Origin of the sequence: Lachnoanaerobaculum sp. MSX33, from assembly GCF_000512995.1 — a bacterium.
Taxonomy (GTDB): Bacteria; Bacillota; Clostridia; order Lachnospirales; family Lachnospiraceae; genus Lachnoanaerobaculum.
In genome coordinates this window covers 57,672-105,553 of sequence record NZ_AZXX01000089.1, presented here as the reverse complement: position 1 = coordinate 105,553, position 47,882 = coordinate 57,672, and the positions used below count along the sequence as shown (strand labels likewise).

Here is a 47,882-nt window from a genome sequence, read left to right as displayed (position 1 = left end):
AGGGCTTAAGACAATGAGGACACTGTAAAAGGTGTCCTTTTTTGTATGGCTTTAATTGGATTGAGACTATGTAAGATAAAGAGGGTAATAAAGTTGTTAGCTATTAAGGTTTAAAGGAAACACAGAAGACTATTTTTCGATAAATAAAAAATAAACCTGAATTATTCACGGTACAATATTTTAGTTAATTATTTTAATCCATATCTTCATTTAAAATAATATCAAGCATTTGCCTTGGAGTTACAATAAATGTCTCATTTGGAAAATGTTTTATATTTCCTGTTACCAGCCAAGATTGAGTTGATTCTCTCTGTTCCATAACAACTTCGTAGAAAAGTACATCTTTAGGATCCGGTAAATCTATATCAATATGATTTTCATTAATATACAGCCCCTTTTGTTTAAATTCATTTATAATATCATCCACGATATCGGTCGTTAAATGAAATTTTGGACACAATAAAACATTTCTATATTCTGATTCGATTTCTTTATTTAAAACAGGTATAATTTTACCATTGAAGGCAAATTCCATAATAGTTCCCGGAATAGAATTATATTTTAATACTGCAGAGACAAGAACATTAGTATCAATAACAACGAAATACTTCATAATTCTTTTCTTGCCTCTGCTATTTCTGCATTTATCTCATCAGGTGACATATCGGAAATATTATATTCCTCTGCAATCTTGCTTGCTTTTTTTATAGCACTGATTCCGGGAGTATCAGTGGCATCAAGCTTCATACTAAATGGAATACCCTGTTCCTGATTGAGTCTTGATATACACATTTTAAGATATGCCGGAAGTGTGAGACCAAGTTTATCAAGAATTTGTATAGATTTAATTTTTTCAGTGTCTTCTGTTCTAAATTGGATAAGTGTGCTTGCCATATTTAATACCTCCGAATATAAATATTCTTACATTTTTAGTATAACACTGCTGTAATCAAATGTAAATATATGATTACAAAAAGTCGAGTAGTACTCTTATTAAGTTGCTCGACTATTTTTTGTTCAAAAAATTTTATGCACAAAACCTTGATTTTATGCACAAAAAGTGTATAATTATGAAACTATAAAAGTAATTATAACAAAGTGGGAAAGGAAGAGAGGTGTTTTTATGATAAAGGTAGGTATTGTCGGAGCTACAGGATATGCAGGAGCCGAGCTTATTAGACTGTTGTTACAAAGAGATGATGTGAAAATAGTCGGATTCGGTTCAAAGAGCTTTGCAGGCGAGAGTTACTCGAAGGTATTTAGAAGTATGTATAAATATGCAGATGAAATCTGCGAAAACGACAATGTCTTTGAACTGTCAAAGAAAGCGGACATTATATTTACGGCTACACCTCAAGGCTTTCTGGCTGAGAATATAAATGATGAGGTACTTTCAAATGCCAAGATAATAGATCTTTCGGCGGACTTCAGAATAAAAGATGTGGATGTATATGAAAAGTGGTATAAGCTTGAGCACAAGTCAAAAAATCTTATAAAAGAGGCTGTATACGGCCTGCCTGAGCTTTACCGTGAAGATATAAAGAAAGCAAGGCTGATTGCAAATCCCGGTTGTTATCCGACCTGTTCGATACTTTCGTTGCAGCCGCTGTTAAAGCATAAGCTGATAGATAAAAACAGCATTATAATAGATGCAAAGTCGGGAACTTCGGGAGCCGGAAGAAGTGCGAAGGTTGACAACCTTTTTTGTGAAGTAAATGAAAATATGAAGGCCTACGGAATCGGAAGCCACAGACATACGCCTGAAATAGAAGCTCAACTTTCAAAGGCGGCAGGAGAAGATATTGTGATTAGTTTTACACCTCATCTGGTTCCTATGATGAGAGGAATTCTGGTGACTGCATATGCCGCATTGAAGTCGGGAGTAAGTGAAGAAGATATAAAAAATGCCTATGAGAGCGAGTATGCAAATGAGAAGTTTATAAGGCTTCTTAGGAAAAATGAGAATGCAGAAACAAGATTTGTTAAGGGAAGCAATTTTGTGGATATAGGCTATGTAACAGATAAGAGGACAAACAGGATAGTGGTGACCGGTGCCATTGACAACCTTATAAAGGGGGCTGCAGGTCAGGCCATCCAGAATATGAATTTAATGTTTGGGATAGATGAAGAATGTGGATTAAAAAGTTTACCGATGTCAATATGATGAAAAAAGATATAGAAATAAGGACAATGAAAATAGATGACTACACTGAGGTGATGGCTCTTTGGAAAAGTATAAAAGGATTCAGAATCAGGGCGGTTGATGATGATTTTGAACATATAAAAAGATTTCTTGACAGAAATATAGGGCTTAGTGTTGTGGCCGTAAAGAATAATCAAATAGTCGGAACCATACTTTCAGGTCATGACGGCAGACAGGCGACATTTTACCATGTATGTGTGGATTCAAAGTGCAGAGGAGAAAATATAGCCGGTAAGATGGTAAAGGAGGCCATAGAGAGGGTAAATGCCGAAGGGATAAGTAAGATAACTCTTATAGCATTCAAGCAAAATCTTGCAGGAAATATTTTTTGGAAGAGTCAAAACTGGAAACAAAATAAGGATATAAACAGCTATGAACTTGTACTGAATGAGGAAAATATATCAAGTATTGTAGCATAACCGGCTATACAAGGCTTAAAGCTTGGCATAAAGAGTATATTTAATCTTAACAATATATAAGGAGAATTTATGAAGATAATAAATGGCGGAATATGTGCACCGAATGGTTTTTTGGCAAGTGCAACAGAGGCGAATATAAAATATAAAAACAGAACAGATATGGCTATGATTTTTTCCAAAGTTCCTGCAATATCTGCAGGAGTCTACACCACAAATCTTGTAAAGGCGGTACCTGTACTTTGGGACAGAAAAATAACGGACAGTGAGACTTATGTAAATGCAATAGTTATAAATTCAGGTATTGCCAATGCCTGCACCAAGGATGAGGGGATGGAGTATTGTAAGCAGAGCGCAAAGAAAGTGGCATCCGAACTGGGAGTAGAAGAGAATTCAATACTTTTGGCATCCACAGGTGTTATAGGTATGCAGCTTCCTATAGACAAGATTTGCGCCGGAATAGAATCTCTTTCAAATTCTTTGGAGCAGAGTGAAAAGGCTGCCAATGAGGCGGCCAAGGCCATAATGACTACGGATACAGTTTCAAAGGAAATCGCGATAGAGTTTGAAATATCCGGAAAGACTGTAAAGATGGGAGCTATGTGCAAAGGTTCGGGGATGATACATCCGAATATGTGCACGATGCTCGGATTTATCACAACAGATGTGAACATCTCAAAGGAGCTTTTATTAAAGGCGCTCATAGATGATGTGGTGGATACCTTCAATATGGTAAGCGTGGACGGAGATACATCCACAAATGATTCTCTTATAATACTTGCAAACGGACTTGCGGATAATGAAAAGATAGTCTGTGAAAGCAGTGAGGAATATAAGGTATTTAAAAGCAATCTGAATTTCGTTACAACCTCTCTTTCAAAGATGATTGCAGGAGACGGTGAGGGAGCAACAGCGCTTTTTGAAGTGGTGGTAGAGGGAGCAAAGACTAAGGAGACCGCAAGAACTTTGGCAAAATCTGTAGTTACCTCATCACTTACAAAGGCGGCAATATTCGGACATGATGCCAACTGGGGAAGAATTCTTTGTGCGCTTGGCTACAGCGGCGAAAAGTTTGATCCCGACAATATGGAGCTTTACTTTGAGAGTGAAAACGGAAAGATTTTGATATATAAGGACGGTGTATCTGTAGGCTTTGATGAAGAAAAAGCAACCAAGATATTATCTGCAAAGGAAGTCAGAGCTTTGATAAAGTTAAACATGGGAGATTTTGGTGCAACGGCGTGGGGATGTGATTTGACATTTGACTATGTAAAAATAAATGCGGACTACAGAAGCTAAAGAGGTGTTTTATGGATAAATTACTTGAAAAGGCGGGGACTCTTATTGAGGCACTGCCGTATATACAGGCGTTTAATAAAAAGATAGTGGTTGTAAAGTATGGCGGTTCCGCAATGCTTGATGAGAACTTAAAGAAAAAGGTAATACAGGATATAGTGCTTTTAAAGCTTGTAGGTATGCAGCCTGTTATAGTCCACGGTGGAGGCAAGGAGATTTCCAAATGGCTTGAAAAAGTAAATATTGAACCTCATTTTGTAAACGGGTTAAGATTTACAGATGATGCAACCATGGAAGTTGTGGAAATGGTACTTAATAAAGTGAATAAAGAGCTGGTACAGATGATAGAAGAGCTTGGAATGAAGGCTGTAGGTATCAGCGGAAAGGACGGCTCACTCTTGCATTGCCATAAAAAGGAAGTGGACGGAGAGGATATAGGTCTGGTCGGAGAAGTGAGTGAGGTAAACCCCGATATTATCTTTGACCTTTTGGAAAAAGATTTTTTACCTGTTATATGCCCTGTAGGTTTTGATAAGGAGTATACAAGCTACAATGTAAATGCTGACGATGCGGCATGTGCTGTTGCAAAGGCTTTGAAGGCCGAGAAACTGGCATTTCTTACAGATGTTGAAGGTGTATACAAGGACTTTAATGACAAGAGTAGCTTGATAGAAAAGATAAGTATAAGCGAGATTGAAAAGCTTATAGAAAACGGACAGATGGGCGGAGGTATGCTGCCGAAGCTTGCAAACTGTGTGGATGCTGTAAAAAACGGAGTAAACAGGGTGACGATTGCAGACGGCAGGGTTGCACATTGCCTTTTGCTTGAGATGTTTACAAACAAGGGTATAGGTACCATGATAGTAGGAGATCAGTTATGAAGATGAAAGATTCAATAGATTGTGCCGAACAATTATTATTAAAGATATATAACAGGTATCAGGTGGTATTTGACCACGGTGACGGAATAAAGCTTTTTGATACCGACGGAAATGAATATCTGGATTTCTTTGCAGGCATTGCGGTGCAGGGACTGGGATATAATTATAAGGGAGTTAATGAAGCCCTGAAGGCTCAGGCTGATAAGCTTTGGCATATATCAAACTATTTTTATAATGAGCCTGTTATAGAGGCCGGAGAAAAGCTTATTGAAATCAGTAGGATGGAAAAGGTGTTTTTTACAAACTCAGGTACCGAGGCTATAGAGGGTGCAATAAAGATTGCAAAAAAATACGGTACAATAACCGGCGGCAGATTTGAAATAATCGCTATGGAAGGAAGCTTTCACGGCAGAAGCCTAGGTGCGCTTTCGGTAACGGGAAATGAGCATTACAGAGAGGACTTTTATCCGCTGATTCCCGGAGTAAAATTTGCAAAATATAATGATATAGAGTCTGTAAAAAAACTTGTTAGTGACAAAACCTGTGCTATAATACTTGAGACGGTACAGGGTGAGGGTGGAATTCATCCTGCAACGAAAGAGTTCCTTGAGGGTATCAAAAAGCTTACAGATGAACATGATTTGATACTGATTTTTGATGAGATTCAATGTGGAATGGGAAGAACAGGACAGTATTTTGCCTGGCAGGAATACGGCATCAAGCCTGATGTTATGACGGCGGCAAAGGCACTTGGTAACGGTGTGCCTATAGGTGCCTTTTTGACATCGGGTAAGGCAAGCGATGTATTAAAGCCGGGAGATCACGGTTCCACATATGGAGGAAATCCTTTGGTATGTGCGGTGGTATCCAAGGTGCTGGATATCTTTAAGGAAGATTACATAACAGGAAATGTAAAAGCAGTGGGAGATTATCTCAAAGAAAAACTTGAGGGTATGGTAGAGGAATATCCTTTTATAAAGGAAGTCAGAGGAAAGGGATTGCTTCTCGGTATGGAGTTTGACAGATCTGTGGCCGATATTATAAAGCATGCGCTTCTTGATGAGAAGATGGTACTTATCAATGCCGGAAGCAATGTTTTGAGATTTATCCCGCCGCTTATTATTTCAAAAGAAGATGTTGATGATGCACTCGAAAGGTTAAAAAGGGTGCTTAATAAGTTTTAAAGAAAAGGTGAGCAATGACGAAGGAAGAGATTTTTGCCATAGTTGAAGAGGAAGATGTAGAATTTATCAGATTGCAGTTTACCGATATTTTCGGAACTTTGAAAAATATCGCAATAACTGCAAGCCAGCTTGAGGATGCCATGGAAAACAGGATCCTTTTTGACGGTTCAAGTGTGAAGGGATTTGCACCTATAGAAGATTCGGATTTGTATTTGCATCCGGATCTTTCTACCTTTTGTATATTTCCATGGAGGCCGCAGCAGGGAAAGGTTGCAAGATTTATCTGCAATATTCACAGAACGGACGGAAGCATTTTTGAAGCTGACCCGAGGGCAGTATTACTTGATGCATATGATAAAGCAAGGCAGTCGGGACTTAATATATTTATTGAAGCCGAGTGCGAATTCTTTTTGCTTAACACTGATGATAAAGGTGAAGTGAGTTTGAATGTAAAGGAAAAGGCCAGCTATTTTGATATCGGACCTCTTGATATGTCTGAAAATATCAGAAGAGATATTGTGCTGACTTTGGAAGAGATGGGTATAAAGATAAAGTCTTCACATCATGAGATAGCAAAGGCTCAGCATGAGATAGATTTTACGGATCAGGATGCGCTAAAATGTGCCGATGCCATTCAGACATTCAGAATGGCGGTAAAAACTTTGGCAAAAAGACATGGTCTCAGTGCTTCCTTTATGCCGAAACTTTTTGAGAATGAAAACGGAAGCGGAATGCATTTTAAAATTTCCGTCTTTGACGATAACGGAAAAAATATATTTGAAGATAATGCAATGCTAAGTTCAAAGGCAAAATCAACAATTGCGGGAATTCTTCATCATGCAAGGGAATTATCACTTATAAATAATCCTTTGGTAAATTCTTATAAGAGATTGAAGCCGAATTTTGATGCACCGGTATATGTGTCGTGGAGCTCAAATTCAAACAGAAGTGCTCTTCTTAGAATACCGACAGAAAGAAACAATCAGATAAAACTTGAACTTAGAAGCCCGGATTCCGCTACAAATCCGTATCTTTGTATTGCAATGCTGATATATTCAATAATTGACGGGATTGAAAATAATATGGAGCTTGAAGATGCCATTAATGAAAATATGTACTCGGGAAAAAATTATACTATTAAAAAGCTTCCGGATACATTAAGTGAGGCAATAGATGAATTTGAAAATTCAAATTTTGTGAAGGAAAAACTTGGAGCTCAAATATTTGATGAGTACATAGAGGCAAAGAAAATCGAGTGGAACGAATTTAACAATGCTATAACAGACTGGGAGATTAAGAAATATCTGGAAAGATTCTAGTAAAGAACTTTTTTAGTTTTTAATCAAGGAGAAAGGACAGTGATGTCAGATATAATCATTGCATTTCCAAATCCTAGTGACAGCAAGGTTTTGAGGTCGATTTTGATAAAAAACGGATATTCTATTGTCGGAGTGGTGGCATCAGGTGCTCAGGCAATAAATCTGTCTGACGATATTGATTATGGCATTGTGGTCTGTGCTTATCAGCTTAATGATATGCAATATATGGAGATTAAGGAGAATATGAATGAAACCTGCGAGCTTTTGCTGGTATGTTCACCCGGTAAGCTTGATGAAAACCCGGATGAAGATATAAACTTTTTACCGATGCCTTTTAAAGTAATAGAATTGGTAAAAAAGGTGAGTGAAATATCGGATAAACTTTATTATGAGAGAAAAAGAAAGAAAAAGCAGGAAGAGCGTGGCAGCAAGAATTTTATGGCTATACAAAAAGCCAAGGAACTTTTGATAAAGTATAAGAATATGACAGAGCCTGAGGCGCATAAATATTTGCAGATCAGCAGTATGAAAAACGGAGAAACCATTATCAATACGGCAAAAAAGATTTGTTTGTTATATGGTGGTAAGGAATAAATATAGATGGAGAATTTTATGAAGTTTGTAAAAATGCAGGGAGCGGGAAACGACTATGTATATGTGGACTGCTTCAAGGAAAAGGTGGAAAATCCAAGTGAGGTTGCTATAAAGGTAAGTGACAGACATTTCGGTATCGGCAGTGACGGTCTGATACTTATATGCCCTTCGGATATAGCGGATGTAAAGATGGATATGTACAATGCCGACGGAAGTAGGGGGCTTATGTGTGGAAACGGCTCAAGATGTGTGGCAAAATATGTATACGACCATGGCTATGTGAAGTCTGAAAAGTTTACCATGGAAACAGGCGCAGGCATTAAGTACATTGAAGTGGAACCAAAAGACGGTGTTGCCGAATATATTAATGTAAATATGGGCAAGGCAAAAATTACATCGGATTTTCCTGAGAAGATATTGATAAACGGTGAAGAGAAAGAGTTTATAGGAGTGGATATAGGAAATCCGCACGCCGTATATTATGTAGATTCTTTGAAAGAACTTAAAGAGATGAATCTTGAAAATGTCGGCGAGTACTATGAGAAACATGAGAGATTTCCGCAAAAGGTAAATTCCGAATTTATCTATATAGAAGACAGAAAGAATATTCATATGAGAGTATGGGAGAGAGGATCCGGAGAAACTCTTGCCTGCGGCACGGGAGCATGTGCAAGTGCGTTTGCCACAATGAAAAGAGGATTATGTGAAACTACCGTAAGAGTTCACCTGCTTGGAGGAAATCTTGACATCAGTCTTGTCGGTGATGAGATATATATGAGAGGTAAGGCCGAGTATGTATTTACCGGTGAAATAAACTTTTAAAGTTTTTATATAATATCTACAATAAGTGAAAACGGCACATGACGTTCTTTATAGATATGGTAAATTTTTAATAGAACACTCGTATACCCTATTATGTATGGGCAAAATTACATAAACAAATTAAAAAAATCGTATTTCCTATTGATTTACTTGTGATAATGCATTATTATTTATGTGAAACTTGTTAATATCTGCTATCAGGTATTTAGAGCAGATCGGATTCGAAAATTAATTGTTGTCAAATATGACGGCTGATTAATGACTGTCTCATTCTGATTTTTGTATGAGATGGTAGAGAAAAGTAATAGAGTAAAGGAGATAATTATATGATCTCAAACCAGATTCTTCAAAATACCATAGATGGTTTAAAGAGTATTACGAGAACAGAACTTTGTGTTTGTGACATTGAGGGTAAGGTTTTAGCAACAACTTTTGCCGAGGCCGATACTTACGGATTACAGGTAAGTACATTTGCGAGTTCTCTCGCAGACTCTCAGGCAATAGGAGGATTCCAGTTTTTTAAGATTTTTGATGAGCATCAGCTTGAGTATGTTCTTATGGTTGAGGGAACAACCGATGACACCTATATGGTGGGAAGAATGGCATCATTCCAGGTAGAGAACCTTCTTATAGCGTATAAGGAGAGATTTGATAAAGACAACTTTATAAAGAATCTCTTGCTTGACAATTTGCTGCTTGTAGATATCTACAACAGAGCAAAGAAATTACATATCGAGACTACTGTAAGAAGAGTGGTATATATCATTGAAACAAAGAATGAGAGAGATGTATCAAGCCTTGAAGCTGTAAAAGCTCTTTTTGCATCAAGAAATAAGGACTTTGTTACGGCTGTTGATGAGAGAGATATCATTCTTGTAAAAGAGATGAAGGAAGGATCTGCATACGAGGATTTGGACAGGGTGGCAAGATCTGTTATAGATGAGCTTAATTCTATCGGAATCTTGAACGTTACAGTTGCTTACGGAACTATAGTAAATGAGATCAAAGAGGTGTCAAAGTCTTATAAAGAAGCTAAGATGGCACTTGATGTAGGTAAGATATTCTATGCTGCAGAGAACATTGTTGCATATTCAAGACTTGGAATAGGAAGACTTATTTATCAGTTACCTATACCTCTTTGCAAGATGTTTATCAAGGAGATATTTGACGGAAAGAATCCTGAGGATCTTGATGAAGAGACACTTACTACAATCAACAAATTCTTTGAAAACAGTCTGAATGTATCCGAAACATCAAGACAGCTCTTTATCCATAGAAATACTTTGGTATATCGTTTGGATAAGCTTCAAAAGAGTACAGGACTTGACCTTAGAATGTTTGAGGATGCAATCACCTTTAAGATCGCATTGATGGTTGTAAAGTATATGTCATACATGGATAAACTCGGCTACTAAGTTTGAAAATAAAATTTAATAAATTAGTATATGGGGAGATTTATATCTCCCCTTTATTTTTAATGTGTGATATAGTAGGGGATAGAGAAAATGGAGGTGTTATATGTTTGAGCATCGTGAAATAGATGACTATGAGAAATATATCAATGAAAGACAACAAGGAAGAGCCGGTGCAAACGGTTCCGGCCTAAGAGATGATAGGAATCGGGAAAGAAATCAAAAAAGAAAAGGGAGAATGAACGGGGTTATAGGATTTATTCTGGGAATCATGACATCGTTTGTTTTGGTATATGTAGGATTTGCTTTTGCATTCAATAACGGAAATGTACTTTCGCTGTTTTTAAAGAGAAACAGTAAGCTGGACTATAAAAAAATAGAAGAAAAGACATCGGTTTTACAAAATATCATAGACAGGTATTTTCTGTTTGATGAAGATATGACAAAGTTGGAAGACGGTATTTACGCCGGAATGATGAACGGACTTGGAGATCCTTATACGGTATATTATACAAAGGAGGAATACAAGGCGCTCAATGAAGATACCGAGGGTAAGTACTCAGGTATTGGTGCCGTGGTTTCACAAAATCCGAATACCAAGATTATCACCATTGTAAAGATATTTGATAACAGTCCGGCAAATGATGCGGGGCTTCAGGTCGGAGATATTATCTATAAAATAGACGGTGAAGAAGTTGCCGGAACGGATATGGATATACTTGTAAAGACCAAAATCAGAGGTGAAGAGGGCACAAGTTTTAAAATGACAGTCCTCAGAGGTGATGAAAGAAAAGAAGTTGAACTTGACCTTACAAGAAGATCTATAGAGGTGGAGACCGTAGCAGGTAAAATGCTTGATAACAATATCGGCTATATAGCTGTAAGTCAGTTTGATGCGGTTACCTCGGAGCAGTTTAAATCAAATATAGAGTCGTTGCAGTCACAGGGAATGACAAAGCTGATAGTGGACCTTCGTGGAAACCCGGGAGGATTGCTTGATCAGGTGGTGGATATGCTTGATTATATACTGCCTGACGGATTGGTTTTATATACGGAAGACAAGTACGGAAAAAGAGAGGAGTATTATTCTGACGGAAGTCATGAGTTAAAGATTCCTATGGTTGTACTTGTAAATGAGAACTCGGCATCCGCATCGGAAGTTTTTACAGCCACATTCAGAGACTTTGAGTGGGGTACAGTGGTAGGAAAAACCACATTCGGTAAGGGTATAGTACAAAATGTACTTCCACTTGGAGACGGTACGGCAGTTAAAATTACTACACAGCATTACTATCCTCCGTCAGGTTATGACTTACATAAGGTAGGAATAAAGCCTGATTTAGAGGTGGATTTAAATGAAGGTGCAAAGATAGGAACTGATTCCGACAATCAGCTTAGTGCTGCTATTGATATATTAAAGAATGAGGAATAAAAATGGATTTTCGTTTTCTTGACGGCGTGAAAACAGCCGCTGATTTAAAAAAAGAAAAAGAAGATATGGAAAATATAAAGGCGGATATGATATCCGCTTCGGATACGGAAGAGAAAAAGGCTATTTATAAATACTTCGACGGAGAGGCTATTATAGATAGCCTTTCTATGTCTGCCGATACTGCAAAGAAGGCTAAAGAGCTGATAAAAAACAATCAGGTACGTTTGACTGAAGTAAGCGACGGTATAATATCATATGGAAATGCATACGGATATTATACTCAGGATCCTAACGTTTGCGGAATAGCGGTTGCAAAGGTTGAATCATCTGAAAATTGCAAAGTGGATATAGAGTTTGGCAAAGACAGATTAAAAAGAGCATATTGTAGTTGTTCGAAATGTTCTGATAAAAACAGAATCAGAGGGTACCTTAATGATACAAGGAACTGCGAACATGTGGTTGCAACGGTGTTTCTTTTAAATGCATATTTAGACAGCCATGAGCTGGGGGATGAAACAAATTACTTCGGGGAAGCTTTTCTTTCGCATTTTGATGAAGAAACCGACATTAATGAAGAACCTGTACATATAGTACCTAAGCTTATAATGTCGTATAAGAGCGAGTATGATACAAGCTTATATATACAGTTTAAAATCGGCAGAAAAAAGCTTGTGCAGATAAAAAGTTACAGGAATTTTGTTGATGCACTAAGAGATAATGAAATTTATCCTCTTGGTAAAAACGACAGTGTTAAGCTTGGATATGGGGCATTTGACGATAAGAGTATAAAGTATGTAAAGTTTATTGAAGGACTTGTGGATACAGAGGCCTCTATAAGCTATAAACTGCTTGATTATGTAAAGACAGGCCTAAATGTATCGAAAATACCGGTAGACGGAGCAAATATAGATGATATTTACAACTTACTTGTCGGAGAAAAAGTAGAGCTGACAACAGAGTACTTCTCAAAGAAAACCGTTACAGATATTGAACTTAGAGATTTCAATGAAAAGATTACTATCGGGATAAATTCTATTTATGACAGAGATCTGTTTGCAGGTATAAACCTGGAAGTGGATTTTCCTCTGTCGTTTATATCAAACAATTATGTATACTGCATTAAAGATAATTATCTTAACAGATGTGATGAAAATCTTTTGAAGATATTTAAAGCAATGAATGAGTCAGGGTACGGATATCGGGAGATAAAGATAGGAAGAAAAAATATAGGCAGGTTTTATTCCAATGTATTGCCAAGTATAAAAGATTATGCGAATATAGTAGATAATGCTCCCGAGGCAATAAGTTTTGTGCCTGAAAAGCCGGAGATTACATATTATCTTGATATGGAAGATAACATTGTAACGGGAAGAGCGGAAGCAACTTATACCGGCGGCAGAGTGGATATTTTATCGGGGAAAATATTTGAAAGAAATGATAATGAGCTTTTAAGAAATCAAAAACGGGAAGAAAAGGCTATAGAGGCTTTAAAAATATATCTTCCCAATGAGGATAAGCAAAATTTCCTTAGTGCAGAGACAGAAGAGGAACTTTATGAGCTGAAGGTTTCGGGTATTGATAAATTAAATAAATATGGGAAGGTACTTGGAAGCGAAGCTTTCAATAATATCAGAGTATACAAAAAGCCTGCTGCCGGAGTGGGAGTATCTGTAAATTCAAATCTTTTGCAACTGGAATTCTTATCAGATGATATGAGTGTAGAGGAACTTGCAAATATTGTTACAAGTTACAGAAAAAAGAAAAAATATTATCGTTTAAAGAGCGGAGCTTTTATAAATATGGATTCCGAGTACATGAAGAATTTCAATGAGATGCTGAATGTACTGGAAATTTCTCCGAAAGATTTGAGAACCGGTGCACTTACAGTTCCTTTGTATCGTTCACTCTATATTGATGAAATGATGGAAGCGCATAATGAACTGGTAGAAAGAAGAGATGAGAGTTTTGTAAAACTGATTGAGAAATTTGACAATATAAAATCCATAGACTTTGTTCCGCCGGATGAAGTGTCAAATGTTTTAAGGAAATATCAAAAAGAAGGCTTTAAATGGTTGCGTTCCGTGGAAGAGCTGGGATTTGGCGGGATTTTGGCAGATGATATGGGACTTGGAAAGACTCTGCAGATTATATCTCTTTTGATAGATGCAAAAAAGAACGGAAGACTTAAAAAAGCTCTTATAGTATGTCCGGCATCTTTAGTATATAATTGGAGTGAGGAAATATCAAAATTTGATACAAAGGGTGAACTTAGAGTATGTGTACTTGCAGCCGCCAAAGAAGAAAGGCAAAAAAGTATTGAAGAGCATGAAGATTTTGATATCTATATAAGTTCTTATGATACCTTAAGAAGAGATATTTCACTGTATCATGATATGAGATTTTCTCATCAGATAATTGATGAGGCCCAGTTTATAAAAAATCAAAATACCGGAGTTGCAAAAGCGGTAAAAACTGTGAAAGCTGATGTAAAGTATGCTTTGACCGGAACACCGATAGAGAACAGATTAAGTGAGCTTTGGAGTATTTTTGATTATATAATGCCGGGATTTTTGTACAGTTATAATTCATTCAAATCAAAGTATGAAAATACTATAGTAAAAGACGGTAATGATGAAAGCGCAAAGCTTCTTTCAAAGATGATCAGTCCTTTTGTACTTAGAAGGCTTAAGTCCGAGGTGGCAACGGATTTGCCGGATAAGATAGAAGAAGTCAGAGTATCAAGATTTGATAAAAAGCAGCAGTTGGCATATGATACCGAACTTACCAAACTGAAAAATGTATTAAACGGCAATGAAGAATATAACAGTTCAAAGATGATAATATTGTCGGAGATTACAAAGTTAAGACAAATCTGCTGCGATCCGGGGCTTATTTTTGAAGATTATACCGGAGATTCAGCAAAACTTGAAACCTGCATCGATCTTGTAAAAAGCGGTATAGAAGCAGGACATAAAATTCTTTTATTTTCACAATTTACTTCAATGCTTGATATAATAAAGAAGAGATTTGAAGAAGAAAATATAAGCAGCTATGTTATTACAGGTTCTACAAGTAAAGAAAAAAGAATCAAGCTTGTAAATGATTTTAATAATGACGATACAAATGTATTCCTTATTTCATTGAAAGCGGGAGGTACCGGTCTTAATCTTGTAGGTGCCGACATAGTTATTCACTATGATCCGTGGTGGAATTTTGCGGCACAAAATCAGGCCACAGACAGAGCCCACAGAATAGGGCAAAAAAATAAAGTAACGGTTTACAGACTTATTGCAAAGGGAACTATAGAAGAGAAGATAGTTAAGCTTCAAGAGTCAAAGAAGGATTTGGCTGACAGAGTATTAAACTTTGAAGAGGGCATATCCTTGGCAAATATTTCAAAAGAGGAATTGCTTGAGCTTTTGGGATAAGTCTTAAGATAGGGGGAATCATGATAGGAGGTACTATGGGAGAAAACGTAACAATCAAGGAACTAATAAAGGATTTGAATCTGGAAAACTTCACACCGGATATAGATACGGAATCTATAATATTGAAGCATCCTGATATAAACAGACCGGCATTACAGCTGGCAGGTTTCTTTGATCATTTTGACAGTGAAAGAGTACAGATAATAGGTAATGTGGAGAATGCATTTATTCAGACATTGAATGACGAAAAGAGAAAGGAAACCTATGATAAGCTGCTTTCATATAAGGTTCCATGTGTACTATATGCAAGAGGAATAAAGCCGGATGAGGATATGATTTCTTACTGTGTACATTATGGTGTACCATGTCTCGGCATTGAACAGTCTACAACTTATATTACCGCAGAGCTTGTAAGATGGCTTAATGTACAATTGGCTCCTGTTATTTCCATACATGGTGTTTTGGTGGATGTATACGGTGAAGGAGTACTTATAACCGGAGACAGCGGTATCGGAAAGAGTGAGGCGGCTCTTGAACTTGTAAAGAGAGGTCACAGACTTGTATCCGATGACGTTGTTGAAATCAGAAAGGTGTCACAGCAGACTTTGGTAGGAACGGCACCTGATATAACCAAGCATTTTATTGAGCTTAGGGGAATAGGAATTATAGATGTAAAGGCGTTATTCGGTGTACTCAGCGTTAAGGATACCCAGTCCATCGATCTGGTAATACAGCTTGAAGATTGGGTACAAAATAAGGACTATGACAGACTCGGACTTGAGGATAATTATATAGAGTACTTGGGAAATAAGGTTGTATGTCATGTTTTACCTGTAAGACCCGGTAGAAACCTTGCAATCATTGTAGAAACCGCGGCTGTAAATCACAGACAGAAACAGATGGGATACAATGCGGCAAAGGAACTCTACAACAGAGTACAGGCAAATATAGCCGGAAAAGATTGATATTAAAATAGTAGCGGAGACAAAATGCAGATGGATTTTAAAAGTATCCTTGGTGAAAATTGCAAAACCGGTGAATTGTTAAAAAAGCATACTACTTTTAAAGTAGGAGGGGAGTGTGATTATTTTCTGACTCCCGTCACTGAGGAAGAACTGAGCCGATGTATGGATATAATAAAAAAAGAAAACTTAAAATATTATATCTTTGGAAAAGGCAGCAATATACTGGCGGATGACAAAGGCTATGACGGAGTGATTATCTCCACGGTTTGTTTAAATAACAGTATTACACATGAGGGCAATATTATAGAAGCAGGTGCCGGATTGGGACTTGATAAGATAAGTGATTATGCTATGGAAAATTCACTGACGGAATTTGAATTTGCCTGCGGTATACCGGGAAGCCTTGGCGGTGCGATAGTAATGAATGCAGGTGCATATGGCGGAGAGATGTCAAATGTACTGACGAAAGTGAAGGTGCTTTGTGCTGACGGAAGCATTAAATGGAAAGATGTTTCAGAAATTGACCTCGGTTACAGAAAAAGTAATATTTTAGCAAATAAAGAGATTGTACTGGCTGCAAAGCTTAAACTTGAGCATGGAAATAAGGATGAAATAAGAGCACAAATAGAGGATTTAAACAACAGGAGAAGTGAAAAACAGCCGCTGGAGTATCCCAGTGCAGGTTCCACATTTAAGAGACCTGAAGGGTATTTTGCAGGTAAACTTATAGATGATGCCGGACTTAGAGGCTTCAGGCTCGGAGGTGCCGCAGTATCTCAAAAACACTGCGGTTTTGTAATAAATTATGACAATGCCTCATCTGATGATATAAAGAAGCTGATAGAACATATAAAGAAAGAAGTGTGTGAAAAGTTCGGTGTAAAACTTGAATGTGAAGTAAGGATGATTTGATATGAAGATGATAATTGTAACAGGAATGTCCGGTTCAGGTAAGACTGTTGCATTAAAGATGTTTGAGGATTTCGGATATTACTGTGTCGACAATTTGCCGGTAGAACTTTTGTTAAACTTTGTAGATCTTACAATCGAATCCGAAAGAGGTATGAAGGGCATAGCTTTAGGTATCGATATCCGAAGCGGACTTAACGGATTACAGGAAGTATTTGATGAACTCAGCCATAAAAAAATCAATATGGAAATTCTCTTTCTTGAAGCGGATGATGAAACATTGATAAAAAGATACAAAGAGACAAGAAGAAATCATCCTTTAGCCGCAGAGGGCAGACTTATAGACGGAATAAATCTTGAGAGAGAAAGATTGGCATTTTTAAGAGAGAGAGCGGACAGAATACTTGATACAGGCAGATTTTTGACTAAAGAGTTGAAACAGGAACTTAAAAAAATCTATGTTGACGGAAAGTCTTTTAATAATCTTTTTGTTACAGTGCTTTCATTCGGATATATGTACGGTATACCGGATGATCCCGATCTGTTATTTGATGTAAGATTTTTACCGAACCCTTTTTACGATCAAAAGCTAAGGTTGAAAACAGGTGAAGAAAAGGAAGTTTCGGATTATGTTTTCTCAAATAATGATGCGGATATTTTTCTTGATAAGCTGGATGATATGATTAAATTTCTGATACCCAGATATATTGATGAGGGTAAGAGCGCTTTGGTAATAGGCATAGGTTGCACAGGCGGACAACACCGTTCGGTAGCTATTGCGGCGGCTCTTAAAGAAAGACTTGATAATATAGAGGGTATCGGTGTCAGACTGGAACACAGAGATATGGGCAAAAATATTTCAAGAATTTCACAAAGATAGGAGAGCGGATGACATTTTCTTCAGAAGTGAAAAATGAAATCGCAAGGATAAATCCTACGGTTAGGCATTGCATACTTGCAGAAATTTTGGCAATTGTTTACTTCATTGGTACTGTTTCTTTATCACAAAGTGGTGAATTGTCTTTAAAAATAAACACTGAATTTTCAGGACTTGCCAGAAAGTACTTTACATTAATAAAAAAAACATTTAATATAAATACAGATGTAGTAATAAGCAATAGTACTTTGGTGAAACGTAAGCGCCTGTATTCTGTAAGTATTGTAGACGCTGCAGGGGCCAAAGAGGTGCTTAAAGCTATAAAGCTTCTTAAAAATCAAGAGTTGGTAGACGATTTGCTTCTTGGCAGTAATACGGTCTTACTGAATTCATGTTGTAAAAAGGCCTTCTTTAGAGGAGCATTTCTATCCTCAGGCTCAATAACGGATCCCGAAAAAGGATATCATTTGGAGATAGTATGTTCAACTATGGAGGATGCACTTTTTTTAAAAGAATTGATGGAAGACTTGTCATTATTACCTAAAATTACTACAAGAAAAAAAGCTTATGTAGTATACATAAAGGACAGTGAGCAAATATCATTGGCACTTGGTCTGATGGAAGCACCTACATCGCTTATGAGTTTCGAAAATATTCGAATCTTAAAAGGAATGCGAAACGATGTAAATCGAAAAGTGAATTGCGAGACTGCAAATATAAATAAAACGGTTTCAGCATCACTTTCTCAACTTGAGGATATACAACTTATTAAAGAGATGATGGGACTTGATAAATTGACATCAAATCTGGAGGCGGTAGCCAATGCCAGACTGGAAAATCCTGATGCTTCATTGGTGGAACTTGGAAAAATGATTAGTCCACAGCTCGGGAAAAGTGGGGTTAATCATAGGTTGCGTAAACTCTCAAACATCGCAAGCCAGTTAAGAGAACAAGTAAGGAGAGAAAATGGTTAGGAAGTCAGTTAAGGTTGCAATTGATGCAAAAACTGAAGCCAGACCGGTAGCTATGCTAGTACAGGTGGCCAGCCAGTTTGAAAGCAGGATTTATGTGGAAAGTGGTACTAAAAAAGTAAATGCAAAAAGTATCATGGGCATGATGACATTGAAGTTTGGTGATGGCAAAGAGGTATACATATCAGCAGACGGTAATGATGAAGAACATGCCGTGAACGAGATGGAAAAATATTTAACTTCAGCAGCAGTATAAGCTGAGAAAATATATTGCATTTATTGGGTATGAAACGCTGGGATTTAGGACTCTAATTTTGTATGGACTATTATGGTTAGGATTATAACCTTATAAAAATACAGAGTTGGAGTCTTTTCCTATGTTTATTTTTAAAAATACTCTTGCATTCTTATAAAAAAGAGTGTATTATTATGCAATAGTGATTGATAAATATACAAATGGAGGATATTATGAAGAAGAAAATATTAGCATTGGTTATATCGGGATTGATGGCAACAGGTTTGGTAGCATGTGGCGGTTCAAAGACTGCCGAAACAAAGGCTGCAAATGAGAGTGCGGCAGATACAGCTTCAGGAGAAGTAAAAACTATACAGTCAGGAAAACTTATAGTGGCAACAAATGCGGAGTTTCCACCATATGAGTACCACGACGGTGATAAAATTGTAGGTATTGATATGGAGATAGCGGAAGAAGTTGCCAAGAAGCTCGGACTTGAAGTTGAAGTGGAGGATATAGCATTTGATTCCGTTATCCTTGAGGTAACATCGGGTAAAGCTGATGTAGGTATTGCAGGTATTTCAGCTACAGAGGAGAGAAAGCAGAGTGTTGATTTTTCAGATACATATACAACATCAAAGCAGCTTATCATAGTAAAAGATGATTCGACTATAGCTTCAGGTGCGGATCTTGAAGGCAAGACACTTGGTGTACAGACAGGTACTACAGGAGATATCCTGGTTAGTGATATAAAGGGTGCAACTGTTGAGAGATATGCAAAGGGTATGGATGCGGTTCAGGCACTCAGCCAGGGAAAGATAGACGCGGTAGTTATCGACAGTGAGGTGGCAAAGAAGTTTGTTGAAGAGACAAGCGGACTTAAGACTTTAGACGAGGCATATGCAGAAGAGGAATATGCCATTGCAATCAAAAAAGGTAATACAGCACTTTTAGATGCGGTTAATAAGGCACTTTCAGAGTTAAAGGCTGACGGAATAGTGGACAGCATTATTGCAAAATATATCAAGGCAAATTAATATGTTTGAAGAGTTAAAATCACAATTTATTTTAAATTTTATAACGGATAACAGATGGCTTTTACTCATAAACGGACTTGCCGTCACATTAAAGATTACATTTTTTGCTGTTATCCTTGGTTTTATACTGGGGTTTGGAGTGGCTGTTGTAAGAAATATATACGATAATACAAAGAAGTTGAAGTTTTTAAACTTCCTTTGCAATATTTATATTACAGTAATAAGAGGAACACCTGTAGTAGTTCAGCTCCTTATAATATACTTTGTTATATTCAGTTCTGTAAGAATAGATAAAAGCTTTGCCGCAATACTTGCATTCGGTATAAACTCGGGAGCATATCAGGCTGAAATATTCCGCTCAGGTATAAACTCCGTACCGAAAGGACAGATGGAAGCCGGAAGAAGTTTGGGGTTCAGCTATCCTCAGACAATGATAACTATAATAATGCCTCAGGCTATAAAGAATATATTGCCTACTCTTGCAAACGAGTTTATCGTTTTGATGAAGGAGACCTCGGTAGCAAGTTATATTGCTTTGGATGATCTTACAAAGGCGGGAGATGTTATAAGAAGCAAAACATATTCGGCAATGATGCCTTTCCTTGCGGTTGCTCTACTCTATCTTATCATGGTAATGCTGTTCAGTTATTTGGTAAAATTACTTGAGAGGAGGTTGGCTAGAAGTGGAAGGTAAAAACCTTATTGAAGTAAGAAATTTAAGCAAGCATTTTCATAAAAAGCAGGTACTTAAAGATATCTCTCTGGATATAAACAAAGGAGATGTAGTATGTCTTATCGGCCCTTCCGGTTCGGGTAAGTCAACATTTCTCAGATGCTTAAACAGACTTGAGGAAGCAAGCAGCGGTGAGATATTGTTTGAAGGCACGGACATATGTAAAAAAGATGTAAATATAGATTTACATCGTCAGAAAATGGGAATGGTTTTTCAGCAGTTTAACCTTTTTCCACATATGACAGTGCTTAAAAACTTAATTATAGCACCTATGAAGCTTCAGGGTGTTGATGAAGAGTCTGCAACGGAGTATGCCATGAGCCTTTTGGAAAAAGTAGGACTTGCGGACAGAGCAAATGAATATCCTTCAAAGCTTTCAGGCGGACAGCAGCAAAGAGTTGCTATAGTCAGAGCACTTTGCATGAAACCCGATGTAATGCTTTTTGATGAGCCTACCTCAGCACTTGATCCCGAGATGGTAGGAGAAGTGCTTACAGTTATGAAGGATCTTGCACAGCAGAAGATGACCATGGTAGTGGTAACACATGAGATGGGCTTTGCCAGAGAGGTGGCAAACAGAGTGGTTTTCCTTGATGAAGGTGAGTTTGTGGAAGAGAATGCACCTGAGGAATTCTTCACAAATCCAAAAAATGAAAGACTTAAGACCTTCCTCAGTAAGGTTTTATAAATATAAAAATGTGCCGTATTTCCCTAATATGGCACATTTTTTCTTTTTGTGCTAGAATAACATAAAACTGTTTGAAACATTAGGAATGGAAAAATGGAAGACAAGATAGATTATAATAAAAACGATAAAGACGATAAAAATAATAATTATGAAAAAATATGTTATATGTGCAGGAGACCGGAATCAAAGACCGGTACGATGATATCAATGCCCGGAGGTATAGATATCTGTCCCGACTGTATACAGAAAACTTTCAACTCTATGCAGAGTATGGATATGAGTAAGCTTACCAATATGTCAAAAATCAATATGGACGATTTAAAAAATGTGGACCTTGGCAGCTTTACAATACCGAATATGAATTTGAACCCCATACCCGAAAGAGCCAGAGTCAAGAAAAGAGATGAGAAGAGAACAGAGCCTCTTTTTACAATGAAGGATATACCTGCGCCGCATAAAATAAAAGAGATGCTGGATGAATATGTAATAGGTCAGGATCAGGCCAAGAGGATAATCTCTGTTGCAGTATACAATCATTACAAAAGAATATTTTTAGACAAGGATAAGGAAGGAACAAGAGTTGATAAGTCAAATATCCTTATGATTGGACCGACGGGAAGCGGAAAGACTTATCTGGTAAAGACACTTGCAAAACTTCTTAATGTGCCTTTGGCTATAGCCGATGCAACTTCTCTTACCGAGGCCGGATATATAGGTGATGATATAGAAAGCGTTATATCAAAGCTTTTACTTTCAGCAGGTAATGATGTGGAAAGAGCTGAATGCGGTATCGTATTTATAGATGAGATAGACAAGATTGCAAAGAAGAAAAATACCAATTCAAGAGATGTAAGCGGTGAGAGCGTACAACAGGAGCTTTTAAAACTTTTGGAAGGCAGCAAGGTGGAGGTACCTGTAGGTACAAATCAAAAGAATGTTATGGCACCTATGGAAACTGTAAACACTGATAATATACTCTTTATATGCGGTGGAGCCTTCCCTGCGCTTGATGATATTATAAAGGAAAGACTTCAAAAAAATACAAGCATGGGATTTAATTCGGATCTTAAAGATAAATATGATAATGATGAAAATCTCTATGCAAAGGTCACAAATGAGGATATAAGAAAATTCGGTATGATACCTGAATTTATAGGAAGACTGCCTGTTATATGTACACTTTCAAAGCTTGATAAAGAGGCTTTCAAAAAGATTCTTATAGAGCCTAAGAATGCTATTTTAAAACAGTATAAGCGACTTTTGGAACTGGATGAAGTGGAGCTTTCATTTGATGATGATGCGATGGATTGGATTGCCGAACAGGCTATGAAAAAGGATACGGGTGCGAGAGCACTTCGCTCCATTATTGAAGAGTTTATGCTCGATATAATGTATGAGACACCGAAGGATAAAAATATCGGTAAAGTTATTATTACAAGAGATTATTTGGAGCACAAGGGCAGTCCGAATATAGTGTTCAGAAATATATAGGAGGATATATGTTTGCTGTTTTGATACCGATACTTGCAGGTCTTGATATAGTTTTGAAATATGCAGTAAATTCAATGGACAAAAAAGAACTGCCGAGAACTTTTGCAAAAAAGATAGAAATAGATAAATTTCACAATGACGGCTTTGTATTTGGAAAGCTTAAGAAAAAGAAGAAAATAGTAAAGTATGTTCCGGTATTTATTACTTCGATACTGGTGGGAGTACTGTCTGTTTTACTTCCTAAAAAGGGAAATACTATCAGAAAGTTGTCTCTAATCCTTGTTATTGCCGGTTCTCTAAGTAATATCTTTGACAGATTTACAAGAGGCTATGTGGTGGATTATATACGCATAAAGACTAAGGGCGCCGATAAGGTGATTTTTAACCTGGGAGATATATTTATATTGCTCGGCAGTCTGATAATGCCTTTCGGAGTAAAGAAAAAAACAAAAGAAATATTGCCGGATATTGTATCCGAAGAAGAGTAATTCGATTATAGGAGAAATTTTGGAAACGAGTGACATATTACAGTTAGTCATTTTGGTATTATTATTGTCTGCTTCAGCATTCTTTTCATCTGCTGAAACAGCCCTCATGACTTCAAATAAATTAAGAATAAGAAATTTGGCGGAAAACGGTGATAAAAGAGCTGAAAAGGTTTTGGAAATCACAGCAAATACGGATAAGATGCTTTCCGCCATTTTGATAGGAAATAATATAGTAAACCTTTCCGCTTCGGCACTGTCCACAACACTTACATTAAAGATGTTCGGCAGCAGTCTGGTAGGTATTGCTACAGGTATATTGACATTCCTTATACTGGTATTCGGCGAAATAACACCTAAGAATGTAGCATCAAAGAATGCAGAGAATATTGCATTAAAATATATCGGAATTATTTCCGTATTGGTTGTTATTTTGACACCTGCAATCTATATAGTAAATAAAGTGGCAGGAATAGTTATCTCGTTATTTATAAAAAATAATGATGACAATAATATGGTGACAGAGGACGAGCTTAGAGCAATGGTGGAGGTCAGCCATGAGGACGGAGTTATTGAAAAAGAAGAAAAAAAGATGATTGTAAATGTGGTGGACTTCGGAGATACGGTTGCGGGAGATATAATGCTCCCTAGAGTCGATATGGTGATGGTGTCTGTGGAATCCTCTTATGAAGAGATACTCAAAATCTTTCGAGAAGAGAGATACACCAGAATACCGGTGTACGAAGAAAGCCCTGATAATGTTATCGGAATACTTAATGTAAAAGACTTCTTGCTGATAGAGGATAAGGAGAATTTTTCTGTAAAGGAGCATTTGAGAGAACCTCTTTATACCTATGAATATAAAAAGACTTCATCACTTATGGTGGATATGAGAAAGACAGGTGCCAATATAGTAATAGTGCTGGATGAATACGGTACAACTGTAGGACTGATTACTCTGGAAGATATGCTTGAAGAGATTGTAGGTGAAATCAGAGATGAGTTTGATGCGGATGAGGATGAAGGTATAACAAAGATTTCCGAAACGGAGTACCTTATAGACGGCTCTACAAATCTGGATGATGTCAATGACAGAATAGGACTGGAACTGAGTTCCGAGGAGTATGAGTCTATAGGCGGAATCATAATGGAGAAGCTTGGAAGACTGCCTGTAGAGGGAGAAGTTATCACATTTGACAATATTATTTTGACAGTAAAGAAAATGGATCATGCGAGAATTGAGAAGGTGGGATTGAAGTTAAAGCCTTCTTTAGTTAAGGAGCAGTAATGAAGCAAAAGCATATTTTATTTGATTTGGACGGCACTATAGTAAGGTCGGATCTCGGTATCACAAAGGGTGTACAAAAATCATTGGAGCACTTCGGTATATATGAAGATCTTGATGATTTAAAAAAGTTTGTAGGGCCTCCGATGGTTGAAAGCTATACAAATTTTTACGGATTCAGTCTGGAGCAATATAAGGAAGCACTTGATGTATTCCATGATTATTACAGAACTGTAGGTATATTTGAATGTGAGCTTTATGACGGTATAGAAGAGATGCTTGATAGTCTGTCAAAAGAATATAAGCTTTATTTGGCGACTTCAAAGCCTGAAAGAGAGGCAAGAAGAGTTATAGAGCATTTCGGACTGGACAAATATTTTACATTTGTAGGCGGCTCAGACGGAGATTTTAACACAAAGAGAGCCACAAAGACCGCAGTGATTGAGTATGTGCTTGAGACAAACAAAATAATGGACAGGGGCTTTGCTATAATGGTTGGAGACAAGAGCCATGATATAGTAGGTGCAGGTAATGCAGGTCTTAAGAGTATAGGAGTACTTTACGGTTATGGCGGATTGGAGGAGTTTGAAGGCGCAAATTACATTGTAAAGAATGTGGAAGATTTGAGAGATATGTTTTTATGTTAAAAAAAGGTGACTTGTTAAATATAGGATATTATGATTATGGCCAATATTTCACAGGAAGTCTGGAGGGCGTAAGATTCAGGCTGGGAAGAGATCCGCTTGAAAAGGTAAATTTTACGCCAAAGGATAAGAGGGGCGAGGCCAAGCTGAAACTGACAGTATGGCCTGAGCCCTTTAATTTTGACCATACTGAAGATGATAAGAAAAAAGACCGGTATTTTGATTATACAGGTGAGGGCCTTAATGAGGCGATTGAATTTTTAAACAATATGGCTGATATATTAAAGTCGGATAAGGAGAAAGCATGGGAGATATAATCAGGGAAAAAAGAGAGCTTGCCTATGAGGGGGCAATAGTAAAGGTCTATAAAGACCATATGTTGATAGACGGCAGAAAAGCCGTATGGGATTATATACAACATAACGGTGCGGCTGCGGTAGTACCTGTACTTAAAAACGGAAAGATACTTCTGGTGCGTCAGTACAGAAATGCGCTTAACAGATATACTCTTGAACTTCCCGCAGGAAAGGTTGATTCAAAGGATGAGCCCAGAAGAATATGTGCATTCAGAGAACTTGAAGAAGAGACCGGTTATAAAGTTGCTTCACCTGATGAGCTTGAGTTTTTGATAAGAATTGATACTATGGTGGCCTTCGGAGATGAGGAAATTGATATCTTTGTGGCAAAAAATCTTATTAAGAGTGAGCAGCATCTTGATGAAGATGAGAGCATTGATGTGGAAGAGTGGGCACTTGAGGATCTGGTAGATTTGATTTACAAGGGTGAATTGAAGGATTCAAAGACGGTAGCCGCCATTATCGCTTATAAGAATAAGTATAATTTATAGATATAGGCTTTCCTTATAACCAGAGCAAGAAAACATCTTATTGACCGGGAAAATATGAACTTGTAAAATATTTTCTATTGTTAATAATAGTTTTTAGAAAAGTCAGGTGAATTTATGAATATTGAAACATTATGTGTACACAGTCCAAATGAAGATACGAATGCTCATGCATACGGTGCAATGACGGTGCCGATATTCCAGACAGCTACTTTCTCTCATCCGGGAGTAGGCGAAAGTACAGGATATGACTACTCACGTCAATCAAATCCTACAAGAACGGAGCTTGAGGACTGTATAAGTGCTATGGAAGGTGCTTATGATACGGTGGCTACCTCTACCGGAATGGCGGCATGTTCTTTGGTGCTTGAGCTTTTTAATGCAGGTGATCACATAATATCTCAGGAGGATATTTACGGCGGAAGTACCAGACTCTTTAATACACTTGGAATTGACAGAGGCAGAAAATTCAGCTATGTCGATACAACAAATCCTGAGAATGTACTAAATGCAATAAATGAAAATACAAAGGCTATATTTATTGAAACACCAAGCAATCCTACAATGCTTGTTACAGATATAAGAGAGATGGCAAAGATTGCAAAGAAGCATAATCTTTTATTGATTGTTGACAATACATTTTTAAGTCCGTATTTTCAAAACCCGATAAAGCTCGGTGCGGATATTGTTATCCACAGCGGTACAAAATATATTGCAGGTCACAATGATACTTTGGCAGGTTTTGTATGCACTGCAAATGAAGAATTATCTGAAAAAATCAGATTTATGTATAAGACAATCGGTCCAAGCCTTTCACCTTTTGACAGCTTCCTTGTACTTAGAGGACTGAAAACATTGGCAGTAAGAATGGACAGAATACAGGAAAATGCATTAAAGATTGCAAATTTCCTAAAAACAAATAAAAAGGTTACAAATGTATATTATGTAGGTTTGCCTGAGCATCCGGGATATGAGATAAACAAATTCCAGTCAAGAGGCTTTGGGGGAATGATTGCATTCACAACGGATACTGCCAAAACTGCAAGAGATGCATTTGAAAAAATTGAAATAATAAAATATGCGGAAAGTCTTGGCGGAGTAGAGTCTTTGATTACCTTCCCCATGATACAGACACATGCGGATGTACCGGTAGAGGTAAGAGAGAGACTTGGAATAACAGATACATTTTTGAGACTTTCTGTCGGAATAGAAAATGTCGACGATCTGATAAAGGATCTGGAAAGAGCATTGGAATAATAAGGGGGTTATATGTACGATTTTGATAAGATCATAGACCGAAAAGGTACAGACAGCTTGAAGTTTGACTGTGCAAAGCTTAGAGGTAAAAAAGGTGACGAGCTTTCACTCTGGGTTGCCGATATGGACTTTCCTGTGGCACAGCCGATTACAGACGCTTTGCAAAGAAGAGTTGACCATGGAATCTACGGATACACGGAAGTACAGTCCGACTATTTTGAAGTGGTAAAAAACTGGTTTGTAAAGAACTTTTCATGGGAACCTAAAAAAGGTACATTAGTTAAGACACCGGGAGTGGTATATGCCATAGCAATGGCTGTAAAGGCATTTTCAAAAGAAGGAGACGGTGTTATCATACAGCAACCTGTATACTATCCTTTCAGTGAGATGATACTCAGTAATAACAGAAAGCTTATAAACTCGCCGCTTGTAATCAAAGACGGCAGATATGAGATGAATTTTGAAGATTTTGAAAAGAAGATAGTGGAAAATCAGGTAAAACTTTTCATACTTTGCTCTCCACATAATCCGGTAGGTAGGGTTTGGAGTAAGGAAGAGTTAAAAAGAATAGGCGATATCTGTATAAAGCATAATGTGGTAATCTTCAGTGATGAGATTCATGCTGATTTTGTATATCCCGGAAATAAGCATACGGTATTTGCTTCATTGGGAGAGGAGTATGCGGCAAATTCGGTAATTGCTACAGCACCAAGTAAGAGCTTTAATATAGCAGGTCTTCAGGTTTCAAATATTTTTATAGAAAATAAGAAGCTTAAAGATGCTTTTAAAAATGAGATAGTAAAATCCGGATATTCACAGATGAATACTATGGGACTTGTAGCTGCAAGAGCTGCTTATGAGTCAGGACAGGAATGGCTGGACGCTGTAAGAGAGTATATAAAGGGAAATCTCGATTTCCTTAGAGACTATTTAAAAGAGAATATTCCGCAGGTAAAACTTATAGAGCCGGAAGGCACATACCTTGTATGGGTGGATCTTAGAGAGCTTGGTCTTACCGAAGAGGAGAGAGAGGATCTGATAGTAAATAAGGCTAAACTTTGGATTGACTCGGGAGCTATGTTCGGAGTAGACGGAGAAGGATTTGAGAGATTTAATATCGCATGTCCGAGAGAATATTTGAAGATGGCACTTGACAGCTTGGCAAAGGCGATTAAAGGTCTGTAGAATAGAAGTCTTGTTTTAGAGCATAATATTAAGTTATAATGAACATGTTGTCGCACCCAATCTGGCAGCAGAAAAGGGGTGTTCATGTGGAGTATCTTATTTCCTTTTTAGTTTCTGTTATAGCAAGTATAGTTGGCTACTATATTTGCAAGTGGCTGGACAGAAATGATAGCGACAATTAGCCTAGAGTTTGCTTGTACTTAAAACAAGAAGAAAGCCCCGGGAGCTCGAACCTCCCGGGGCTTTCGTTGTGTCCATATGGAACTTATTTCCTTTGGCTATAAGAAGTATACACCAAATACAGGAAAATAGTCAAGTTAAAGCTGGAGTAAAGCTATTATGTTAAAGCTGGAGTAAAGCTATTATGTTTATTAAATTTTACAAAATCTAATTATCACTTGACGGATGAGAGTGCCAGTGATATAATTTAGCCATATAGATGGGGAGGTTGTAAACAAGCCATTGTTTCAACCTCTTTTTTATAAATTCGCTTTAGCACTCTTTGATAATAAGTGCTAATAAAGGAGGTTATATGATATTAATACCGACATATAATACGGTGGTTTTACCGGGTTCAAAAATATATTTCAGAAAAGACTATTTACAGGAGGCCGGTGTAGATAAGATATCTGTTGGCGAAAAGGTAACATTTCTCTACCTGAGAGAGCCGAAAGATAAAGATATTACAATGGAAGATATCTATCCTATAGCTGTTGCGGGACAGGTGCTGTCTGTAGATGATGAGGGTGGTGCCAACCTTGAGGCATTTAACAGAATAAATGTTGAATATATAGACTTTGATACTCAAAATGTTATTGGAGTACAAAGACCTGAGATAGATGATTTGGATCCTAATGATGCAAATGCAATGCTTGTCGGACTTAGAGATGAACTTTTAAGTTATGTTACCAAGTTTCAATGGGGACTTATGGCAAGAGGCTATGTACTGGCATGGAAGAATATGAATGAGGTGATGGTAGGACTTTCGCCTTTTATGAATATTACTCCCGAAGAAAAGTATGCTGTGCTGTCGGAGGATTCAACCAAAGCAAGGGCTGAGCTTATAGCTCAGTATGCCAGAGAGTTTATGGCTATAAATGAAGTAAGTGAAGAGGCAAAGCAGGCACAAAAAGAGCTTCATGAGAAGGCTTATAGGGAAGATGCTATCAAAAAGCAGATAAATTTCCTTCAAAAAGCCTTGGATGAGATGCATCCCGAAAACATTTCCGAAGTAAGAAAGTTTGAAGAAAAAATAGAAAACTCCGGAATGAATGAGACTGCAAGAAAAGAAGCCGACAATGTGCTCAATCGAATGAAGCAGGAGGGGAAGGACAGCCATGAGTATGGACTGCTTTACAATTATTTGGATTTTGTCACTTCCCTACATTGGAAAAAAGAAGAGCCGAAGGATATCGAGCTTGATAATGCTATGGAAGTCCTTGACAGAGAGCATTATGGACTCAAAAAGGTTAAAAAGAGAATTATAGAGCAACTTGCGGTAATGTCTTTAAATAAAAAGCAAAGCGGTTCAATACTGCTCTTTGTAGGTGCGCCGGGTACAGGTAAGACCAGTATCGGAAAGAGTATTGCAGAGGCACTTGGTAGAGAGTATGTAAGAATCTCACTCGGCGGTGTAAGAGATGAGGCCGATATCAGAGGACATAGAAGAACTTATATAGGTGCAATGCCGGGAAGAATAATGGACGGTATGAAAAAGGCAGGTACATCAAATCCTGTAATGGTACTGGATGAGATTGATAAGCTCGCATCATCATACAACGGAGATCCTGCAAGTGCACTTCTTGAAGTGCTCGATCCCGAGCAAAACAATACTTTCACAGATCACTATATGAATGTACCATATGATCTGTCAGATGTATTATTTGTATGTACCGCAAACTCTCTTGATACCATACCGGGACCACTGCTTGACAGAATGGAAGTCATCAGATTTACAGGATATACCGCACTTGAGAAGTTTTCCATTGCAAAGGATCATTTAATACCTAAGGCAAAGAAAAAGGCAGGTATCAGTGAGGACAATCTCATAATAGAGGATGAGACCATAAAAGCGCTTATAAATGGCTATACTATGGAAGCAGGAGTACGTGGATTAAAGAAGCAAATAAGTGCTCTATGCCGACATGCCGCAGTTGAGCTTGTTAAGAACAATAAAGAAATATTGGATGTAAAGCCCGAAGACCTGCAGGAATACCTTGATCAAAGACCTGTCAGACATGAGGGAATCTTAGAGAAGAAGCAGGCAGGGGTAGTTACAGGTCTTGCATGGACTGCTGTAGGTGGAGAAATACTCTTTATCGAGACAATGCTTACAAAAGGCAAGGGCAAGGTGAAAATCACAGGTCAGCTTGGTGATGTAATGAAGGAGAGTGTTGATATTGCACTCAGCCTTGTAAAGTCTATGTATCCTGAAAGCTATGAAGTATTTGAAAAAAATGATATTCATATACATGTACCGGCAGGTGCGGTACCAAAGGACGGACCGAGTGCAGGTATTACAATGACTACAGCGCTTGCATCACTTGTAAATAATATTCCGGTATCACCCGAGTATGCTATGACGGGAGAGGTTTCTCTAAGAGGAAATGTTATGCCAATAGGCGGACTTCCGGAAAAACTTATGGCTGCCGCAAGAGCGGGAATAAAGAAAGTATTTATACCTGATGAGAATAAGGATGACTTAAAAGAGGTGGCAGAGGAAGTTTTGAATGAACTTGAAATAATTCCTGTAAAAAGAGTTGAAGATGTACTGAGTATTGTATTAAAATAAAGCTAATATTATAGGGATTTTGAAAGTAAAATTCCCAGGTTGAGTATATGAAAAGTGGAGGTACATATGCTTAGTTTCAAACATGATATTCCTACCAAATTGTATTTTGGTGAGGGACAGATTAAAAGACTGGCAAAATCATTGGAGCCTTTCGGTAAAAATGTTTTGCTTGCCTATGGCGGCGGCTCAATCAAAAAGACAGGGCTTTATGATGAAGTGATAAAGATTTTAAAAGAGAATAATTTCAATATCACCGAATGTGACGGAATAGAGCCAAACCCAAGAATAACTTCAGTAAAACGTGGAGTCAAACTTTGCAAGGAGAATAATATAGATGTAATCTTGGCGGTAGGTGGAGGAAGTACCATTGATTGTGCAAAGGCAATAGCGGTAGGATATTACTATGAGGGTGATGATCTTTGGGAAATGGTAAAAACAAGTTTTAGAAGAGCAAAAGCACTTCCACTTGTAGATATACTTACACTCAGTGCAACAGGTTCGGAGTTTGATGCCGGAGGAGTAATCTCAAATCTTGATACAAATGAGAAATTGGGTGCGGTATATACATATCCTGCGGTAAGTATATGCGATCCTACATATACTTATACGGTATCACCTTATCAGACAGCCGCAGGCAGTGCGGATATAATGAGCCACATATTTGAAGTCTATTTTTCAAGAACAATGGACAGCGATTTAGCGGACGGAATAGCGGAGACTATATTAAAGTCCGTTATGAAAAACTGTAAGATTGCACTTAAAGATCCTACAAATTATTCTGCAAGAGCAAATCTTATGGCGAATTCTTCAGTAGCTTGCTCGGGAATCCCTGAGTACGGCAAGCAGGAAACAGGATGGCCATGCCATGCAATGGAGCATGAGCTCTCCGCATATTATGATATTACTCATGGAGTAGGTCTTGCTATTTTAACGGTAAGATGGATGCGCCATATTCTTAATAAAGATGCAAGTGCGACAGAGAGATTTGTAAAATTTGCAAAGAATGTAATGGGGCTTAGCGGTGATGATAGAGCGCTGGCATTTGCCGGAATAGATGCACTTGAAAATTACTTTAAAGAAACAGGTATTCCTATGACTCTTACAGAGCTTGGTATTGACGATAAGCATTTTGTGGCAATGGCTGAGCATGCAAATATCGGAGGATATTTAAAAGATGCCTTTGTAGCACTTACCAATGAGGATATAGTTGAAATCTATAAAGCATGTTTATAGTATAAAACATATGAATACCGAGAAAACACTTGATTTATTCTTTAAAATACCGTAAAGTATCTAGCGTACTTGGTGAGTTCGAAACCTTCCTCACCTAAAACAAAACTAAAGGAGAAGATATGAAAAATACCACAACAAAAATGATGGCACAGGGTGCAGTCATAGCGGCAGTATATGTAGTGCTTACACTTGCATTTGCCCCTATCAGCTTCGGTGCTATCCAGTTCAGAATTTCTGAGGCACTTTGTATTCTGCCGTTTTTTACAGTGGCGGCAATACCGGGAGTGAGTATAGGATGCCTTTTGGCAAATATACTTGGCGGAGCGGCACTTCCAGATATTATATTCGGAACATTGGCTACACTTATAGGAGCAATATTAAGCTATAGACTCAGAAGTATTTCAAAATGGTTGGTATGTGTACCGCCGATACTTGCAAACGCAATTATTATTCCGTTTGTACTGAAGTATGCTTACGGTTTACCGGACTTGATACCTTATATGATGTTTACAGTGGGTATAGGAGAAGTCCTTGCGGTAGGTGTTTTAGGTAATTTATTGATGCTTGCTCTTGAGCCGAAAAGTTCATTTATTTTCGGTCATGAAAACAAGGTCAGTCAAAAAGCTTAGAAAATAAAATTTTTTATAATGAATATCCTGACAAAGTCACAAGGACAAAATGCCTTGTATTTGTCGGGATATTTTTTTATGTAGAGATTAAATTTTTTTCAAAAAAAATTATGCATATTATTTACATTTCACTTTTTCCTGATATAATTTACTACAATATGTATATATAGATATTGTTTAGCCAATAAGTGCGATTAAAAAATTTGAAGTGCTTTATCTTCTTATGTCCGGATAAATTCAGAAGATAAAACATTTTAAAAATAAAATCAGGAGAAACAAATGAGTATGAAAAAAGCAATAAAATTTACTTTGTTGTTAAGCATAGCTATATGTATTCAATTGTTTTTTATTGCTCCAATTGCAAAAGCGGAGCAAAAAACATATACGGATAACGAAGTAAATATCAGCAAAAGAGACTTGATTATATTACTTGAAAAGCTTTCAGGCAACTTGGGATCCGACATAGCGGACATAGGAAATTACGCAAATGCGGATGAAGAGTATGTTAAAAGCTCTGTAGAGAAATTAAAAGGACTAAATATAATAGATGAGCATGTATCATTTGCCAATCTTTATGAAAGTCCTAAAAAGGAAGATGTCTATTACCTGCTTGCAAAGTATATAGGCATTGAAGCGGCTGAGGGGAAAACAGCTTTTATTGATGATGAGAAATTACAGTCATGGTCAAGAGGCTATATAAAAGAACTTGAAAACCTTGGTGTTATTGAAGGAAAAGATAAGAACTTTGAGCCCGGTAAAGTTTTAAACAGAGGTGAGTTAAGGGATGTAATTAAAGAGCTCTTCCTTACGGTCATCAATACCTCTCAAAATTTTAAGGCGGATGAAAACAATAAGTCAAAGGCTTTTATAGTTGTCAATACCAATGATGCCGTTATAGAAAATATAAAAATACAGACTCCGATACTTATAAACCAAAAGGCAAGTAACGGAAGGTTAAGGATTATAAATTCAGACATAAGCAAAATCTATATTGCTGTAGGAAGCCAAAACTTTGAGGTGCAACTTTCAAACTCAAAGTTACAATCGGCAAAAAGCCTCGGTAAAAATATTTCCTATACAAATTTGGGACCTGACGGAAAGGTAGTACCTTTGCCAAATCCGGAGGAGTATAAGCCTGACGGTAGAAGATCTGTTAAGAGGATAATAAAGGGAAGTAGAAGTAACGGTTCATCAGACAGTTATTTTGGAAACAACAGTCAAAAAGAAAATAAAGCTCAAAGTGATAAAGAAACCGAAGAAAAAGTAACACCACAAAATAAAGATACAGTTAAGCCGGAGGAGAAGACAGGTACCGGAAAGATTACGGAAAATAAGAAAACTCAGAGTGAAGTCCTACCCAAAGTAAATGAAGGTACTCCTAATAAAGGTGAAAAAAACAGTGCAGCGGAAAATTTGAGTGAAGACTTTATAGTACTGAATGAACATTTATATGCGGATAAAACGTTAAAATATAAAGCCGTTAACGGAGTGACTCTTGAAGATAAAGCGCTTATAGGACTTAAATTAAGCGGAGAAAATAACGGAGTAAAGCTTAATGTAAAGTGGGAAGGTGATAGTCTTCATCAGGTAAAAAATGCTCAAAAAGGAGAATATAGGCTTGCTGTAAGCAGCTTAGAGGATCTTGTAATCAACGACAAGAACTATGGCAAGGTAAAATTTATAGTTAAAATAATTATAGAATAGGTGAGTTATGAATAGAATAAGTAAAAAACTTGCCTTGTTTTGTGCCGTACTTCTTATAAATCCCTTGGTTTCTACAGCTAAGCCGGGATTTGCGGCACAAAATAACGGGGACAGAGTTTCAGAGTATGTAAAAGAGGCAGATAAAAAATTAAATTCGGATGATACCGATGCCGAAAAAAATGAAGATAAGCCGAAAGAGCTTAGGCTTATAATAGAGCTTGATAAGGACTCCTTGATAGAAGAAGCCATAAATAAAGATATGGACTATGATAAACTGGATGATTCCTTTATAGACGAAAAAAAGCAGGAGCTGAAAGAAGATCAGGATAAGCTTGTAAAAGATATAAAAAATGAGGATATAAAGGCGGATACTAAGGAAGTAAGGCACTATGATACCATATTTAACGGTATATCACTAAGTGCCGATGCTACTGAAATAGAAAAAATAGAAGCGCTTCCGGGAGTAAAAAGTGTTTATGTATCACAGGAGTTTCAAAGACCTTATCTTAAGTCATCCAACAGTATAACAGGTTCGGGATATGCGTGGAATACACTTGGATATAAAGGCGAGGGAAGTGTTATTGCGGTAATAGACTCAGGTATAGACTACAGACATAAGGCACTTAGACTGGATGAATCTGTACATCCTATGTATACAAAGACAGATATAGAAAAGATAATAGCTGAAAACGGATTAAAAGGCTCTTATTATTCTGATAAAGTACCTTATGGCTATAATTATTATGATTTTAATAAGAACTTACGTAACAGCTACGGTGTAATGCACGGTATGCATGTATCAGGAATAGCTGCCGCCAATGATATTGAGAGCGGTACTTTCGGAGTGGCACCTAATGCACAAATACTTGCACTTAAGGTATTTTCAGATGACCTTGAGTATCCTACAACTTTTACCGATATTTGGTTGAAAGCCTTGGATGATGCTATAACATTGAAGGCCGATGTAATAAACTTAAGCCTGGGAACGGCAGCCGGATTTTCAATGGAGAACAGAGCTTATCCGGAAAATGAGGTTATAGAAAAGGCAAGAAAAGCCGGAATAGTAATTTCAGTAGCTGCCGGTAATGACGGAAATATTACTTCCGGAAATATAAATAATGTGGAGCCTTTAAAAGAAAATTATGATACCGCTTTAATTGCAAATCCTGCTGTAAATGAAGGAACTATAGCGGTTGCATCCATGGAAAATACTAAAAGGCATATGTATGTCTTAAGGTGGAAGGACAGCTGGGATGCCTATGTAAATGAAGAGATGGATTTGCATAAAGGAGAAAATCCGAAAAAAATTATAAGTGCAGATATATTTGATTTAAAAAACGCTAAGCAAGAGCTTATTAAAAAAGAAAATATAGAAGGTAAGCTTGTACTCTTTGAGATTCCTACAACAAAAGACAGCTTAGGATTCGGGGATAAACTTGAGGCAATAGCTGAATTAAAACCTGCCGCCATTGTTTTTTACAATAACAGGAGCATGGCTGAGCAGATAGGCGGTAATCTTGAAGTTCCGGGAAATGCGGGAAAGCTTACCTGTATCCGTATAAAAAGAAGTACCTATGATAAGTTAATGGAGGAATACGGTTATAATAATAATCTGAGACCTGAGATATTTACGGAAATGACGGATGTTGACAATGTAGCGGGAGGAAGCGTATCAAAGTTTTCTTCATGGGGGCCAACTCCGGATCTTAGAATCAAGCCGGAGATAACCGCTCCGGGAGGACATATATACTCAAGCGTTGAGGACGATAAGTACAAGGATATGTCCGGTACTTCCATGGCGGCTCCTCAGGTAACGGGAGCTACAGCCATACTTAAACAATATATAAAGGCAAAGAATATACAAACAGATAACAGTTCGGAATTTATAAAACTTTTACTTATGAATACCGCAACTCCTTTAAAGGATGAGGGAATATTTGAAGATATACCCTACTTTGTAAGACAGCAGGGAAGCGGTGCTCTAAATATTGAAAATGCCTTAAAAACCACTGTAGTAGTAAGGGCACAGGGAACAAATGACAATATAGCCGACGGAAAGCTCGAGCTTAAAGAACTTAAGGATAAAAGGTTTGATGTCAAACTCAGTCTTGAAAACTTTGGTGACAGTACAAAAAGCTATGATATAAATTCAGTTGCACTTTATGAGCCTACAGACGGTACATATAGGCTGCAAAGATCTGAAATATTACATTCAAATGAGTCTAATATAAGCAGAGAGATAAGCGTTGAAGCACATTCATCCGCAAGTATAGATTTCACTATGGATTACTCGGATGCGGAAAACCTTGAAGAGGATAACTTTATAGAAGGTTTTATAAGTCTTAAGGACAAAGAGGGTATATCAAATCTCAATATACCTTTCCTCGGATTTTACGGAGATTGGGGTAAACAAAGAGCTATAGATGCATTTCAGCTTCCTGAGATCGGAAGTGAAAAAAGAAATGTACAATTTTTTGTAAATAAAAATGCCGGAGTAAGCTCTTCAATGCTTGGAACAAGTATGATGCTTAAACTTCCACTGTACAATAATGAAATATATTTCTCACCAAACAGTAAGTACTATCCCGATGTGGCGGCAAGAATAGCACCACTCAGAAATATGGAGCAGGTAGAGTATTCGATACTTGATGCCAAGACGGAGGAAACTTTAAGAGTTTTAGGAGTTTCAAAGCAGGTAAGGAAGCTTAGCAGACTTTCGGTCAATAAAAGCTTTAAGTTCATGCCGGAGTCGGTATGGGACGGAAAAATCGGTGAAGGAATTGCAGAGGACGGTACCGAGTACATATATTGTATAAAGGCAAAGCTTAATACTAATAATGTAGGAGGCAATGGAGAACAGGTCTATAAATTCCCTGTGCGTGTGGACAGCATGGCTCCGAATCTAAGCACTGCTAATGAAGTGCAGGTGAATGATATTGACGGCAATATGAAGGAGATAGTATTTAATGTTCATGATAAGGGCATAGGTATAGAGAATGTATATTTGCAGTCAATAAGATATGCACAGGATGATAAGGCCGATACAAGTATAAGATACGGAAAATCCTTTGTTATAAGATTCCAAGATGAACCTGTGAAGGATGGAAAAGAGCTTGTAAAGGTTGAAGACGGCAAGCTTAATATACCTTTAGAAGCGGTACCTGACAGTCCGACTGCAAGAGGGGAAGTATATGTTTATACCAACGGTTACAGAAATTCGGATATTGAAGTACATTGTCCGTATTTTGCGGATACTTCAGATCTTATAATAGATGCCGTTGACTATATGGATAATAAAAGCAGAACCACTCTTTCAGATGTCAGAGAAGGCAATTATAATCAGATTAATTTCCTTAACTTTTTTGACTATATAAGCAATAAAAATGCAAGTGTTTATGTAAACGATATAAAACTTGATGATATGACTTACAGTCTGATAGAAAAGGAAGCGGTGATTAGGATAAAGCTGGCGGATGAAGAGTCACATTTGCATAAACTTACTTTGAAACATGATAATATCGAAGAAAATATAATTTTGGATAATAAAGTAAATTCCGAAATATCAAAAAAATATAATTTCAAATATGATGAGGACAAGCTTTGTTATGAATTTACAATAAATCCTGTTGAAACAAGTTTTGATATTACAACAGTATTTAGAGACGGAAAGCCTATGCAAAATATTCATGAGAGCATGGAAGAAGCAGGTATTACAGATATTACAATTAATAATGCTACCGTGTCAAATGCGGAAAGAAAGCCATATCCTGCAGTATTCCTTAAAACACCTGAGTTTTTTGATGTACTTGGAAATACAGAAGGTGAAGAAAAGCAGATAGATGTATCAGGTTTTGTAGGATATGTGGACGAGGATGACAGTGTAGAAAATGTGCAAATAAAGCTTGTGGATAATGAAGGAAATGAACTTTCAAGTCCTATAAATATAGGAAAAGAGGATCTTGTAAAAAGCAATATTATCTACAAAAAGAACGGAAATGTAATATATAAGGGAGAGGCGTATTCTTTTGAAAGTAAACTGAAACTTGAAGCATTTAATGTTAATATAAAAGTTGAGGTAAGTACTAAAAACGAAAAATCGGCAAGCATGGTAAGAAGATTATTCTACGATAAGATAAATCCTTTTATTGATTATAAGGTCTATGAAAGAGAGCTTGATTCCGATACGGTAAAAATAAAGGTTCGCTCACGTGATAATTCATTTAAATTAAGTCTCTATAACGGAGACTCACTTATAGGTACTGACGATAAAACCTCAATTTCTTATATTGAAGGTAAAGACGGTAATACTACGCAGATAGTTACACAAATAGAAGTTCCGCTAAACGAGGGGCAAAACAGTATAAAAATAACTGCCATAGACCTTGCCGGCAATAAATCGGAAAAGACCATATATATTTACAGAGCAAAAAATAATTAGCACATAAAAAGGAGAGTCGAGTAAGGCTCTCTTTTTTATATTTTGCACAATCTATCTTGCCATATATCGACCGAACAACTATTCCATATTGCGTGTAAAGCGTTTGAGGGTTATAATTTATATAAAGACGGAGAAAGGAGAAATTTATAAATAACTTTTATAAATGATAGTTTAGCCATCAAAGTCCCCAATATAAAAGTTAAAATTCTAAAATTCAATTTCTATGAAAGAAACCTGTCAATCTGCAGAACAGGAAATCATAGTATTCTAAATGATTATTCAATCTGAAAATCCCAAATACGATTTTTACATACAAAAATATATAAAAATACTACCTAAAGCAAAGCCCACGCAGGTTATAGCGAGTATATAAGTTGCAGACAGATATGTTTTTATATATTTTATAAAAACCGTCTGAATCTATGTAAAAATCAAATAAAAATGGTTTATAACTGCGAAGTATCAATGAAAGAAGTGTCACAGTTAAGGCTTACTAGGTAGCCGCTCATTGATACCTAACATATTGAAAAATAAAGAAAGCCATGTAAGTATAACTGTCAGGATATGAGATATATTTTGGCAGTTTTTGTATTAGATATTTATATTGTTGTTTCTTGAAAAAATAAATAAAGTAAAAATATTGACAAGTACGCATAAAGTACGTACAGTATAAATGATGTCAGGAGAAAGCGATGAAACGTAGAGATTTAATAAGAAAGCTGGAAGAGGCAGGATTTAAACTCAAACGACATGGAAAAGAACATGATATTTTTGAAAGAGGAGAAAATGAATCTGAGACAGTACCAAGACATCGTGATATAAATGAAATCACTGCAAAGGGGATATTAAGGAAATGGGGAATAAAATAGATTCACATTAAATTTTGTCAAGATGTTTAAGATTAAAAGGAGTAAGAAAATGAGAGTTGTATATCCAACATTGATTGAGAGGTCGGATGATATTTACTTAGTATTTGTTCCGGATTTGATGATATATACAGAGGGCAAAGATCTGCCGGATGCTATTGAAATGGCTAGAGACGCTATAAGCTTAAAGTGTTTAAGTATTGAGTATAGCAAAAAAGAAATTCCGGAACCGTCAAATTATGAAAAGGCTATAGATTTAGCTAAGAGTATTCATGAGGGTGAAAGCTTCGATTATACAAAAGGTATAATTACAACTGTAGATGCAGACTTAACAAGATACAGAAAAAAACTGGATAAGAAAATGGTTAGGAAAAATTTGACTATACCGAGTTGGATGAATGTTGAGGCAAAACGGTTGAACTTAAATATTTCAAGAGTTTTACAAGATGCACTTGAAGAAAGGTTTCATGCATTAAATTAGTATATATAAAAGAAAGCCATGTAAGTATAACTGTCAGGATGTTAGATATATTTTGACAGTTTTTATATTGGGAATATTGAATTGTCAGAGATTTATTTTAAGCTTTGACTATATTATTATAATTATATTTGATACAATATGACGATATAAGTTTTGAATCTGTTTAATCTTACATAATTTATTATGATATTAAACATTCAATTATTTTGAAAGAAAAGAGAGTATGAGTTATAAAAATATAAGAAAAGAATGTGAAGAGTTATGGGCAAAAAAAATACTATGTACTGAGTAAATCACATAAGGAATATCTCCGGATAAGAGAGTACCTGAAAGGGAATGAATTGGATGCTTCATTTCTGAAAGAGAAAATACAAAAAATAAAAGACATGAATGAGAGCAGGAAAGATTTCAGTAATGCCGTTCTTCATGTGTGGGGATATTTAAAAAAAGATGCAAGTGCCATAGAAAAACAGGAACTGTTTGATAGATTAAATGAATATATGGAAGAGAGAAGCGGTCAGACGGTTGTAATTGACTATGTAAACACTTTACTAAAGAAATACCCTAATGAATATTTGGAAAAGTCCACTTTCTTGACAGGAGAATACTATGAGACTATGGCATGAAAAAATTATACATTTATTGCCTAAAAATTTGCCTATAAAAATATTCTCTTAAATATTTATACATATTTATAGTATATAATAGTGAAGACTTTACAATAACTTATTTTATATGGAGGAAAAGTGAAGAAGAAGGTTTTAACAGGTATTGTTGTAGTTCTATGTATCATACTTGGAATTATATTTATATCAAGAGAAATGGACGGGATTATAGGGTCAAAGGAGAAGGTTACGCAGGCGCAGTTATATCAGGTTGAGGGTGAAGATGTAGCGCTTGTATACAATTATTCTTTGCAAAAGGCCAAAGCAATATATAAAGACGGAGTGGTATATGTACCTCTAAATTGGACCAGAGCCATACTCAATGATAAATTTTATTACAGTGATGATGAAAAGCTTCTTTCATACGCTTTGCCTACAGAAATAGTATATGCAAATTTTGAGAATGTGGATAATAACGGAAAGCCGCTTTTGCTTGAATCGGACGGAAAGGTTTATCTGTCTATTGAAACTATAAAGGCTTATACAGATATTTGGGTAGACTCATATACTGACAGTGAAATTAAAAAGGTATATATCAATAATACTTTCGGTAATTATGATGTTGCCAAAATAAAGTCAAAGTCCGGACTGAGAGTGGATGCCGACAATTGGTCTGCAAGTATAGAGGGTATAGAACTTAAGAAAGACGAAAATGTTACAATAGTGGAGCAAAATGAAAAGTGGTATAAAGTTTTTACACAAAGCGGTTTGATGGGATATGTGAAGAAAAATCACTTGAAAAATTTCACACAGGCCGAAAGACAAAGTGCATTTGTAAAGCCGGAATACACTTCCATATCAATGGATGAGAAGGTAGTTCTCGGATGGCATCAGGTAACGACAACTGCCGCAAACAGCGGTATGGAGAAGGTTGTTGCAAATACAAGCGGGATGAATGTAATATCACCGACATGGTTCAAACTTTCAGATAATAAAGGCAATTATACTTCTATAGCAAGTAAGGATTATGTGGATGCGGCACATAAAAAGAACTTGCAGGTATGGCCTTTAATTGATAATTTCAGTAAGGATATCAGTACATTAAAGATATTGTCTTCTTCTGCAAACAGGAAAAATCTTATTTCAAATCTGATTGCGGATGCAAAGAAATATGGCTTTGACGGAATAAATATAGACTTTGAGTCGCTCACTCAGGACAATGCACCACATTTTATTCAGTTTATAAGAGAGCTTTCCGTTTCATGCAGAAACAATAAAATAGTATTAAGTGTGGATGTTCCTATTCCGGCATCCTACAATATGTATTATGAGAGAGATGAGCTGGCTGAAGTTGTGGATTATGTAATAAACATGGGATATGATGAGCATTACAGCGGATCTGATGAAGGAAGCAGTGCTTCTATAGACTTTGTAAAAAATTCCATTACAGACAGCCTTACGGAAGTACCTAAGGAAAAACTTATAAATGCTGTTCCGGTATATACAAGAGTTTGGACCAAGGAAAACGGTAAGGTTACATCAACGGCACTCGGAATGGTAGGAGCGGCTACATGGGTTAAGGAAAATAATGTAAATCTTACTTGGGACGATGAGGTAGGCCAGTATGTAGGGCAAACCACAGTGGGAAATGCCACTAAGTACATATGGATGGAAGATGAGCGTTCTATGAAGCTTAAAATGGATGCGGTAAAGGAAGCTGATTTGGCGGGGGTAGCAGTTTGGAAACTGGGACTTGAACCTAAAGAGATTTGGGATGTTATATCATATAAATGATAATGGATATTTAAAATAAAATGTAGTATTATACAATTGTTTACAAAAATTCAGTCATATTGATGTGGCTGATTTTTTGTGCAATTTTGAGTAATGAAAGGGTAGTAAAGTGAAAAAGAATAAATTTGTCCCGACAGTTTTGGGGCTTACCATGTTGATGTCCTTTAATGCCTATGCAGGTACAAAAGGATGGACATTAGAAAATAACAAATGGAAATACTATAAAGAAGATAAGGCTTTAAAAGCTTGGCAACAGATAAATAATAACTGGTATTTCTTTAATGAAGACGGAAGTTTAAAAACCGGATGGTATATGGATGCTTCAAATAATTGGTATTTTTTGGACAACTCTAAGACGGTAAATGAGGGAGTACTGCTGTCAGGATGGCAGTGGATAGATGGATATTGTTATTATTTTGAAGGAACAGATAATACTACATTTGGAAAGATGTATTCAAATACTGCTGTCAGCGGATATAGAGTTGATGCTTTAGGAAGATGGATTAATGAAAGCGGAACAGAGTATTATGAAGCCGGTAAGGGGATAAGTACAGGTAATGCGTCACAGAGCTCATCGAATACAGCAAAGAAACAAGGTACTGCAGTTGGCTCGGGAAAAAGTAGTGTAAGCGGAGGCTTGGGCAAGGGCGGAAGCTCCGGTAAAGGTGGAAGTTCCGGTAAAAGCGGAGGCTTGGGTAGAGGTGGAAGCTTAGGAAAAAGCAGCGAATCAGATAGCCGGGGCAAGGGTGAAAACTCGGGTATAAGCGGCGGATCAGATAGCCGGGGGAAAGGTGAAAGCTACGATAAAAGCACCGGCCCAAATAAGGGCGAAAATACCGGAAAAAGCGATGACTTAAGCAGCTTAAATCAAGGAGAAAAAAGAGAAGAAAGCAGAATATCAAGAGAATCAAAAGGAACGGTTGAAAATTCAAGCTCTGAAAGAAGTGAAGGCTCGATAAGTCAAAGAAAAGAATTAAGCCCGGATAAAGATGATACCCAAAAGCCGAATGAGAGTCCTGTAAAGCCTGCTACATCTTCAAATGTAGAGATACCGAAAGAAGAGGAAAAAAAGGATACAGAGCCAAAGGAAAGTAAAAAGCCTGAGGCTAAAAGAAAAGAGAGTACACAGGACAGGGCTGAAAAGATAAAAGAATCATTGATTACTTCGGAGAATGACAATGTTGTTCAGTATACAAATGAAGACGGTGAAATCAGAACCATTATCTGGGCAAAGGGGATTAACGGTCCTCTTATGGGAGAAGGCGGAGATTTTCATAAAGAGATTATACAAGGCGGTAAAGATACTTATATAACATATACTGTACCATATTCAAGCGGAGACGGATGGTATGATGTTAATAAAACGACAAGCGGTGGAAATATCGATATAGATAAAAATCTTTGCTTTGCGGCGGTATCATCAAATATGCTTCATTGGTGGTTTGATCAAAATATTGAATATGTTGACAGATATATAGAAAAAAACGGAGATATAATTCGTGCCAACAGAAAACTTTCAGATTTAAAAACTTCTTTTGAAAGTCCGGAAAAAAGTGAAATATTTGAACTTTATAAGGTATTGTACGGATATAATGAGAGAGGCTTTTATTCGGATCTTTTGATGGATTTGTTCATTAACGGATATACTCCAAAAATAACGGGTGCTACTAATATAGAGAGTGACGACCTCATTCCAAGTAATAACGGTGGATTTTTATATGAAGTATTCAAAGGGGAAAAGCTTACAGACCGTACCTATGGCGGAAACTATGAGTCCTTAAGTTATCTTCTTAAAAGCATCTTGGGTAATGGTGGAATAGTAGGAGTTTCTCATAAAGTGTTTAGAAAGAGTAATCATATTGTAACTTTGTGGGGTGCGGAATATGATTTGAACGGAAATCTGAAAGCCGTATATGTCAGTGATTCTGACGATCAGGATGAAAGAAATGTAGGTATGAAACGCTATGAAATCAGAAATGTCGGAGGAATAGCAAAATTATCTACAAACGAGACTGATAAGTCTGCTGGTGCTGAGGTAGGCTATCTGCATATCCTGTATCAAGGAACAAATCAGTGGAATAATTATTTTAGATAATAACAAAGGTCTGAATCTTACACAAGTAATCTTGTGATATAGATTCAGACCTTTTATTATACAAAATTATACTATCTTAGAAATATTTTTTGAAAGAATTTCATCAAGCTCGGTTGAGAATTGTCCGTTTGAAATTAAAACGTCAATATCCCTAAAATCTGTGAGTTTAAAAAATCCTCCTGCTTCTTCCTTTGTGTTGTCGCAAAGAAGTATAGTCTTGTTTGCATTTTCTATCATACTCTTTTTGACAAGTCCCTGAGAATCATCACCCTCAAATATACCCTTTGTATTGATGGCTTTACAAGAAATAATCGCAAGCTCAGCATTGAAGTTTTTGATAAAGCTTGAAGCAAATTCTCCAACTATGGACAAACTTTTATGTTTTAATACACCGGGACACAGAAAACATTTCAAATCCTGTGCATTTGAAAGTTCATTTGCGATATTGATACCGTTGGTAATAATAGTGATATTATGCCTTAATTTAAGCAAAGGAGCCAGCTGACAAACAGTAGATGATGAGTCTAAAAATATAACCATACCGTCCTTTAAAAGCGGTGCTGTCTTGCCTGCAATAATCTGTTTTTTATCCAAATTTTCTATCCTTCTCATACCGATAGGGCTTTCATTGGCTGATTTAACAATCACAGATACATAGCCGTGGGACCTCTTAACAATACCTTCTTCTTCCAGTGCAATCAAATCTCTTCTTATAGTAGAGCGTGAAGCAAAAACTCTATGACATAAGCCGTCTATACTTGATATACCGTTGCTCTTATTTAAAACATCAAGTATCTGTTGTTTTCTTCCATTCGAATCCATAAATAATCCTCTTACTTTTATTTTACAGTAACTTCCGTTAAGCAAATACCGGAGTTGCCGACAGGTTTGAACAAAAAAATTCACACATGAACATTATAGCATAAAATAAAAAAAAGTATTCAAGAATATATCCATATATATATTTTTATTATTAAATGTGTTATATTGTATTCACTGAAAAACATTTTCGGCAATGTTTCGTAGATATGAAAATAAAAACAAAAAAGAAAAAGTTTTGGAATTTTTTGGGGGTTATAGCATGTCTCCGAAAGATTGCCGATTTTATTATTGAAAGTTGGTGAAGTATGAAAAGAGTATTGGCTTTCGATATGGGAGCGACATCCATCAGAGGTATTATCGGATATGTTAAGGATGGAAAACTTGTAACTGAAGAAGTTATGAGAATGGCCCATAGTATAAAGAATAAAAACGGAAGATTGTATTGGGACTTTGATGCTATTTTAGAAAAAATAGTAAGTACTATCATTGAGAACAAGGATGTATCATGCATCGGTATTGATACATGGGGTGTTGACTTCGGAGTGATAGACAAGGACGGAAAACTGATAGACATTCCATTCTCCTATAGAGATGAGAAATATGCTGTAGGAAGAGAAGAAGCGAAAGCAAAGATAAGTGAGCTTGAAATATTCAAAAATTCCGGAAATCAGATAATGACCATAAATACAATATTCCAGTTGCTTACATTAAAGAAGTTAAATCCTGATATATATGAAAAAGCGGATAAGATGCTTATGATGCCGGATTTGATTTTCTATATGCTTACAGGAAAGAAAATAGGAGAAGAAACTATCTGGTCTACAACAGGACTTTATGATATGGGACAGAGAAAAGTTTCAGACACTATATTTGAGAAACTTGAACTTAAAAAGAGTTTGGTTCCGGAGATTGTAAAAGCTACAGAAGTAGTCGGAAATACAAAAGATTCCGGAATAGAGGCATTAAGGGGACTTTCAATCGATGTGATACCGGTATGTACTCATGATACTGCAAGTGCACTTCTTATGACAGACAGCTTTCTGGACGAGGACAGTATGTTCTTAAGCTGTGGAACATGGTCACTTATAGGTAGCGTGGTGGATAAATGTATCATAAACGAAGAAGCTTATGAGAACAATCTTACAAATGAATTGGGATTTGACTCAAAGCCTATGTTTTTCAAAAATATCACAGGACTTTATCTGTTGGAAAAGTACAAAGCGCAGCTTGAAGCAAAGCTTGGCAAAAAGATTCCATTTGATGATATCAGTGATTATGTAAACAAACTTGATAAGAAACTTTCACTCATAGATATGGATGCGGAAATATTTGCAAAAGAGGGTATTGATGTAAAGAGTGAGATTGATAATTTTATAAGAAATCAAGGCGGTGATACTCCTGAACATGACTTTGACTATTTTGCGGTTATTTATGAGAGCATGGTAGCAAAGTATATGGAAGTAAAAGCCGACATTGAAAAGATTTTAAATAAGAATTTCAAGAAGATCCATATGATCGGGGGCGGTGCTAAGTCAAGCGTACTTACATCTATGATTGCAAATAAAATGGGGGTAGATGTAAAGGCGGGACCTTACGAGAGTTCAGCTCTTGGAAATATTCTTCTTTCACTATTACATCTGAATGAAGTAAAAGATTTAAAAAGCGGTATTGAATTGATCTTAGGATCATGTGAGATAAAAAGAATAGATTCAAAATAATAAGGAGGGAATTATGAATCATCCAAAGATAGGTATCAGACCTACAATCGACGGCAGATGGGGCGGCGTTAGAGAGTCACTTGAAGAACAGACAATGGGAATGGCAAAAAGAG

42 protein-coding genes (1 of these 42 only partly in view) are annotated in these 47,882 nt (G+C 36.8%); 39 read left to right on the top strand and 3 right to left on the bottom strand.

Annotated features, from left to right (window positions below; translation table 11 throughout):
- Positions 1-193: 193 nt before the first annotated feature.
- Positions 194-613: a putative toxin-antitoxin system toxin component, PIN family gene (locus HMPREF1495_RS11305; protein ID WP_034214895.1), complete on the bottom strand. Its 420-nt coding sequence runs from the start codon at positions 611-613 to the stop codon at positions 194-196.
- The gene (locus HMPREF1495_RS11300) at positions 610-894 is read right to left on the bottom strand and encodes a type II toxin-antitoxin system RelB/DinJ family antitoxin (protein WP_034214893.1); all 285 of its coding nucleotides are present in this window, start codon (positions 892-894) and stop codon (positions 610-612) included. Before HMPREF1495_RS11300 ends, HMPREF1495_RS11305 begins: the two co-directional genes overlap by 4 nt.
- A gap of 229 nt (positions 895-1,123) precedes the next feature.
- On the opposite strand from HMPREF1495_RS11300, the gene argC reads away from it, so the two are divergent.
- The 37 genes from argC (at position 1,124) to HMPREF1495_RS11115 (ending at position 45,229) form a co-directional block, all read left to right on the top strand.
- A complete protein-coding gene (gene argC / locus HMPREF1495_RS11295) occupies positions 1,124-2,164 on the top strand; it encodes an N-acetyl-gamma-glutamyl-phosphate reductase (RefSeq protein ID WP_034214890.1) in 1,041 nt (346 codons plus the stop codon).
- Positions 2,131-2,622 carry a GNAT family N-acetyltransferase gene (locus HMPREF1495_RS11290; RefSeq protein ID WP_051402831.1) on the top strand — a complete coding sequence of 164 codons (492 nt, stop codon included), beginning with the start codon at positions 2,131-2,133 and terminating at the stop codon, positions 2,620-2,622. The genes argC and HMPREF1495_RS11290 overlap by 34 nt, the downstream gene beginning before the upstream one ends.
- Positions 2,623-2,691: 69 nt before the next feature.
- Entirely contained in the window at positions 2,692-3,918 is a 1,227-nt protein-coding gene (gene argJ / locus HMPREF1495_RS11285) for a bifunctional ornithine acetyltransferase/N-acetylglutamate synthase (RefSeq protein ID WP_034214887.1), read from the top strand.
- 11 nt (positions 3,919-3,929) lie between these two features.
- Positions 3,930-4,796 carry an acetylglutamate kinase gene (argB, locus tag HMPREF1495_RS11280; protein ID WP_034214885.1) on the top strand — a complete coding sequence of 289 codons (867 nt, stop codon included), beginning with the start codon at positions 3,930-3,932 and terminating at the stop codon, positions 4,794-4,796.
- The gene (locus HMPREF1495_RS11275) at positions 4,793-5,980 is read left to right on the top strand and encodes an aspartate aminotransferase family protein (RefSeq protein ID WP_034214882.1); all 1,188 of its coding nucleotides are present in this window, start codon (positions 4,793-4,795) and stop codon (positions 5,978-5,980) included. Before argB ends, HMPREF1495_RS11275 begins: the two co-directional genes overlap by 4 nt.
- Before the next feature lie 14 nt (positions 5,981-5,994).
- Positions 5,995-7,299, top strand: coding sequence for a type I glutamate--ammonia ligase (glnA, locus tag HMPREF1495_RS11270; protein ID WP_034214880.1), 1,305 nt, complete (start codon positions 5,995-5,997; stop codon positions 7,297-7,299).
- 42 nt (positions 7,300-7,341) lie between these two features.
- Positions 7,342-7,893, top strand: coding sequence for an ANTAR domain-containing response regulator (locus HMPREF1495_RS11265; protein WP_034214877.1), 552 nt, complete (start codon positions 7,342-7,344; stop codon positions 7,891-7,893).
- 18 nt (positions 7,894-7,911) lie between these two features.
- Entirely contained in the window at positions 7,912-8,715 is an 804-nt protein-coding gene (gene dapF, locus HMPREF1495_RS11260) for a diaminopimelate epimerase (RefSeq protein ID WP_034214874.1), read from the top strand.
- A 326-nt stretch (positions 8,716-9,041) separates the two neighbouring features.
- Positions 9,042-10,130 carry a PucR family transcriptional regulator gene (locus HMPREF1495_RS11255; protein ID WP_007594353.1) on the top strand — a complete coding sequence of 363 codons (1,089 nt, stop codon included), beginning with the start codon at positions 9,042-9,044 and terminating at the stop codon, positions 10,128-10,130.
- 103 nt (positions 10,131-10,233) lie between these two features.
- The gene (locus HMPREF1495_RS11250; protein ID WP_007594351.1) at positions 10,234-11,559 is read left to right on the top strand and encodes a S41 family peptidase; all 1,326 of its coding nucleotides are present in this window, start codon (positions 10,234-10,236) and stop codon (positions 11,557-11,559) included.
- A 2-nt stretch (positions 11,560-11,561) separates the two neighbouring features.
- Positions 11,562-14,987 carry a DEAD/DEAH box helicase gene (locus tag HMPREF1495_RS11245; protein ID WP_034214872.1) on the top strand — a complete coding sequence of 1,142 codons (3,426 nt, stop codon included), beginning with the start codon at positions 11,562-11,564 and terminating at the stop codon, positions 14,985-14,987.
- A gap of 35 nt (positions 14,988-15,022) precedes the next feature.
- Entirely contained in the window at positions 15,023-15,952 is a 930-nt protein-coding gene (gene hprK / locus HMPREF1495_RS11240; protein WP_007594346.1) for an HPr(Ser) kinase/phosphatase, read from the top strand.
- 30 nt (positions 15,953-15,982) lie between these two features.
- Positions 15,983-16,864, top strand: a complete 882-nt coding sequence (gene murB / locus HMPREF1495_RS11235) for a UDP-N-acetylmuramate dehydrogenase (RefSeq protein WP_034214909.1) — start codon at positions 15,983-15,985, stop codon at positions 16,862-16,864.
- Between the two features lies 1 nt (position 16,865).
- Complete coding sequence (gene rapZ / locus HMPREF1495_RS11230) at positions 16,866-17,741, top strand: RNase adapter RapZ (protein WP_007594342.1); 876 nt, start codon at positions 16,866-16,868, stop codon at positions 17,739-17,741.
- A gap of 8 nt (positions 17,742-17,749) precedes the next feature.
- Complete coding sequence (gene whiA, locus HMPREF1495_RS11225) at positions 17,750-18,712, top strand: DNA-binding protein WhiA (protein WP_034214869.1); 963 nt, start codon at positions 17,750-17,752, stop codon at positions 18,710-18,712.
- Positions 18,705-18,965, top strand: a complete 261-nt coding sequence (locus tag HMPREF1495_RS11220) for an HPr family phosphocarrier protein (protein ID WP_007594339.1) — start codon at positions 18,705-18,707, stop codon at positions 18,963-18,965. The genes whiA and HMPREF1495_RS11220 overlap by 8 nt, the downstream gene beginning before the upstream one ends.
- A 212-nt stretch (positions 18,966-19,177) precedes the next feature.
- The gene (locus HMPREF1495_RS11215; RefSeq protein WP_034214866.1) at positions 19,178-19,981 is read left to right on the top strand and encodes a basic amino acid ABC transporter substrate-binding protein; all 804 of its coding nucleotides are present in this window, start codon (positions 19,178-19,180) and stop codon (positions 19,979-19,981) included.
- Position 19,982: 1 nt separating this feature from the next.
- Positions 19,983-20,675, top strand: a complete 693-nt coding sequence (locus HMPREF1495_RS11210; RefSeq protein ID WP_034214864.1) for an amino acid ABC transporter permease — start codon at positions 19,983-19,985, stop codon at positions 20,673-20,675.
- Entirely contained in the window at positions 20,665-21,402 is a 738-nt protein-coding gene (locus HMPREF1495_RS11205; RefSeq protein ID WP_034214862.1) for an amino acid ABC transporter ATP-binding protein, read from the top strand. Before HMPREF1495_RS11210 ends, HMPREF1495_RS11205 begins: the two co-directional genes overlap by 11 nt.
- Before the next feature lie 93 nt (positions 21,403-21,495).
- A complete protein-coding gene (gene clpX / locus HMPREF1495_RS11200) occupies positions 21,496-22,893 on the top strand; it encodes an ATP-dependent Clp protease ATP-binding subunit ClpX (protein ID WP_007594326.1) in 1,398 nt (465 codons plus the stop codon).
- Positions 22,894-22,901: 8 nt separating this feature from the next.
- Entirely contained in the window at positions 22,902-23,381 is a 480-nt protein-coding gene (locus tag HMPREF1495_RS11195; RefSeq protein WP_034214858.1) for a signal peptidase II, read from the top strand.
- A 19-nt stretch (positions 23,382-23,400) separates the two neighbouring features.
- Entirely contained in the window at positions 23,401-24,666 is a 1,266-nt protein-coding gene (locus tag HMPREF1495_RS11190) for an HlyC/CorC family transporter (protein ID WP_034214856.1), read from the top strand.
- Positions 24,666-25,310: an HAD-IA family hydrolase gene (locus tag HMPREF1495_RS11185; RefSeq protein WP_034214853.1), complete on the top strand. Its 645-nt coding sequence runs from the start codon at positions 24,666-24,668 to the stop codon at positions 25,308-25,310. Before HMPREF1495_RS11190 ends, HMPREF1495_RS11185 begins: the two co-directional genes overlap by 1 nt.
- Positions 25,304-25,624 (top strand): hypothetical protein, encoded by a 321-nt coding sequence (locus HMPREF1495_RS11180; protein WP_034214850.1) that lies wholly within the window; start codon positions 25,304-25,306, stop codon positions 25,622-25,624. Before HMPREF1495_RS11185 ends, HMPREF1495_RS11180 begins: the two co-directional genes overlap by 7 nt.
- The gene (locus HMPREF1495_RS11175; RefSeq protein WP_034214847.1) at positions 25,612-26,154 is read left to right on the top strand and encodes an NUDIX domain-containing protein; all 543 of its coding nucleotides are present in this window, start codon (positions 25,612-25,614) and stop codon (positions 26,152-26,154) included. The genes HMPREF1495_RS11180 and HMPREF1495_RS11175 overlap by 13 nt, the downstream gene beginning before the upstream one ends.
- Before the next feature lie 114 nt (positions 26,155-26,268).
- Positions 26,269-27,408: a trans-sulfuration enzyme family protein gene (locus HMPREF1495_RS11170; protein WP_034214844.1), complete on the top strand. Its 1,140-nt coding sequence runs from the start codon at positions 26,269-26,271 to the stop codon at positions 27,406-27,408.
- A gap of 12 nt (positions 27,409-27,420) precedes the next feature.
- Entirely contained in the window at positions 27,421-28,593 is a 1,173-nt protein-coding gene (locus tag HMPREF1495_RS11165; protein ID WP_034214841.1) for a MalY/PatB family protein, read from the top strand.
- Positions 28,594-29,125: 532 nt separating this feature from the next.
- Entirely contained in the window at positions 29,126-31,384 is a 2,259-nt protein-coding gene (gene lon / locus HMPREF1495_RS11160; RefSeq protein ID WP_034214839.1) for an endopeptidase La, read from the top strand.
- Between the two features lie 66 nt (positions 31,385-31,450).
- Positions 31,451-32,617 (top strand): iron-containing alcohol dehydrogenase, encoded by a 1,167-nt coding sequence (locus HMPREF1495_RS11155; protein ID WP_034214837.1) that lies wholly within the window; start codon positions 31,451-31,453, stop codon positions 32,615-32,617.
- A 119-nt stretch (positions 32,618-32,736) separates the two neighbouring features.
- Positions 32,737-33,246: a QueT transporter family protein gene (locus tag HMPREF1495_RS11150; protein ID WP_034214835.1), complete on the top strand. Its 510-nt coding sequence runs from the start codon at positions 32,737-32,739 to the stop codon at positions 33,244-33,246.
- A gap of 279 nt (positions 33,247-33,525) precedes the next feature.
- On the top strand, positions 33,526-34,950 hold the full coding sequence (locus tag HMPREF1495_RS11145; RefSeq protein ID WP_034214833.1) for an S-layer homology domain-containing protein: 1,425 nt from the start codon (positions 33,526-33,528) through the stop codon (positions 34,948-34,950).
- A 7-nt stretch (positions 34,951-34,957) separates the two neighbouring features.
- Positions 34,958-39,388 (top strand): S8 family serine peptidase, encoded by a 4,431-nt coding sequence (locus HMPREF1495_RS11140; protein ID WP_034214831.1) that lies wholly within the window; start codon positions 34,958-34,960, stop codon positions 39,386-39,388.
- Between the two features lie 692 nt (positions 39,389-40,080).
- Positions 40,081-40,257, top strand: coding sequence for a type II toxin-antitoxin system HicA family toxin (locus HMPREF1495_RS11135; protein WP_034214828.1), 177 nt, complete (start codon positions 40,081-40,083; stop codon positions 40,255-40,257).
- A 49-nt stretch (positions 40,258-40,306) separates the two neighbouring features.
- A complete protein-coding gene (locus HMPREF1495_RS11130) occupies positions 40,307-40,735 on the top strand; it encodes a type II toxin-antitoxin system HicB family antitoxin (protein ID WP_034214827.1) in 429 nt (142 codons plus the stop codon).
- A gap of 251 nt (positions 40,736-40,986) precedes the next feature.
- Positions 40,987-41,361 (top strand): YbgA family protein, encoded by a 375-nt coding sequence (locus HMPREF1495_RS11125; RefSeq protein ID WP_330368732.1) that lies wholly within the window; start codon positions 40,987-40,989, stop codon positions 41,359-41,361.
- A 120-nt stretch (positions 41,362-41,481) separates the two neighbouring features.
- Entirely contained in the window at positions 41,482-43,134 is a 1,653-nt protein-coding gene (locus tag HMPREF1495_RS11120; RefSeq protein WP_034214825.1) for a glycosyl hydrolase family 18 protein, read from the top strand.
- A 151-nt stretch (positions 43,135-43,285) separates the two neighbouring features.
- Positions 43,286-45,229, top strand: coding sequence for an IdeS/Mac family cysteine endopeptidase (locus HMPREF1495_RS11115; RefSeq protein WP_084544521.1), 1,944 nt, complete (start codon positions 43,286-43,288; stop codon positions 45,227-45,229).
- 66 nt (positions 45,230-45,295) lie between these two features.
- Here the strand turns inward: HMPREF1495_RS11115 and HMPREF1495_RS11110 are convergent, their stop codons facing one another.
- Positions 45,296-46,051: a DeoR/GlpR family DNA-binding transcription regulator gene (locus HMPREF1495_RS11110; RefSeq protein ID WP_007594259.1), complete on the bottom strand. Its 756-nt coding sequence runs from the start codon at positions 46,049-46,051 to the stop codon at positions 45,296-45,298.
- 305 nt (positions 46,052-46,356) lie between these two features.
- Between HMPREF1495_RS11110 and HMPREF1495_RS11105 the strand changes: the two genes are divergently transcribed.
- A complete protein-coding gene (locus HMPREF1495_RS11105; RefSeq protein WP_034214821.1) occupies positions 46,357-47,769 on the top strand; it encodes a rhamnulokinase in 1,413 nt (470 codons plus the stop codon).
- A gap of 13 nt (positions 47,770-47,782) precedes the next feature.
- Positions 47,783-47,882 carry the start of an L-fucose isomerase gene (locus HMPREF1495_RS11100; RefSeq protein ID WP_007594255.1) on the top strand. 1,682 nt of this gene lie beyond the right edge of the window, so 100 of the gene's 1,782 nt are visible here — the first part of the coding sequence; its start codon is at positions 47,783-47,785; the stop codon falls past the right edge of the window.

Excerpts from the sequence above, each read along its gene's own strand:
- HMPREF1495_RS11180 (WP_034214850.1), top strand. The coding sequence starts at position 25,304 with ATGTTAAAAAAAGGTGACTTGTTAAATATAGGATATTATGATTATGGC.
- HMPREF1495_RS11195 (WP_034214858.1), top strand. The coding sequence starts at position 22,902 with ATGTTTGCTGTTTTGATACCGATACTTGCAGGTCTTGATATAGTTTTG.
- HMPREF1495_RS11215 (WP_034214866.1), top strand. The coding sequence starts at position 19,178 with ATGAAGAAGAAAATATTAGCATTGGTTATATCGGGATTGATGGCAACA.
- HMPREF1495_RS11165 (WP_034214841.1), top strand. The coding sequence starts at position 27,421 with ATGTACGATTTTGATAAGATCATAGACCGAAAAGGTACAGACAGCTTG.
- HMPREF1495_RS11110 (WP_007594259.1), bottom strand. The coding sequence starts at position 46,051 with ATGGATTCGAATGGAAGAAAACAACAGATACTTGATGTTTTAAATAAG.
- HMPREF1495_RS11170 (WP_034214844.1), top strand. The coding sequence starts at position 26,269 with ATGAATATTGAAACATTATGTGTACACAGTCCAAATGAAGATACGAAT.
- lon (WP_034214839.1), top strand. The coding sequence starts at position 29,126 with ATGATATTAATACCGACATATAATACGGTGGTTTTACCGGGTTCAAAA.
- HMPREF1495_RS11155 (WP_034214837.1), top strand. The coding sequence starts at position 31,451 with ATGCTTAGTTTCAAACATGATATTCCTACCAAATTGTATTTTGGTGAG.
- HMPREF1495_RS11140 (WP_034214831.1), top strand. The coding sequence starts at position 34,958 with ATGAATAGAATAAGTAAAAAACTTGCCTTGTTTTGTGCCGTACTTCTT.
- HMPREF1495_RS11105 (WP_034214821.1), top strand. The coding sequence starts at position 46,357 with ATGAAAAGAGTATTGGCTTTCGATATGGGAGCGACATCCATCAGAGGT.
- argC (WP_034214890.1), top strand. The coding sequence starts at position 1,124 with ATGATAAAGGTAGGTATTGTCGGAGCTACAGGATATGCAGGAGCCGAG.
- HMPREF1495_RS11135 (WP_034214828.1), top strand. The coding sequence starts at position 40,081 with ATGAAACGTAGAGATTTAATAAGAAAGCTGGAAGAGGCAGGATTTAAA.
- HMPREF1495_RS11250 (WP_007594351.1), top strand. The coding sequence starts at position 10,234 with ATGTTTGAGCATCGTGAAATAGATGACTATGAGAAATATATCAATGAA.
- HMPREF1495_RS11300 (WP_034214893.1), bottom strand. The coding sequence starts at position 894 with ATGGCAAGCACACTTATCCAATTTAGAACAGAAGACACTGAAAAAATT.
- dapF (WP_034214874.1), top strand. The coding sequence starts at position 7,912 with ATGAAGTTTGTAAAAATGCAGGGAGCGGGAAACGACTATGTATATGTG.
- rapZ (WP_007594342.1), top strand. The coding sequence starts at position 16,866 with ATGAAGATGATAATTGTAACAGGAATGTCCGGTTCAGGTAAGACTGTT.
- HMPREF1495_RS11265 (WP_034214877.1), top strand. The coding sequence starts at position 7,342 with ATGTCAGATATAATCATTGCATTTCCAAATCCTAGTGACAGCAAGGTT.
- HMPREF1495_RS11255 (WP_007594353.1), top strand. The coding sequence starts at position 9,042 with ATGATCTCAAACCAGATTCTTCAAAATACCATAGATGGTTTAAAGAGT.
- HMPREF1495_RS11115 (WP_084544521.1), top strand. The coding sequence starts at position 43,286 with ATGTTGATGTCCTTTAATGCCTATGCAGGTACAAAAGGATGGACATTA.
- glnA (WP_034214880.1), top strand. The coding sequence starts at position 5,995 with ATGACGAAGGAAGAGATTTTTGCCATAGTTGAAGAGGAAGATGTAGAA.
- HMPREF1495_RS11175 (WP_034214847.1), top strand. The coding sequence starts at position 25,612 with ATGGGAGATATAATCAGGGAAAAAAGAGAGCTTGCCTATGAGGGGGCA.
- argB (WP_034214885.1), top strand. The coding sequence starts at position 3,930 with ATGGATAAATTACTTGAAAAGGCGGGGACTCTTATTGAGGCACTGCCG.
- HMPREF1495_RS11290 (WP_051402831.1), top strand. The coding sequence starts at position 2,131 with ATGTGGATTAAAAAGTTTACCGATGTCAATATGATGAAAAAAGATATA.
- HMPREF1495_RS11275 (WP_034214882.1), top strand. The coding sequence starts at position 4,793 with ATGAAGATGAAAGATTCAATAGATTGTGCCGAACAATTATTATTAAAG.
- HMPREF1495_RS11185 (WP_034214853.1), top strand. The coding sequence starts at position 24,666 with ATGAAGCAAAAGCATATTTTATTTGATTTGGACGGCACTATAGTAAGG.
- HMPREF1495_RS11245 (WP_034214872.1), top strand. The coding sequence starts at position 11,562 with ATGGATTTTCGTTTTCTTGACGGCGTGAAAACAGCCGCTGATTTAAAA.
- HMPREF1495_RS11210 (WP_034214864.1), top strand. The coding sequence starts at position 19,983 with ATGTTTGAAGAGTTAAAATCACAATTTATTTTAAATTTTATAACGGAT.
- clpX (WP_007594326.1), top strand. The coding sequence starts at position 21,496 with ATGGAAGACAAGATAGATTATAATAAAAACGATAAAGACGATAAAAAT.
- hprK (WP_007594346.1), top strand. The coding sequence starts at position 15,023 with ATGGGAGAAAACGTAACAATCAAGGAACTAATAAAGGATTTGAATCTG.
- HMPREF1495_RS11150 (WP_034214835.1), top strand. The coding sequence starts at position 32,737 with ATGAAAAATACCACAACAAAAATGATGGCACAGGGTGCAGTCATAGCG.
- whiA (WP_034214869.1), top strand. The coding sequence starts at position 17,750 with ATGACATTTTCTTCAGAAGTGAAAAATGAAATCGCAAGGATAAATCCT.
- argJ (WP_034214887.1), top strand. The coding sequence starts at position 2,692 with ATGAAGATAATAAATGGCGGAATATGTGCACCGAATGGTTTTTTGGCA.
- HMPREF1495_RS11305 (WP_034214895.1), bottom strand. The coding sequence starts at position 613 with ATGAAGTATTTCGTTGTTATTGATACTAATGTTCTTGTCTCTGCAGTA.
- murB (WP_034214909.1), top strand. The coding sequence starts at position 15,983 with ATGGATTTTAAAAGTATCCTTGGTGAAAATTGCAAAACCGGTGAATTG.
- HMPREF1495_RS11145 (WP_034214833.1), top strand. The coding sequence starts at position 33,526 with ATGAGTATGAAAAAAGCAATAAAATTTACTTTGTTGTTAAGCATAGCT.
- HMPREF1495_RS11130 (WP_034214827.1), top strand. The coding sequence starts at position 40,307 with ATGAGAGTTGTATATCCAACATTGATTGAGAGGTCGGATGATATTTAC.
- HMPREF1495_RS11220 (WP_007594339.1), top strand. The coding sequence starts at position 18,705 with ATGGTTAGGAAGTCAGTTAAGGTTGCAATTGATGCAAAAACTGAAGCC.